Source organism: Virgibacillus byunsanensis, from assembly GCF_042675965.1.
GTDB lineage: Bacteria > Bacillota > Bacilli > Bacillales > Amphibacillaceae > Virgibacillus_R > Virgibacillus_R byunsanensis.
The window spans coordinates 1-57,671 of sequence record NZ_JBHTKJ010000053.1 but is presented as its reverse complement, the minus strand read 5'-3'; the positions used below and the strand labels follow the sequence as shown (position 1 = coordinate 57,671).

At 37.4% G+C, this 57,671-nt stretch carries 58 protein-coding genes and 2 riboswitches; of the genes, 40 read left to right on the top strand and 18 right to left on the bottom strand.

Translation table 11 applies throughout. From position 1 onward, the window contains the following. Positions 1–805: 805 nt before the first annotated feature. Positions 806–1,906 (bottom strand): mechanosensitive ion channel family protein, encoded by a 1,101-nt coding sequence (locus tag ACFQ3N_RS16685; RefSeq protein WP_390363686.1) that lies wholly within the window; start codon positions 1,904–1,906, stop codon positions 806–808. A gap of 283 nt (positions 1,907–2,189) precedes the next feature. Here ACFQ3N_RS16685 and ACFQ3N_RS16680 point away from each other — a divergent pair, with 283 nt between their 5' ends. The 6 genes from ACFQ3N_RS16680 (at position 2,190) to ACFQ3N_RS16655 (ending at position 6,525) form a co-directional block, all read left to right on the top strand. Further along, positions 2,190–2,597 (top strand): (4Fe-4S)-binding protein, encoded by a 408-nt coding sequence (locus tag ACFQ3N_RS16680; protein WP_390363684.1) that lies wholly within the window; start codon positions 2,190–2,192, stop codon positions 2,595–2,597. A 39-nt stretch (positions 2,598–2,636) separates the two neighbouring features. Continuing rightward, positions 2,637–2,915: a GNAT family N-acetyltransferase gene (locus ACFQ3N_RS16675; RefSeq protein WP_390363681.1), complete on the top strand. Its 279-nt coding sequence runs from the start codon at positions 2,637–2,639 to the stop codon at positions 2,913–2,915. A 311-nt stretch (positions 2,916–3,226) separates the two neighbouring features. Then, the gene (locus ACFQ3N_RS16670) at positions 3,227–4,003 is read left to right on the top strand and encodes a transporter substrate-binding domain-containing protein (RefSeq protein ID WP_390363679.1); all 777 of its coding nucleotides are present in this window, start codon (positions 3,227–3,229) and stop codon (positions 4,001–4,003) included. A gap of 77 nt (positions 4,004–4,080) precedes the next feature. Continuing rightward, positions 4,081–4,746, top strand: coding sequence for an amino acid ABC transporter permease (locus ACFQ3N_RS16665; protein ID WP_390363677.1), 666 nt, complete (start codon positions 4,081–4,083; stop codon positions 4,744–4,746). Beyond that, positions 4,747–5,469 (top strand): amino acid ABC transporter ATP-binding protein, encoded by a 723-nt coding sequence (locus tag ACFQ3N_RS16660; protein WP_390363675.1) that lies wholly within the window; start codon positions 4,747–4,749, stop codon positions 5,467–5,469. A gap of 477 nt (positions 5,470–5,946) precedes the next feature. Continuing rightward, positions 5,947–6,031, top strand: a riboswitch (cyclic di-GMP riboswitch). Between the two features lie 185 nt (positions 6,032–6,216). Continuing rightward, positions 6,217–6,525 (top strand): YolD-like family protein, encoded by a 309-nt coding sequence (locus ACFQ3N_RS16655; protein WP_390363673.1) that lies wholly within the window; start codon positions 6,217–6,219, stop codon positions 6,523–6,525. Between the two features lie 155 nt (positions 6,526–6,680). On the opposite strand, the gene ACFQ3N_RS16650 is transcribed toward ACFQ3N_RS16655, so the two are convergent. Continuing rightward, a complete protein-coding gene (locus ACFQ3N_RS16650) occupies positions 6,681–7,616 on the bottom strand; it encodes an acetamidase/formamidase family protein (RefSeq protein ID WP_390363671.1) in 936 nt (311 codons plus the stop codon). Positions 7,617–7,746: 130 nt separating this feature from the next. On the opposite strand from ACFQ3N_RS16650, the gene ACFQ3N_RS16645 reads away from it, so the two are divergent. Next, entirely contained in the window at positions 7,747–7,977 is a 231-nt protein-coding gene (locus tag ACFQ3N_RS16645) for an excisionase family DNA-binding protein (RefSeq protein ID WP_390363669.1), read from the top strand. Positions 7,978–8,055: 78 nt separating this feature from the next. Then, positions 8,056–8,964: an RluA family pseudouridine synthase gene (locus tag ACFQ3N_RS16640; RefSeq protein WP_390363667.1), complete on the top strand. Its 909-nt coding sequence runs from the start codon at positions 8,056–8,058 to the stop codon at positions 8,962–8,964. Positions 8,965–9,005: 41 nt separating this feature from the next. On the opposite strand, the gene ACFQ3N_RS16635 is transcribed toward ACFQ3N_RS16640, so the two are convergent. After that, positions 9,006–9,992 (bottom strand): DmpA family aminopeptidase, encoded by a 987-nt coding sequence (locus ACFQ3N_RS16635; protein WP_390363665.1) that lies wholly within the window; start codon positions 9,990–9,992, stop codon positions 9,006–9,008. A gap of 132 nt (positions 9,993–10,124) precedes the next feature. Between ACFQ3N_RS16635 and ACFQ3N_RS16630 the strand changes: the two genes are divergently transcribed. From ACFQ3N_RS16630 to ACFQ3N_RS16555, 16 genes are all read left to right on the top strand, one after another. Next, positions 10,125–10,772: a hypothetical protein gene (locus ACFQ3N_RS16630; RefSeq protein WP_390363663.1), complete on the top strand. Its 648-nt coding sequence runs from the start codon at positions 10,125–10,127 to the stop codon at positions 10,770–10,772. Next, positions 10,772–11,515 carry a cytochrome c biogenesis CcdA family protein gene (locus tag ACFQ3N_RS16625; RefSeq protein WP_390363661.1) on the top strand — a complete coding sequence of 248 codons (744 nt, stop codon included), beginning with the start codon at positions 10,772–10,774 and terminating at the stop codon, positions 11,513–11,515. Before ACFQ3N_RS16630 ends, ACFQ3N_RS16625 begins: the two co-directional genes overlap by 1 nt. A gap of 11 nt (positions 11,516–11,526) precedes the next feature. Beyond that, complete coding sequence (locus tag ACFQ3N_RS16620) at positions 11,527–12,123, top strand: peroxiredoxin family protein (RefSeq protein WP_390363659.1); 597 nt, start codon at positions 11,527–11,529, stop codon at positions 12,121–12,123. Positions 12,124–12,161: 38 nt separating this feature from the next. Further along, positions 12,162–12,848, top strand: coding sequence for a response regulator transcription factor (locus tag ACFQ3N_RS16615; RefSeq protein ID WP_390363657.1), 687 nt, complete (start codon positions 12,162–12,164; stop codon positions 12,846–12,848). Beyond that, the gene (locus tag ACFQ3N_RS16610; protein WP_390363655.1) at positions 12,832–13,917 is read left to right on the top strand and encodes a sensor histidine kinase; all 1,086 of its coding nucleotides are present in this window, start codon (positions 12,832–12,834) and stop codon (positions 13,915–13,917) included. The genes ACFQ3N_RS16615 and ACFQ3N_RS16610 overlap by 17 nt, the downstream gene beginning before the upstream one ends. A gap of 49 nt (positions 13,918–13,966) precedes the next feature. Continuing rightward, entirely contained in the window at positions 13,967–14,101 is a 135-nt protein-coding gene (locus ACFQ3N_RS16605) for a hypothetical protein (RefSeq protein WP_390363653.1), read from the top strand. A gap of 41 nt (positions 14,102–14,142) precedes the next feature. Beyond that, positions 14,143–14,340: a hypothetical protein gene (locus ACFQ3N_RS16600; RefSeq protein WP_390363650.1), complete on the top strand. Its 198-nt coding sequence runs from the start codon at positions 14,143–14,145 to the stop codon at positions 14,338–14,340. Positions 14,341–14,468: 128 nt separating this feature from the next. After that, positions 14,469–14,617: riboswitch (FMN riboswitch) on the top strand. Positions 14,618–14,993: 376 nt separating this feature from the next. Next, the gene (gene ribD / locus ACFQ3N_RS16595; protein WP_390363649.1) at positions 14,994–16,112 is read left to right on the top strand and encodes a bifunctional diaminohydroxyphosphoribosylaminopyrimidine deaminase/5-amino-6-(5-phosphoribosylamino)uracil reductase RibD; all 1,119 of its coding nucleotides are present in this window, start codon (positions 14,994–14,996) and stop codon (positions 16,110–16,112) included. Next, a complete protein-coding gene (ribE, locus tag ACFQ3N_RS16590; protein WP_390363648.1) occupies positions 16,093–16,743 on the top strand; it encodes a riboflavin synthase in 651 nt (216 codons plus the stop codon). The genes ribD and ribE overlap by 20 nt, the downstream gene beginning before the upstream one ends. A gap of 14 nt (positions 16,744–16,757) precedes the next feature. After that, positions 16,758–17,957, top strand: a complete 1,200-nt coding sequence (locus tag ACFQ3N_RS16585) for a bifunctional 3,4-dihydroxy-2-butanone-4-phosphate synthase/GTP cyclohydrolase II (protein WP_390363647.1) — start codon at positions 16,758–16,760, stop codon at positions 17,955–17,957. Between the two features lie 17 nt (positions 17,958–17,974). Further along, positions 17,975–18,439 carry a 6,7-dimethyl-8-ribityllumazine synthase gene (gene ribH, locus ACFQ3N_RS16580; RefSeq protein WP_390363646.1) on the top strand — a complete coding sequence of 155 codons (465 nt, stop codon included), beginning with the start codon at positions 17,975–17,977 and terminating at the stop codon, positions 18,437–18,439. A gap of 341 nt (positions 18,440–18,780) precedes the next feature. Next, a complete protein-coding gene (locus tag ACFQ3N_RS16575; RefSeq protein ID WP_390363645.1) occupies positions 18,781–20,670 on the top strand; it encodes an ABC-F family ATP-binding cassette domain-containing protein in 1,890 nt (629 codons plus the stop codon). Between the two features lie 190 nt (positions 20,671–20,860). After that, positions 20,861–21,826, top strand: a complete 966-nt coding sequence (locus ACFQ3N_RS16570; RefSeq protein WP_390363644.1) for a nuclease-related domain-containing protein — start codon at positions 20,861–20,863, stop codon at positions 21,824–21,826. Between the two features lie 834 nt (positions 21,827–22,660). Next, a complete protein-coding gene (locus ACFQ3N_RS16565) occupies positions 22,661–23,713 on the top strand; it encodes a C45 family autoproteolytic acyltransferase/hydolase (protein ID WP_390363694.1) in 1,053 nt (350 codons plus the stop codon). Between the two features lie 140 nt (positions 23,714–23,853). Further along, a complete protein-coding gene (locus ACFQ3N_RS16560; protein ID WP_390363643.1) occupies positions 23,854–24,525 on the top strand; it encodes a hypothetical protein in 672 nt (223 codons plus the stop codon). Between the two features lie 693 nt (positions 24,526–25,218). Then, positions 25,219–26,490: a DUF5667 domain-containing protein gene (locus ACFQ3N_RS16555; RefSeq protein WP_390363642.1), complete on the top strand. Its 1,272-nt coding sequence runs from the start codon at positions 25,219–25,221 to the stop codon at positions 26,488–26,490. Between the two features lie 54 nt (positions 26,491–26,544). Here ACFQ3N_RS16555 and ACFQ3N_RS16550 read toward each other — a convergent pair whose 3' ends face one another. The 5 genes from ACFQ3N_RS16550 to kynU form a co-directional block, all read right to left on the bottom strand. Then, positions 26,545–27,882 carry a CoA-disulfide reductase gene (locus ACFQ3N_RS16550; RefSeq protein ID WP_390363641.1) on the bottom strand — a complete coding sequence of 446 codons (1,338 nt, stop codon included), beginning with the start codon at positions 27,880–27,882 and terminating at the stop codon, positions 26,545–26,547. Positions 27,883–28,155: 273 nt separating this feature from the next. Further along, positions 28,156–29,502: a sodium-dependent transporter gene (locus ACFQ3N_RS16545; RefSeq protein WP_390363640.1), complete on the bottom strand. Its 1,347-nt coding sequence runs from the start codon at positions 29,500–29,502 to the stop codon at positions 28,156–28,158. Between the two features lie 87 nt (positions 29,503–29,589). After that, a complete protein-coding gene (gene kynA / locus ACFQ3N_RS16540) occupies positions 29,590–30,438 on the bottom strand; it encodes a tryptophan 2,3-dioxygenase (RefSeq protein ID WP_390363639.1) in 849 nt (282 codons plus the stop codon). 15 nt (positions 30,439–30,453) lie between these two features. Continuing rightward, on the bottom strand, positions 30,454–31,086 hold the full coding sequence (kynB, locus tag ACFQ3N_RS16535; RefSeq protein ID WP_390363638.1) for an arylformamidase: 633 nt from the start codon (positions 31,084–31,086) through the stop codon (positions 30,454–30,456). Beyond that, positions 31,086–32,357: a kynureninase gene (kynU, locus tag ACFQ3N_RS16530; RefSeq protein ID WP_390363637.1), complete on the bottom strand. Its 1,272-nt coding sequence runs from the start codon at positions 32,355–32,357 to the stop codon at positions 31,086–31,088. The genes kynB and kynU overlap by 1 nt, the downstream gene beginning before the upstream one ends. Before the next feature lie 220 nt (positions 32,358–32,577). Between kynU and ACFQ3N_RS16525 the strand changes: the two genes are divergently transcribed. From ACFQ3N_RS16525 to ACFQ3N_RS16500, 6 genes are all read left to right on the top strand, one after another. Then, complete coding sequence (locus ACFQ3N_RS16525) at positions 32,578–33,759, top strand: LL-diaminopimelate aminotransferase (protein WP_390363636.1); 1,182 nt, start codon at positions 32,578–32,580, stop codon at positions 33,757–33,759. After that, positions 33,756–35,438 (top strand): thiamine pyrophosphate-binding protein, encoded by a 1,683-nt coding sequence (locus ACFQ3N_RS16520; RefSeq protein ID WP_390363635.1) that lies wholly within the window; start codon positions 33,756–33,758, stop codon positions 35,436–35,438. Before ACFQ3N_RS16525 ends, ACFQ3N_RS16520 begins: the two co-directional genes overlap by 4 nt. A 22-nt stretch (positions 35,439–35,460) precedes the next feature. Beyond that, positions 35,461–36,954 carry an aldehyde dehydrogenase family protein gene (locus ACFQ3N_RS16515; protein WP_390363634.1) on the top strand — a complete coding sequence of 498 codons (1,494 nt, stop codon included), beginning with the start codon at positions 35,461–35,463 and terminating at the stop codon, positions 36,952–36,954. A 52-nt stretch (positions 36,955–37,006) separates the two neighbouring features. Further along, entirely contained in the window at positions 37,007–38,179 is a 1,173-nt protein-coding gene (locus ACFQ3N_RS16510) for a saccharopine dehydrogenase family protein (protein ID WP_390363633.1), read from the top strand. 81 nt (positions 38,180–38,260) lie between these two features. Further along, on the top strand, positions 38,261–39,031 hold the full coding sequence (locus ACFQ3N_RS16505; RefSeq protein WP_390363632.1) for an IclR family transcriptional regulator: 771 nt from the start codon (positions 38,261–38,263) through the stop codon (positions 39,029–39,031). A 28-nt stretch (positions 39,032–39,059) separates the two neighbouring features. Then, entirely contained in the window at positions 39,060–39,386 is a 327-nt protein-coding gene (locus tag ACFQ3N_RS16500) for a DUF3870 domain-containing protein (protein ID WP_390363631.1), read from the top strand. A gap of 113 nt (positions 39,387–39,499) precedes the next feature. On the opposite strand, the gene ACFQ3N_RS16495 is transcribed toward ACFQ3N_RS16500, so the two are convergent. The 5 genes from ACFQ3N_RS16495 to mreBH form a co-directional block, all read right to left on the bottom strand. Then, a complete protein-coding gene (locus ACFQ3N_RS16495) occupies positions 39,500–40,942 on the bottom strand; it encodes an NAD-dependent succinate-semialdehyde dehydrogenase (RefSeq protein ID WP_390363630.1) in 1,443 nt (480 codons plus the stop codon). 71 nt (positions 40,943–41,013) lie between these two features. Further along, on the bottom strand, positions 41,014–42,207 hold the full coding sequence (locus tag ACFQ3N_RS16490; RefSeq protein WP_390363629.1) for an acyl-CoA dehydrogenase family protein: 1,194 nt from the start codon (positions 42,205–42,207) through the stop codon (positions 41,014–41,016). A 16-nt stretch (positions 42,208–42,223) separates the two neighbouring features. Next, positions 42,224–43,384, bottom strand: coding sequence for a CaiB/BaiF CoA transferase family protein (locus ACFQ3N_RS16485; protein WP_390363628.1), 1,161 nt, complete (start codon positions 43,382–43,384; stop codon positions 42,224–42,226). 257 nt (positions 43,385–43,641) lie between these two features. Beyond that, positions 43,642–43,998 carry a DUF1428 family protein gene (locus ACFQ3N_RS16480; RefSeq protein WP_390363627.1) on the bottom strand — a complete coding sequence of 119 codons (357 nt, stop codon included), beginning with the start codon at positions 43,996–43,998 and terminating at the stop codon, positions 43,642–43,644. A 244-nt stretch (positions 43,999–44,242) separates the two neighbouring features. Next, positions 44,243–45,250, bottom strand: coding sequence for a rod-share determining protein MreBH (mreBH, locus tag ACFQ3N_RS16475; protein WP_390363626.1), 1,008 nt, complete (start codon positions 45,248–45,250; stop codon positions 44,243–44,245). Positions 45,251–45,707: 457 nt separating this feature from the next. Between mreBH and ACFQ3N_RS16470 the strand changes: the two genes are divergently transcribed. After that, positions 45,708–46,505 (top strand): CAP domain-containing protein, encoded by a 798-nt coding sequence (locus tag ACFQ3N_RS16470; RefSeq protein WP_390363625.1) that lies wholly within the window; start codon positions 45,708–45,710, stop codon positions 46,503–46,505. Positions 46,506–46,686: 181 nt separating this feature from the next. Continuing rightward, the gene (locus tag ACFQ3N_RS16465) at positions 46,687–46,845 is read left to right on the top strand and encodes a hypothetical protein (RefSeq protein WP_390363624.1); all 159 of its coding nucleotides are present in this window, start codon (positions 46,687–46,689) and stop codon (positions 46,843–46,845) included. 451 nt (positions 46,846–47,296) lie between these two features. Here ACFQ3N_RS16465 and ACFQ3N_RS16460 read toward each other — a convergent pair whose 3' ends face one another. Continuing rightward, a complete protein-coding gene (locus tag ACFQ3N_RS16460; protein ID WP_390363623.1) occupies positions 47,297–47,425 on the bottom strand; it encodes a YjcZ family sporulation protein in 129 nt (42 codons plus the stop codon). 28 nt (positions 47,426–47,453) lie between these two features. Continuing rightward, on the bottom strand, positions 47,454–47,555 hold the full coding sequence (locus tag ACFQ3N_RS16455) for a YjcZ family sporulation protein (RefSeq protein ID WP_390363622.1): 102 nt from the start codon (positions 47,553–47,555) through the stop codon (positions 47,454–47,456). Positions 47,556–47,758: 203 nt separating this feature from the next. Here ACFQ3N_RS16455 and ACFQ3N_RS16450 point away from each other — a divergent pair, with 203 nt between their 5' ends. Further along, positions 47,759–48,202, top strand: a complete 444-nt coding sequence (locus ACFQ3N_RS16450; protein WP_390363621.1) for a GNAT family N-acetyltransferase — start codon at positions 47,759–47,761, stop codon at positions 48,200–48,202. Between the two features lie 20 nt (positions 48,203–48,222). On the opposite strand, the gene ACFQ3N_RS16445 is transcribed toward ACFQ3N_RS16450, so the two are convergent. Beyond that, positions 48,223–49,416 carry an MFS transporter gene (locus ACFQ3N_RS16445; protein ID WP_390363620.1) on the bottom strand — a complete coding sequence of 398 codons (1,194 nt, stop codon included), beginning with the start codon at positions 49,414–49,416 and terminating at the stop codon, positions 48,223–48,225. A gap of 548 nt (positions 49,417–49,964) precedes the next feature. On the opposite strand from ACFQ3N_RS16445, the gene ACFQ3N_RS16440 reads away from it, so the two are divergent. Next, positions 49,965–50,960, top strand: a complete 996-nt coding sequence (locus tag ACFQ3N_RS16440) for a glutaminase (RefSeq protein WP_390363619.1) — start codon at positions 49,965–49,967, stop codon at positions 50,958–50,960. Between the two features lie 98 nt (positions 50,961–51,058). After that, on the top strand, positions 51,059–51,724 hold the full coding sequence (locus ACFQ3N_RS16435; protein WP_390363618.1) for an SOS response-associated peptidase: 666 nt from the start codon (positions 51,059–51,061) through the stop codon (positions 51,722–51,724). A gap of 73 nt (positions 51,725–51,797) precedes the next feature. Here ACFQ3N_RS16435 and ACFQ3N_RS16430 read toward each other — a convergent pair whose 3' ends face one another. Next, positions 51,798–51,923, bottom strand: coding sequence for a hypothetical protein (locus ACFQ3N_RS16430; RefSeq protein ID WP_390363617.1), 126 nt, complete (start codon positions 51,921–51,923; stop codon positions 51,798–51,800). 131 nt (positions 51,924–52,054) lie between these two features. Here ACFQ3N_RS16430 and ACFQ3N_RS16425 point away from each other — a divergent pair, with 131 nt between their 5' ends. Genes ACFQ3N_RS16425 through ACFQ3N_RS16415 form a run of 3 tightly spaced genes read left to right on the top strand, consistent with a single transcriptional unit; the run spans position 52,055 to position 53,701 of the window. After that, complete coding sequence (locus ACFQ3N_RS16425) at positions 52,055–52,540, top strand: low molecular weight protein-tyrosine-phosphatase (protein WP_390363616.1); 486 nt, start codon at positions 52,055–52,057, stop codon at positions 52,538–52,540. 19 nt (positions 52,541–52,559) lie between these two features. Then, positions 52,560–52,862, top strand: coding sequence for a YtxH domain-containing protein (locus tag ACFQ3N_RS16420; RefSeq protein ID WP_390363615.1), 303 nt, complete (start codon positions 52,560–52,562; stop codon positions 52,860–52,862). A gap of 26 nt (positions 52,863–52,888) precedes the next feature. After that, a complete protein-coding gene (locus tag ACFQ3N_RS16415; protein WP_390363614.1) occupies positions 52,889–53,701 on the top strand; it encodes a YihY/virulence factor BrkB family protein in 813 nt (270 codons plus the stop codon). A gap of 19 nt (positions 53,702–53,720) precedes the next feature. Here ACFQ3N_RS16415 and ACFQ3N_RS16410 read toward each other — a convergent pair whose 3' ends face one another. Then, a complete protein-coding gene (locus tag ACFQ3N_RS16410) occupies positions 53,721–55,661 on the bottom strand; it encodes a heavy metal translocating P-type ATPase (protein WP_390363613.1) in 1,941 nt (646 codons plus the stop codon). Positions 55,662–55,962: 301 nt separating this feature from the next. Between ACFQ3N_RS16410 and ACFQ3N_RS16405 the strand changes: the two genes are divergently transcribed. Beyond that, positions 55,963–56,865 (top strand): transporter substrate-binding domain-containing protein, encoded by a 903-nt coding sequence (locus ACFQ3N_RS16405; RefSeq protein ID WP_390363612.1) that lies wholly within the window; start codon positions 55,963–55,965, stop codon positions 56,863–56,865. Between the two features lie 8 nt (positions 56,866–56,873). Beyond that, positions 56,874–57,560, top strand: a complete 687-nt coding sequence (locus ACFQ3N_RS16400; RefSeq protein ID WP_390363611.1) for an amino acid ABC transporter permease — start codon at positions 56,874–56,876, stop codon at positions 57,558–57,560. Positions 57,561–57,671 lie beyond the last annotated feature (111 nt).

Below are 57,671 nucleotides of genomic sequence, written 5' to 3'. Positions count from 1 at the left end.
CAGCTTGTTAATAGGATTTGCTGGATTGTATGCTCAGGAAGAATCGGCTGTTACCGAAACGAGAAATTTAAAAATAATTATAAAAGTAAAGAGACAATATTCCCTTATGTCAGTACCATTTATCTACTATTTCTAGTACTTCCAAGTTATAATAGACTGCGACGTAACTTTATGTGACGGTTAACCTACCGCTACGGAAATACACTTCGCTTTCACCCATCCGGGTACAAGTGAGACATCTGCTTCGTTTCACTGCGCAGTGTCTTCTACCCGTGGGCAGCTGATGAGCCTCCTCGAGCTAACGCTCTGCGGGGTCTCAACTAGGCCTCTGCTCCCACAGGATAAGGAAAGCTACATAGCTAGACATCGCACGCAGAAAATCGGTTTGTATTTTCAAGGAGTCTATGTGTATTTCCTCCACTGTTATTTCCGTTACTGTCGTGGGACTGTATCTGTATTAATAAAACACCTTACCAGTCAGGGTGAGCGGAGGGCGGTGACTCCTGCGGGAACAGCACGTGTCCGAAGACCCCGCAGAGTGGTTTTCTCGAGGAGGCTGAGGCCGTGCCCGCGGAAAGCATCCGTCCGTAGCGATCCCGGACGGCGGCAATAGAAGTAAGCCTAAAGTTACGTCGCAGTTTACATCAACTATGAAGATAAAAAAGCAACAATGCGTTCGAGAACAGCCATAAATTAAAATACACCCACAATAGGAATCTGTTGTGGGTGTATTTGGATAAGTTATTTTTTTCTTTTATTATAGTAATAACGCTATACAAGTAGTAGCTGTCATTATACCGAATTTCTAAGGTTCCTGACTTAATCCACGTCCACTATGATCATCGCCTTGGGATTCGACATACAGTCTTCTGCTTGGTATTGCAATGGAAACTTCTTCATTCTCTAAAATTTCCAATATTTTAAAGTTAATTTCTTCTCTAACATCTAAGTATTCTCCCCAGGCAGTAGTATTCGTGAAAAAGTATAAGAAAATATCTAACCCATCTTCTTTATATTTATCAAAGGTAACAAAGATTGTCTCTTGATGTATGTCAGAGTGATTCACAAGTAGATCCTTTATCTGTTTAACAACTTTCTCTATCTTGTCCTGAGAAGTATCATAAGTTACTCTTATGCTGAATGTGATTTGCCTTTTACCCATTTCACTCCAGTTCGTAATTGATTCGTTAGCGATAGTGGCATTGGGTACTGTTACAAGAGCATCAGCAAAAGTTCGTACCCTTGTGCTTCGAAACGTAATATCCTCCACAGTACCTTCCACACTAGGGGTTTCAATCCAATCTCCAATTGTAAAAGGTTTCTCGGTTATAATAACAATTCCGCCAAACAAATTACCAATGGCATCTTTGGCAGCTAGCGCGAATGCAAGTCCACCTAGGCCAAGTCCTGCAACAAACCCGTTCACATCATAATCAAACTCCTGGGCAATTACGGTTATGCTTATTGCTACAACAATAAAACGTAATGCCTTTGATAAGAAAGGGATTAATATGTCATCAATATCAACTTTGTATTTTTCTTCAATTTTAAAAAATATAAGTGAAGATGAAGAGGATAAATTAAACAGTCCCCAACCTATGATAAAGATAACAGATGACCTTATTATGTTAAGAAATAATGGATTTGATTGTTCCAAATAAGGGAAATAATCTACAGCAATATAAATACCTATTATAGTGAAGAGCCATCTTACTGGTTTTTCATAGGCTATAAATATGTAGGAAAAGAAATCGTTTGGTGCCCTTTTACTGAGTTTTAACAAAAGCGTAAAAACATATTTTGCAAATATTTTCCTGAACAATAAGAACAGCAAAATAATACCTATTGAAATTGAAATATCTTTTACGTAATCGTAAGAAAAAAATAATTCCCAAGACCATGTCATTTTACCTAATCCCTCCTGACTATCCTTTATCGTAACATATACTTTTATTTTAGCAGATAAGAAAGATAAAACTTTCTTATCTGCATAAGTGCAACTAGGTATTTCGCCATAAAGACTTGCACTCCAAAGCATAAGGGCTTCTAAGAAAGCAAAGTACGCTTACCAAGAATCCCTTTAACGAGTGCCAGTTTTCTAAGATTTTTCAAATCAATTATATCCTATTTAAATTAAGGACACTATAGTAGGGATGAGTTTATCTTCTAAAACAAGGGAATGGTTGCTAATGAATAACGAGTTAAAGAATTACACTGGTGAAGATATCGATGTACAATTTCATAAAGAGCGGTGCATCCATGCTGCAGAATGTGTGAACGGATTACCGGAAGTTTTTGATGTAAAGGAGAAGCCTTGGATAAATGCTGATGGAGCTTTTGCAGATAAAGTAGCAGAAATTGTGGAGCGCTGTCCCAGTGGGGCTTTAGAATATGTTCGAAAAGATGGTGGTGTTCATGAAACCCCGCCCCACAAAACCATAATTGACTATAGAGAGAATTATGTTATGTATGTGAAAGGGGACTTAGAAATTAAAAAAGGAGACGAAGAAATTAACGCTATAAGAGCCTCACTTTGTGGCTGTGGTCATTCACACAATAAACCATTTTGTGATGAGAGTTATGAATGTGAGTCATAAAATATCTTTGTTATACTTAAAAAAAAGGGAGGAGTTACCATGACTACTATAAAGAAAGGTAAAAATAAATTTTTTGTAGGAAACGATGAAACTAATCCAACAGCAGAAATTACGTTTATACCTGTAGGTGAAGCCCAAATTGATATTGACCATACTTACGTTTCAGAAGAGTTGCGTGGCGAAGGTATGGCAGGTAAATTAGTTGATCAGGTTGTTACGTATGCCCGAGAAGAAAGTAAGAAAATCACCGCTACATGTCCCTATGCTAAAGGAAAGCTGGAAAAAACCCCCGAATACCAGGATGTGTTAGCTGAATAACTGTCAAAATAAAAGGCCTAAGCAGGTCTTTTTTAACGCCATTTTAAATAATGATCATGATAATGTACATACACCTCATCTGTTTAATAGAATGATAGTTCTGTTCCATAAAAAAATATACTAAATTTTGCGTGTCTGGGAGTATTTTGTAGTATAACAGCGTTATTTTAAAAGAAAATAGACACAATTAGGCAGAAGCTGATATATAACAATTTATACTCTATTATAGTTGTATACATGAATTTGAAAAGTTTGAATACTGTGAGAAAATTATACAATACGTTATAAAAATAGTAGGGGGTAATTTGAAAGTGAAAAAGAAAATAACATTATTACTTATTGCAATTATTTCTATTGGAGTACTTGTGGCCTGTGGAACAAGTGAAAGCGGTGGCGATGGAGATGGTGAAACTTATTCAGTTGCAACCGATTCTAATTTCCAACCGTTTGAGTATAAGAACCCTGATACAGGTGAAATGGAAGGTTTTGATATTGAATTAATCGAAGCTATCGCAGAAGAATCCGGGTTTGACATTGAATTTGAAACAATGGAATTTGATGGGTTACTTGCTTCCATGCGAACCAGTAAAAATGATATAGGTATCGCTGGTATCTCTATTACGGAGGAGCGCGAGGAGTTCATCGATTTCTCAGACAAGTATTATGATTCTGGTTTAATCCTTGCTGTACCTGCGGATTCTGATATTGAATCAATAGAAGATGTAGGTGGATTAACAGTTGGGGCACGTCAAGGGTCTACAAGTAACGACTATTTAAAAGATAATACGGATGCTGAGGTTGAGGCATATCCAGAGATTGTAACTGCGTATATGGATTTGGAAAGAGGACGTCTGGACGCAGTGTTATATGATTTGCCAAACGTACAGTATTATATTAAAGAAAATGCTCCAGATGAATTAAAAACAGTAGGTAACGTACTAGAAGGTCAACCATATGGAATTGCATTACCAGAGGGATCTGACCTTGTTGATCCAGTTAATGAAGGGTTAGCAGCGATAAAAGAAAATGGAACTTATGCAGAGATCTATGAAAAGTGGTTCGGTACAGCACCACCTGAAACAGAATAATCAACTAAATAGACTAAAAATCAAGCGTAACAAGTCATTGCTTGTTACGCTGTTTTATTAAGGAGAGATCTAGAAGAATGATCTATACAACGTTTATGGATTCAGCATATGTTCAAAGTTTGCCATTTTTAATAGATGGCCTGAAAATTACCGTAATGATTACAGTTATTGGTCTGTTCTTTGGGATGATTATTGGATCCTTAGCTGGTTTGGGGAAACTCTCTAAAAACAAATTTATTCGAGGGTTTTGGTCGGTTTATGTCGAGGTTGTTCGAGGGACACCGATACTGGCACAAGCACTATTTCTTTATTATGGTGTTTCCGAAGATTTAATTGGCTTAAATATAACTTCCTTTACTGCAGGTGTTATTGCAATTGCAGTTAACGCCGGTGCATATATTGCTGAAATTGTCCGCGGTGCCGTATATTCTATTGATAAAGGGCAGCATGAAGCAGGACGGTCAATGGGGTTAACTGAAAATCAAACAATGCGTTATATTATTTGGCCTCAAGCTTTTAAGCGAATGATCCCCCCTCTTGGAAACCAATTTATTATTAGTTTAAAGGATACATCCGTATTTTCTGTTATCGTAGTACACGATGTCGTGTTTATGGCAAAAGAATATTACAATACTACATTTGAAATATTTGAAACACTCGTCATGGTTTGTTTACTTTACTTATGTATCACGGTGCCAACAGCACTCTATTTAAACAGACTAGAAAGGAAGCTGGATGTCTAAATGATTACAGTAAAAGAATTACACAAATCGTTCGGTGATTTAGAGGTATTAAAAGGAATTGACGCTAAAGTAGATGAGAGTGAAGTGGTGTGTGTGATAGGGCCCTCGGGCTCTGGGAAAAGTACTTTCCTTAGGTGCATCAACCTTCTTGAGGATATAACTGCAGGGGAAATTACGATTGACGGTGAAATGTTAACGGATCCCAATGTCAATATTAATGAAGTACGTTCTCAAGTAGGAATGGTATTTCAACATTTTAATCTATTTCCACATAAAACGGTTTTAGAAAATATCACGCTCGGTCCAACTAAGGTGAAGAATCTTTCTGAACAAGAAGCTAAAGACGTTGCCCTGCCACTTCTCGATAAAGTAGGATTGTCTGATAAAGCAGATGATTATCCTGATAGTCTTTCGGGTGGGCAGAAACAACGTGTGGCTATTGCTAGATCACTCGCTATGAATCCTAAAGTTATGCTGTTTGATGAGCCTACTTCTGCTCTTGACCCAGAACTTGTTGGAGATGTTCTTGAAGTAATGAAAGATTTAGCTGAAGAAGGTATGACTATGGTTGTAGTTACTCATGAAATGGGCTTTGCTAAGGAAGTGGGAGACCGTGTATTATTCATGGATGAAGGAATTATTATGGAAGAAGGGGATCCGCAACAAATTTTTGACAACCCTCAAAATCCTAGGACCCAATCATTCTTAAGTAAAATCTTATAAATTTAAACACAAAGGCAAATACTATACTTGAACTAAAAATCATAAATTGGAAAGTATAATAATAAGGTCTTTATGATGAAACTGATAAATGACTCCAGAATTGTTCTGGAGTCATTTTATCTTTAATCCCCATTGATAACTTCCATGTATAAGTGACACTGTAATGATAAATTTTGTAACATTATAAATAAATTAGCTTTTAAGGGAGTTAGGGTTTTTCAGAATAATATATAACATTATAGCTGATGTTAATGTCGTTTACACAAAGCTGCATATTCCTTTAGAGAGTACTTAATATTCATTAATAATTGCATTATCTAACCTTAGTTCGAAAATATTTTTAGATGACGGTTATGAATTTAATTGTAATGTAGAGGTTGATTAACGCCGGTAAATGTATGTGTTGAATAATGCTTTATAAACTGATAATATAAGTTAGGTTGTATAGTTATATTTACCTACAATAATCATAAATACCTACGAAAATGGCAAACTTATTGAAAAGTAAGGTCGCAAAGCCACGGGTCTAAAGTTTTTGAACTATGATCGCCGGGTCGCCGAAAAAGGTTGGATAAAACATTAATAGTTTATTATGTTTCTACATAATTTAACAAATTAAGTCCACCATTTTTGGTGGGCTATTTTTATGTATAATTCCGTACATGATGAAGAAGGGTGTTTATATGAAATGTAGATAGATGCGAGAGGCTTAAGAACAACTAATTTAAATAAAAGAGGAATGAAGAAATGTTTAATTATCATGGGGACAGTAGGCGATACAGTGTATTATTTTTACCCTATCAACGAAATTCTGATAAGAAAAATCTTGTAAGAGATGAAGGTCAATTACTTAATATTAACAGTGCATTAGTCCGTGCTATTCGAGAAAACTTATTAATAGAAGTAAAATACTACGCATATCATAATCCTAAAATAGCCATTGGGAAGATAGCCCATGTAGATAATACACTTCAGATTATTCAGATAGAAAGTGAGAATACAATTGATATTAACATGGATGATGTTGTGGGCATAAAGACATATAAATTTGCGTAATATGTGGGAGCTTCAAGATTCGATCCAATGCGAATCTTTTTTAGAGGAGCCTGTAGATAATTATTGACTGTGTAAGCCGTGTCCAGCTCCAGCGCCTTTGTTCTGTGTATAAAGGAGCAAAAACGGCTCCAGTTTCCCAGAGCTGTTTCTGTTATTTACCGTATTGCACCATGTGGAAGGATCGCATGTACACCTTTCACACCGTTTACAACCTGTGTAATGTGCAGATCAACAGTAGCACTGGCTAAAGCGGTTGCTTCTTTTTTAGTTATGTTGTGGAATTGTTGGATCAGTAGGATCATTTCATCAAGCGCTACAGCAGTTGCTTCATTTAAATCTTCATGGAATCCAAATGTTATCCATCCACTAGGTGTCATTGCCCTTGGTGTATTTAATTTCACATCATCTCTAAGGTTTAACGTAATATCCACCAAGTCCATTGGACATTCGATAGCAGTTCCTGAGACCTCACCATCACCTTGGGCAGCATGTCCATCCCCAACGGAAAATAATGCCTCATCAACTGAGATCGGCAAAAATAGACTGCTCCCTCGTACTAGCTCTTTACAATCAATATTTCCACCACAATTGCGAGGCGGGGCTGTTGTGTGGATGCCAGGTTCTGCTGGTGCTACACCCATTAAACCCATAAATGGTTGCAGGCCAACCTGGAATTGCCTTTCACCAATATGGCTACTTCCTACCATAGTAGTTGGACTTAGCTCCCAGTCAAGTTGAATTTTCTCTGTATCTGTTAAGCCTAGCTTTTCATTTTGCCAGCTTTTGAATCCTCCAGACCAGTTTTGTCCATACCATCCAGGAACAATGTCATTCAACTTAACTTCTAGCACCATACCAGGTTTTGCACCCCGTATTGCAATTGGTCCAATTATGGGGTGACCAGGTTTTTCTTCATTTTCCCTAGAGGTAAAAAACGTTCGCTCTTTTCCCTTTGATGGAGAGTAACCCCACTGAATATCCAGTGTTGTTAATCGAACAGAATCACCTGAATCAATTGTCAAGATAGATTGATAGTCTTTGCTGAAAGATCCGTGGAAGTTTTGTTTGTCTAATTTCAAATTATGTATCAATGATTGTGCCACTCCTTGTAAGTTTAATCTGTAATACAGTAATTTTATCATGAGATGATCATTGTTGTTAGTATAGTTTATTCGTTGATGATAAAATAATAGTAATGATAAACACGAAAGGAACTGTATTATGTACCTAAGTATACAGGAAACAGCGGAATTTTTATCTACAGAAGAATCAAAAATTAAAGCACTTATTGTAAATAATCGCATTCGTGCTATTTACGATGGTGAACAGTACCTTGTTAATAAGGAACAGTTTACTACACATCTTGAGCAAGTTGAGAAATACCGTAAAATGATTCAGGATTATCTCAATGAGCCTATTCCAGAAGATATTGACGTAAAGGATGAGGATTAGATTTGCATGTAGATTAAATAAACTTTATGTTAAGTACAAGTATACGCAGTATTTTTTTAAATAGAGGAGTTTTAATAAATGCCTAAAAAACATCGAACAACAAACAAGAAAATAGCTAACTCTCTTATATATACAGTGGAAGAACAATCAGAATTACTTCCTTTTTTATTAAAGTCGATGTCAAATCGTAGTCGGAATTCAGTTAAATCCATTCTTACACGTGGACAGGTTACCATTGATGACCATATTGAAACACAGCACAATTATGTCCTAGAACCAGGACAGACAGTGACCATTTTAAAAAATAAGGAAGCAGTAAAAGAAAGTGCCTTAATCGGGATGTCCATCCTTTATGAAGATGATGATATTATCGTGATCAAGAAAGAAGCTGGGTTACTTTCCATTGCAACAGAGAAAGAAAAACATCGAACAGCACTTCATCAATTAATGGAGCATGTTCGTCTAGAAAACCCACAAAACAGAGTTTTTGTCGTTCATCGACTAGATAAAGATACATCCGGGGTTATGATGTTTGCTAAAAGTGAACAAGTAAAGCGCAAATTACAAGACGCTTGGAAGGAAAATGTAAAAGAACGCACGTATGTTGCACTCGTTGAAGGGGAAGTAAAGAAACAAAAAGGTTATATTTCATCGTGGTTAAAAGAGAGTACTACGCATTTAGTGTATTCAAGCCCTAACAAATATGATGGACAGCATGCAATCACACATTATAAATTGCTGCAATCCAATAAGGATTTTTCTTTGGTAGAGGTTCAATTAGAAACGGGACGGAAAAACCAAATCCGTGTTCATATGCAGGACTTAGGTAATCCTGTCGTTGGGGATAAAAAATATGGTTCGAAAACGAATGAAATTGGTAGACTTGGACTGCATGCGAAAGTATTATCATTTAGCCACCCTACAACAGGACAATTATTGCGATTCGTTGCAGATGTACCAAAGTCTTTTCTAACAAAATCGAAATAATGAAAAGGATTAGCAGCTCAGGTAAGCCGCTAATCCTTTTCTTATAATGGAGCTTTCTTTATAACTCTTCCTTTCCTTCCTTCCGTTGTTTTTGCATTTTCAAGTGAACTGATAATTGCTTCTTCAGTGGATTCGATAACAGCCTGGAATAATTGATTCATAATGGGATGGTCATCTCGGATAAACGTCATAGATTCTATAGGTAAATCCGCATCATGATTATATGTATTTGCTGTAGAGAAGGAAATTGCTATGTCTCCACTACCATTGGATATATTGCTTCCGGTACGTGCAAGGCCGGCGGTACAACGTTTACTAAGGCGCTTTAATTGACGGTCATATAATGGAGCGTCCGTACCAATGATCATCATGATAGATCCATCTGGTGTGTCTAGTTTAATTTCACCCCAGTCCCGGAATAATGCCTCTTCTCGTTTTCCATAGTTAGTTAATACAAGACAGCCAATTGTGAATTTACGTTGATCAACAGTAACGGTTCGTGATGCAGTACCGATCCCACCTTTATATCCAAAGCAAACCATTCCTTTACCAGCACCAATCGCTCCTTCTTCCGAGGGCTTTGCAGATGCATTTTTTATAGCTTCAATAGCGTGTTCTGGTTTGATAGCTTGTTGTCGGATAGAATTTAAATGACTATCATTACACTCACCTACAACAATATTAATGGTGCTTGATGAATCACCAATCATTGGATTTTGATTTAGCATATAGGTAAGTGTACCTTGAGTTACAGGCCCAATACTTAATGTGTTTGTTAGCATAATTGGTGACTCGAGCAACCCTAGTTCTTCCATTTGTACTAGTCCACTCGTTTTTCCATACCCATTAATAACATGGCTCCCAGTTCGAATTTTTTTAGTAAAAAGATTTCCATCGTGTGGAAGTATAGCTGTTACACCAGTACAAACTGTTTCTGTTTCACTTAATTTCTCATATAATGTAACATGTCCAACTTTTACGCCTTGTACATCGGTAATACAATTGGACTTCCCTTTAGGTAACGACATTAGATTAACTCCTTTTAGTGGATAATATGGTTACCATACAGTATAACAAATATTTCTTTTTTTATTTTCATCAAACTTTCACATTCATCCTGTATGATAAAATTTGAGTTCAGAACTGATGGAGGAAACTTTATGGCAATAGCTAGTGTATTAACTTCAATAGGAATTATTGTAGTAAGTATTATTATGGGATTTATCTTTTTCTTTGTAATCAGCCCTTTACCAACACAAGTAAAGAAAAAACAGTTAGAGGAAATAACATCATTACTCATAAACTTTGTTATCTATATATGGGTAGGAAAAATACTTTTAAATATATCTACTTTTATAACAGATCCACTTGCAATTTTAGCGTATCCGAGTGATTCACACGCATTTTATCTGGCCACATTATTTATTGTGCTGAATATTGGTTATAAATATAAGCGTCATAACCTTGCTGTTTTAACACTATTAAACTCCTTTATACCGGTATTTTTAGCAGCATCATTTGTATATGAGTTTGTGCAAATAGTTTGGAATTCAAATACATATACATGGGGATACTTAGGCTTGGTCATGCTGCTCATTGTAGTGTATATGTTGGTTTACGACAGAATCACAAAAGAAAAATTACTAGGTATCATGTTAATTGGATGGGTCTTTGGACAATTAATGCTAGCGCTCTTCTTGCCATTTTTAACGGTGTTCGGATATATGATGGCACCATGGTTTTTAATCTTATTTTTCATAACTAGTATTGGTTTATATATTTACAATAATGGAAAGCAGGTGTCTTGATGACAGCAGCCACGGAACTAACTATATGGTTGGCCTTAGGTGCAGGGATACTTTCATTTCTATCACCATGTACGCTTCCGATCTTTCCGGCATACTTATCTTATATTACTGGTATGAGTGTGAAGGAATTAGAAAATAATAATAACGTAAAGATTCGGACTAAGTTACTAATACATTCTGTGTTTTTCTTGTTTGGTGTTTCCCTAATATTTATTGGATTAGGGATAGGTGTTTCTTTCCTTGGACAATGGATTCAAGGATTACTTGCTGGTGAATCTGGTCAGTTTATTCAACGAATAGCGGGGATCTTCATTATTATAATGGGGTTATTTGTTGCTGGTTGGCTTAAAATTACAACCTTTATGAAAGAAAAACGGTTTCGTTTTACAAAAAAACCAGTGGGTTATATGGGGACTATTTTTGTTGGAATGGGCTTTGCTGCTGGATGGACGCCATGTATAGGTCCAATTTTCGCATCGATTTTAATCGTTGCTGCAAGTAACCCGGCGCAAGGAACAATTTATACAATGATGTATGTTATCGGCTTTGCTTTACCTTTTTTAATTCTTACATTTTTCCTTGGCTCCACGAGATGGATTGTACGTTATAGTGAAAAAATTATGAAGGTTGGCGGGTCGATTATGATTTTGATGGGTGTACTGCTTTTTACAGGACAGTTGTCACGAATTTCTAATTTGCTGTTAAAACTAGTACAGGATACATGGATGTCTAATTTAGGTTAGGAGTGAAATATATGAAAAAGGGAATCATTATAGCCATTATTGTCGGTATGTTTGTATGGGCGGTGTATGATTTTGTCTTACAATCAGACGAATCCACTGTAACCTCAGGTGAAGATTATGAAGTTAAAGATCACTTAACTGTTAATGGAAGTGGCGACAATACCGATGGTGGAGAAGAGGATAAGGTAGGTCTTGAAACAGGAAACATGGCACCAGACTTTGAACTTTCAACATTGGGGGGGGACACCGTTAAGCTTTCCGATTTCAGAGGGAAACGTGTCATGTTGAACTTCTGGGCAACGTGGTGTCCTCCATGTAGAGCGGAGATGCCTGATATGCAAAAGTTTCATGAAGAAAAGGATATCGTTATACTAGCGGTTAACTTGACGGATACTGAAGCAAGTATTCAGGATATTCCGGATTTTGTGGATGAATTCGAGTTAACATTTCCTATCTTATTGGATGAACAGACGGCTGTAGCCAATGAATACCAGATTCAGCCGATACCTACGTCGTTTATGGTTGACTCAAATGGTCGAATTCAATACAAAGCCTTTGGTGCCTTAAATTATGAACTTATGGTTCAAGAATTTGAAAAGATGCAGTAGATCATCTGATGCCGTACAATAATGAAGAGGTGTCTCGTATGAAACAGACCGTTTTAGTGGTTGAAGATGATAAGATGATTCGCGATCTTGTACGAATCTATTTGGAAAAATATAATTATGATGTTGTTGAAGCAGCAGATGGAGAAGTAGCGAAGGAAGTCTTTTTAAACCATCATCCGTGTTTAATTATCCTGGACTTAATGCTACCTAAGATAAGCGGAGAGGAATTCTGTGAGTGGGTCCGTGAGCAGGAACGAAATGAAGTCTCGATTATTATGCTGTCTGCGAAGGCTCGGATTGAAGATAAGATTGCGGGATTGAAAATGGGAGCAGATGATTATATTACAAAGCCTTTTGACCCAAATGAGCTAATGGCACATGTTGAAGCAGTATTACGTAGAACGGTACAGTTTTGTCAAAAAATTGCTAATGAAGGATTGTGTATAAAACCAATAAAAGGAGAAGTTTTGCTATATGACCGAGAAGTGAAGCTGACAAAATATGAATTTAACCTTTTATATTGTTTTATGAAGAATCCAAACATCGTTTTAACACGTGAGCAGTTATTAACACAAATTTATCCGTATGTAGAACATACTGTTATGGATCGGACCATCGATGCGCATATTAAAAAACTTCGAGAAAAAGTAGAAGATAATCCTAGTAAACCAACACGTATCCAAACCGTTCGAGGAATGGGGTATAAATTTGTCACTTACACGTAAAATAACCTCCTTCTTTCCAAAGGGTTTTTTATGGCGTTTAACGTTTTTAAACAGTTTAATCATTACGGTAGCGATTACCGTTTGCAGCTGGGCTATTTATAATGTGGCATGCTTTTTAGTTGAAGGAATGGGAAATTTTGATGTACAACGTCAACAGCAATTTAATGCAACACTTTTTAACTACTTATGGATATTTATTACGATATCAGTTATTGCTGGAAGTCTTCTTCATTTTTATTTAATAAAAAGGCTCATCAAACCCATACGCAATTTGACCAAATCGACTGAACAGATGAAACGAGGAGATTATCCAAATCCAGTTCCTGTTTCAGGCCAGGATGAAATAGGGCAATTGGTCGAACAGTATAATAGTCTCATTCAACAGCTCCAACTAAATGATCAACATCGTGAAAAGCTGGTATCTGATCTATCCCACGAATTCCGTACCCCTTTAGCTAATTTAAAGGGTTATTTACATGCATTGAAACAAGGCGATGTGAAAGGAAATGAAACATTATATCAGTCCCTTTACCAAGAATCAGAGCGTCTTATGTTAATGGTGGAGCAGCTTGAACAGCTAAAGGAATGGAATTACGTTTCCTCTCAATCTATTACAAAAAGACAGATCGTGCAGATAACGGAGGTAGTGGACCAGTGTGTTGCAATGTTTGAATGGACTCTTAAAAAAGCGCAAATTCCCATTCAAGTAGATGCAGATCCTTCCGAGTTACCCCTTCATGTAGAGGGTGTTCAACAAGTGATTAGCAATCTTCTTGATAATGCAATTCGTTATGATCAATCAAACAGCCCAATTGTAGTAAAGGGTGAGAGAATACAAGATAGTTATAGAATTTCGATTGCAGGATTTAGTGAACTAATTCCAGAAACAGATAAAGAGAATATTTTTAAACGCTTTTATCGAGTGGAATCCTCTCGCAGCCGGGATAAAGGAGGATCTGGTCTAGGGTTAGCCATTGCAAAAGAAATTGTAGATCGTCACAATGGAATGATCGGGGTGGATACCGATCATGGGAAAAATGTTTTTTGGTTTACGTTACCCATAGAATAATTTCTTATTGTTAGAAACAAAGCGTTAGAAGAAAATCTAGCATCAACGTATGATTGAATTATTTGAGCATGATCTCTTTCCATGTCCTTATTGTCCAAAGCCAATGGGTCTTGTAGGGATATGGAATAGTGATTATGGATGGATTTATCATTATATAGAAGATACAGAAGATGTAAAGAAATAAAGGGAGCATGGACTTGTCTAAGAAAAAAGAACAGGATAATAATGAATTTGGTAAAGTGGTTAGAGGATGATGTCCCATTTGGGTTAAATGACGAAATAGAGAAGATTTTCATATTTCGATGCCTGGATTGTAAAGGAACTGATGAAGTCCCTGAATATATCATCGATGAATTTAGCGTGGATCTAAATGAAGGGGAGAAGTCGAATTATATTGTCCACACTGTATACATAGAATTTTAAAAACCTCCTGTTTATACTCTATATGATATCATTCAACATAGACAAGTAGTACCCTACATGTTGTAAAGCACTAATTTTGCATTTTTTAAAAACCTAATGGTATAATGGATAAATAAATTGAATACGCATTATTCCTTCGGGGTCGGGTGAAATTCCCAATCGGCGGTGTTGAAGTATAGATGCTTCTAAGTCCGTGACCCGTGCGGTTTTTAACCAAACGGTGGATCTGGTGAAACTCCAGAGCCGACAGTGATAGTCTGGATGGGAGAAGGAATTTTTGGAAAAGCAAGCATGTTTACGAAAAGTAACACGGCAAGTGGACAAAACTCTGCCAGTGTATCTTTTTTGAAAAATATGTGTTATTAAGTATCTTTGCTTGCCTATAAAAATTCTAACCTAACGCCTCTGAAGATAATTCAGAGGCTTTTTAAATGTCTAGGGAATTATAAATTTGGAGACTGTGAATAATTTATTAACTGTGTAAGTCACGTCTCCAATGTACAGGACGTACTAGTGCCGGTGACGCTACGGGAAAAGGAATGCATCTCTGAAAAAGCATCGCACGCAGAAAAATTGCTTTTCTTTTTCAAGGACGTGGCGAACTTAGCCTGTAAGGGCGCTTACACTTTAGTTTTGAAAGGGAGGAAATTGATTTGAATGACGAAGAATATATGCGTTTTGCTTTGCAACTTGCAAGTACTGTATCAGGTCAAACAAGTCCAAATCCCCCCGTTGGCTCTGTCGTTGTAAAAGAAGGGCAAGTGGTTGGATTTGGGGCACATTTAAAAGCAGGAGAAGCTCATGCAGAAGTTCATGCACTTCAAATGGCTGGGGACAATGCTAAGGGAGCGACCATCTATGTCACCCTCGAACCATGCAGTCACCATGGTAGAACACCACCATGTGCAGATCTGATTATAGAAAAAGGAATTAGTCGTGCAGTTATAGCTGTTACAGACCCCAATAAGAAGGTTGCCGGACGCGGTATCGAAAAGTTAAAGAGCGCCGGTATAGAAGTTGAACTTGGTGTGCTAGAAGCTGAAGGTGAAACCGTAAATGCTGTATTTTTTCATTATACTAAAACCAAGACACCATTCGTTACAGTAAAATCAGCAACGACTTTAGACGGAAAAACTGCAACCGTTACCGGAGAAAGTAAATGGATTACTGGAAAAGCTGCTCGACAGGATGTTCATTCCTACCGGCATACACATGATGCGATTCTTGTTGGTGTGAATACAGTTATAGCGGATAACCCAAAACTTACAACTCGTCTTGCCAATGGTGTTGGTAAAAACCCATTACGAATTGTTTTAGATACTAGACTAAGGACACCGATCGATGCCAATGTGGTTACTGATAATGAAGCAAAAACATGGATATTTACAGGAAAGCAAGTAACGAAGGAAGAAATAGAACCCTTTAAGGCTAAAGATGGTGTTACGGTCATTCAGTTGGATGATGAGAAAATAAACATAGATAACGTATTACAAATTCTAGGTAGTGAGGGAATCATGTCACTGTTTGTAGAAGGCGGTGCCGAAATTAACGATGCATTCTTACAACAAAAAAAGATTAATCAAATGATCATGTATCTAGCACCTATGTTGTTAGGTGGTAAAACAGCACCAACTTCATTTACAGGTGTTGGATTTGAATCCTTAACTGAATCACTGTCACTAAAGATAAAACATATGGAAATGATCGATCAAGATATCAAATTTATCGCTGTACCACGAAAGGATGAGACAAATGTTTACCGGAATAATTGAAGAAAAAGGTACAGTCAAGAACATGAATAAAGTTTCCGAGCAATCCATCCAAATGACAATTGGAGCCACGAAGATATTGGAAGATGTGCAACTAGGAGACAGCATTGCAGTAAACGGTATTTGTCTTACTGTTACCCATTTTACAGCGGATGATTTTCAAGTAGATGTGATGCCGGAGACCGTTAAATCAACCTCATTAAATGCCTTACAGACAGGTTCACACGTAAACCTGGAACGGTCTATGGCAGCAAATGGCAGATTTGGGGGCCACTTTGTATCAGGACATGTTGACGGTACAGGAGAAATAGTACGAAAGCAAAAGCAGGAAAACGCAATATATTATGATATTAAAATTCCTGATGAACTTGCTCCGTTTTTAATGCTAAAAGGGTCTGTAGCAGTTGATGGTATTAGTTTGACTGTATTCGATGTAAAACAAAATACCTTTACCGTTTCGATCATTCCACATACTGTTTCAGAAACAGTTTTAGGTGGGAAAAATCAAGGAGACATTGTCAATATCGAATGTGATATGCTCGCAAAGTATGTGGGGAATATACTTACCAAGCAACATACAAATCAACCAAATGAAATGAATCAGGAATTTTTAAAAAGTAATGGATTCATGTGAAGGAAGTGTAAATGATGTTTCATACAATTGAAGAAGCTATTATTGATTTGAAAGCAGGAAAGCCAATTATTGTTGTGGACGATGAAAATAGAGAAAATGAGGGTGACTTTGTCGCGTTGTCCGAATTGACAACACCAGACGTTATTAATTTTATGATTACTCACGGAAAAGGATTAGTATGTACAACTGTTCAAAAAGACTTAGCCGAAAAAATCGGACTTCCGATGATGACCAGTCAAAGTACGGATCCACTCGGAACTGCCTTTACAGTCAGTATTGATCATAAAAGCACGACAACAGGAATTAGTGCTGAAGAACGATCTACTACCATTAAGGCCATGTTAGATCCTGAAGCAAACCGGTTTGATTTTAAACAGCCAGGCCATGTATTTCCTTTAGTTGCAAAAAGTGGAGGAGTTCTTACACGCCCTGGGCACACTGAAGCGTCAGTTGATCTAGCAATAGCAAGTGATGCATTCCCATCTGGAGTTATATGTGAAATTATAAAAAAGGACGGTACGATGGCTCGTGTACCAGATCTAAAGGAAATGGCTGAGGAGTTTGATCTAAAGCTCATTACCATTGAGGAATTGATTCGTTATCGTAAGAAACATGAAGTTCACGTTACGCGTGAGGTGGAAACAGTGTTACCTACTGAATTCGGCACATTCCGAGTTATGGGTTATTCCAATACACTAGATGACAAAGAGCATATTGCATTAGTAAAAGGGGAACTTGATCCTAGTAAACCGGTTTTAGTACGCGTTCATTCGGAATGTCTAACAGGAGATGTATTTGGTTCATATCGGTGCGATTGTGGTCCACAACTACATGAAGCACTAGCTAAGATTGAAGAAGCAGAACAAGGGATATTAATTTACATGCGTCAAGAAGGACGTGGAATCGGACTGATTAATAAGTTACGAGCCTATCAGCTTCAAGATGCAGGGTTTGATACCGTAGAAGCAAATGAACAACTTGGATTTGCTCCGGATTTACGCGAATACGACCTAAGTGCACAGATATTAATAAATCTAGGAGTAAATAAGATAGACATTCTGACAAATAACCCTGAAAAAATGAAGGCACTAGAATCATATGGTATTGCTATAGAATCTCGCATTCCTATTCAAACCGATGGGCGAAAAGAAAACGAACGATATATGCATACGAAATATGACAAAATGGGACACTTACTAAACTTTCATAATTAATAGAGGAGATGAGGCAAATGGGAAAAACGTTCGAAGGAAATCTTGTAGGCAGTGATTTAAAAATAGGTATTGTAGTGGGGAGATTCAACGAATTTATTACAAGTAAGCTACTTGGAGGCGCTGTTGATACCTTAAAAAGGCATGGTGTTGATGAAGAAAGTATAGATATCGCATGGGTTCCGGGAGCATTTGAAATTCCATTGATTGCTCAAAAACTAGCGATGAAACAAGAATATGATGCTGTCATTACATTAGGAACGGTCATTCGTGGTTCTACTCCACATTTTGATTATGTTTGTAGTGAAGCTGCCAAAGGCGTTTCTAATGCGTCCCTTCAATCTGGTAAACCAGTAATCTTTGGTGTTTTAACTACAGAGACAATTGAACAAGCTATTGAACGCGCTGGTACGAAAGCCGGAAACAAAGGTGCAGAATCCGCAGTTGCTGCAATTGAAATGGCTAACATAGTTAATCAATTTTAAAAAAAACAAAACCAAGGAAGACAGATCCAGCCGGCTGTTGTTCTTGGTTTTTTTATATGACAAACTAATGTATGGTAAGATAAACTAAAATCATATATTACTTCAGTTTATTGGAGGAGATTATAATAAAATTAATCATATATCAAATTATTGTAGTATCGGCTATTTGGATCGGTATGGCTTTCGTTTTTTCCGAAATGAATGATTTGAGTAAACTTATCTTTTATCTAGCGACATCATGGCTTTTATTTCTAATAGTAATATTATTGAAGCAACTGGTAAGGAATCGAATGGAAAAAAGGAAGTAGTATACATATTATGGTTTTAGAAAGGATTTACAGATGCTAACTATTGAAAACCTTTACCAATCATTTGGTGAAAAAATCTTATTTAATGAAATATCGTGTACTATATCGGATAACGAACGGATTGGTTTAATCGGTGTAAATGGTACAGGTAAATCCAGCTTTTTAAAGACAATCGCTGGCATGGATGCACCAGAAAAGGGAACAGTCAAACATCCTAAAGATTATCATATTGAATATTTAGCTCAAGATCCAGTTCTTGATCCGACCTTAACGGTTATGGAACAAATTTATTTTGGGGATTCAACGATTATGAAGGTGATGCGGGAGTATGAACAAGCACTTCAGAGTCTTCAACGTGATTCTACTAATGAATTTGCACAAAACCATGTCTTAAAAATGCAGCAAAAAATGGATCACCATGAAGCATGGGAAGCAAATACAACGGCTAAAACGGTTCTTACTAAGTTGGGGATTGTGGATTTTAATAAAAATGTTACAGAACTCTCTGGTGGCCAAAAAAAGCGCGTCGCTATAGCTAAGGCTTTGATTCAACCAGCAGATCTATTAATTTTGGATGAGCCCACCAACCATCTAGATAATGAAACTGTTGAGTGGCTTGAAAAGTATCTCGAATCGTATAGAGGGTCAATGTTACTGGTAACTCATGACAGGTATTTCCTTAATCGAGTGACAAATCGGATCTTTGAATTAGAAAAAGGAAATCTGTATACGTATGAAGGAAATTATGAGTTATTCCTAGAGAAAAAAGCAGAACGTGAGGAGCTGGAATTAAGCGCTCAACAAAAGCATGAAAACACCCTTCGCCGTGAGATTGCCTGGCTAAAACAGGGACCAAAGGCTCGCTCAACAAAGCAAAAAGCAAGAATCGATCGGGTTGCCGAAATGAAAGAGCAAACATTTGATACCAAAAAGCAGAATGTTGATTTTCAAGTAGGATCAACTCGATTAGGAAAAAAGGTTATCGAACTTAAAGACATTTCAAAATCATATGAGGACCTAGACTTGTTACGGAATTTTAGTTATCTGGTTGTTCCAGGTGAGCGTCTAGGGATTATTGGGCCGAATGGGTCCGGAAAAACAACCCTATTAAACATAATGGCTACACGTGTTGCACCAGACCATGGTGAGATCGAAATAGGAGAGACGGTTAAAATTGGCTATTATACACAGGGTGACGAAGAACTTGACGAAAACATGCGAATTATCGACTATATTAAAGATGTAGCTCAAGTAATTCATACCAAAGATGGTGATGTTATTACCGCCGAGCAAATGCTAGAACGATTTTTATTTTCCCGTGCTGAACAATGGACATACATTGGGAAACTCTCAGGTGGAGAAAAACGGCGCTTGTATTTATTGAAAGTTTTAATGACCGAGCCAAACGTTCTGTTTCTAGATGAGCCAACAAATGATTTGGACACACAGACCCTAAGTGTATTAGAAGAGTATCTTGATCAATTCCCGGGTGTAGTTATTACCGTTTCCCACGACCGTTACTTTTTAGATCGTGTAGTTGATCAGTTACTCGTGTTTAGTGGAAACGCTCAACCGCAACGATATTATGGGAATTATAGTGAGTATTTGGAGCAAAAGCAACAAAAGGATAATAAGCCTGTTTCAAAGCCTGCTAAAACAGACACCAGACAGAAAAAAACAAAGAAAAAATTATCGTATAATGAACAAAGAGAATGGAACAAAATTGAAGATCAGATAATGGAATTAGAACAAAAGGTAGAGGGGCTTCAAGCAGATATTGCAGCAGCTGGAAGTGATTCAGAGGAAGTACAGAAGGTTTTCGCTAAACAACAGGAAATAGAAGCAGAACTAGAAGCGAAAATGGAACGTTGGGAAGAGCTATCTTTACTAGTGGAAGAAATGGAAAACGACAAAAAGACCTAAAAGGATTATTTCTCCTTTTAGGTCTTATTTTTATGTGAAGTTGGGGTTTTAATGGATGAGAGGTATGGAGAAATTCTTGTTTGTTTGTAATTCAAGTGCAAAAATCAAATTTTATAGTGGGACATGTATCTGCTATTTATTTTCATTTGTTATATAATCAATTTTATATCACTAGCGAAAGGAGAAACGAATGAAGGAGAAACAAATGATCATTAGAAAAAGACCGAAACCGGTTGTACTTGAAAAAATGGATGCGCTCAATCAACGGGTATCCCCTAGCACAAAGAGGCGAATAGCCTTGGATGAAGAATTAGCTCGACGGTACAAAGGTTTTTATGGGGAACAGAAAGTAGACCGTTTTATGGAAACTTATTTTGCACATAGATTTACCATACTTCATGATGTTTCCTTAATCATTGACGGATTTAAAGTTCAGATCGATACTATCCTAATCACAAATCATGCTCTTTTTATTATTGAAATCAAAAACTTCAACGGAACGATCACCTTCAATACAATCCTCAATCAATTCACTCGTGATGACGGCCATACTGAAACCGGGTTTCGCCACCCCATTACTCAAGCAGAAACCATTCAACTGCATCTAAGTAAATGGTTACACGACCAAAACCTATATGATATCCCTGTATACTTTTTTGTGGCGATTAGCGAACCAAGTACGATCATTAAAGTGATTGGAAACGAACAATATATCGCTAACATCGTAGCTCATGGAGAACATATTCCCAAGAAAATAGAACAAATGGATGAACGTATTGAAAAAGAAGGACAAGCGAGAATTAAAGGCCAAAAAATAGGAAGAGCATTGCTGCGAGATTGTCGGGAATTTGAGATGGATATTTTACGAAAAAATAATGTGAAGAAAGCTGAAATTAAGGTGGGAGTGATTTGTCCCAAATGTGGTGTTTTAGGGATGGAACGTCATCATTCATGTTGGAAATGTACTAAATGTAATATGCAATCAAAAAATGCACACATTCGAACGTTAAAAGAGTATTTTCTATTATTCCAGCCATGGATAACAAATGAAGAATGTATGCGATTTCTGGGTATACAATCACATAGTTTAGCGACAAGATTATTAAAGTCTTCAGGATTAAAATATGAACCCAAACATAGGAGATGGATAAAATAAAGAGTTTGGTTATCTGCAAAAAGCAGGAAACCTTCCTTTTTTTTCCAGATATGAAAGTATAAAACTTCCTTATCTGTATAAGTGCAACTAGGCCATTCGCCATAAAGGCTTGGCGAATGCCAATTTTTTAATGTGTAGATTGTCAGGAATTTGTTAAGTAGCTCCTGAAATCGATCGAGAGGGAGGAAATTCGATCAAGAGCATGGGAAATCGATCGGGAGATAAAAAAATCGATCGACAGAGCAAAAAAACGATCAAGAGAGTCTATTTTCGATCAAGCCCACCCCAAATTCGATCAAGCAACCCCAGAAATCGATCGAGAGGGAGGAAATTCGATCAAGAGTATGGGAAATCGATCGGGAGATAAAAAAATCGATCGACAGAGCAAAAAAACGATCAAGAGAGTCTATTTTCGATCAAGCCCACCCCAAATTCGATCAAGCAACCCCAGAAATCGATCGAGAGGGAGGAAATTCGATCAAGAGCATGGGAAATCGATCGGGAGATAAAAAAAACGATCGACAGAGCAAAAAAACGATCAAGAGAGTCTATTTTCGATCAAGCCCACCCCAAATTCGATCAAGCAACCCCAGAAATCGATCGAGAGAGAGGAAATTCGATCAAGAGCATGGGAAATCGATCGGGAGATAAAAAAATCGATCGACAGAGCAAAAAAACGATCAAGAGAGTCTATTTTTGATCAAGCTCACCCCAAATTCGATCAAGCGCACAAAGTACCTGCTCAGAATCCTATATTTCTAATCAATTTAGTTTAAATAACAGCGTGAATCTATTAAGATTAGGTTTAGAATTATAAAAATGAGGTATTTAATGGTGAAAAAAATATATAGTGACATTATTCAGTTTAGAGGCTCTCATTATGACTTTGGCTTTCATCAAGGGCAATTATTACGTAATTCTTTAACGATACAAAATAGAAAAAAGCAGTGGAAAATTAGAAAGCCGCGTTTTGAGATTAAAGAAGAAGAGGTTAAACAGGCTCTTAAACCATTCGCTCCAGGGATATGGGATGAGTTACTTGGTTTGCAGGATGCGCTGGAATGGTCTATGAAAGATGTGTTACAGGAGTTTGGAGGGTATCGCTTAGAGTATGTACGGAGTGGGTGTTCGATTTTCACAGATAACAATTACATGATTCGTAATTATGATTACCATCCTAAAACGTATGAAGGGCGTTATACCATTTATCAGCCAACAGACCAGGGCTATGCGATAATCGGGCCATCGCAACGTATTACTGGAAGAATGGATGGAATGAATGAGAAAGGATTAGTTATAGGCTATAATTTTATGCATCGGAAAAAGCCTGGCGATGGGTTTATATGTAATATGATTGGCAGAATAATCTTAGAAAGCTGTGCAGATGTAAGGGAAGCAGTAAATATGCTAAAAGAAATACCACATCGACACTCTTTTAGTTATATGGTACTTGATAAAAGTGGTGAAACGTTTGTCGTGGAGGCTACACCTCGTGGAGTGGAGGTGCGCAAATCCAATGTCTGCACTAATCATTTTGAATTACTTAAACATGAAAATCGATATCATTTAGATGATTCTTATAAACGGATGGATGCGATTTTGACACAACAGTACCAAGCAACAGATGCGTATAAAGCTTTCCGTATGCTAAATGATACAGATAAAGGGGTCTTTTCAAGTCAATATAAAAATTGGTCAGGTACGATTCATACCGCAGCTTATTTTTCAAAAGAGCAAAAAGCCTGGTTTGCTTTAGGTGGTGACCGGAAACCATTAATATTCGACTTTGGTAAATGGCTTCAAGGTAGAAATATATCAACAAAACGTATTTTAGGTGAAGTTGATACTGATCTTCCTTTTGTACACATGGATAAGAATGTACGCTAGTTTTATAAAGAAAGTGACGCATCAATAATCATTTTAAAGGATGCAATCTCATTTTTTAATGTTTTCTTCTATTTGATGTTTAAAGAACATGGTATTATGGGAACATAAGAGTGACATAGAATATAGTAGGAGGACGTAAGATGAAGCTTTTTCAAGTAAGGAAGGGTCAATTCGTTTATTTTAATAATGAACTTCATAAAGTCTACTCCGTAAAACCGATGTTCAAAAAGTCTGTCCATCTGTATCGCTTAAAAGATATGCAACAAGTATTAACTAAAGCCAATGATATCCAGCTGTACAAACCAAAACATAATGATTCTTTCATTTTTTACGGGAAAAGGTACACCATTGATAAAGATACTAAACCAAAACCTGGTGACTATATCTTAATCATCAAACCAGCTCCAGATTTTCTGGATCATTATTCACTAAATGAAATCGAAAAGGTAGATAATGTAGAAGATGGGAATGTCGTAACAACTCGTGATAATGGTGTGAAACACAGTGAATATGTTGTAATGGTACCTGATAATTTAGAAGGAAGTCAGGATATTGCTTATAATGATAAATCGCTTGTAACTGACATCCAGCGCCAAGAGGATGAATCTCCAAGAATATTGGCAGAAAAAGATAATGCTCTAAAGCCAGTTGTTGGTGATATATATGTCGATAATCAAACAAATACAAAAGCCATGATTATAGCTATGACGGAAAACGAAATTGTATTTGGACACGGACAGCGGGTACATGTTGCAGAACTATTAAACGAAGATAATTATACATTGGTTTATCGGTTTGAAGAAGATTTATAATAGTCGCTTATAAAATACTTTCGAAGTATACTTATTCGAAAGTATTTTTTTAAAAGTAAAGAAAGTATATAACTTAAAAGTTTTGTACATTTATCTACAGAATCAGCCGCGTCCAGCTCCAGCGCCCAACGACTAGTGGGCTTCCTGATCCTCCTTACGATAAGTCAACATCGATTCGCTTACGCTTTTCGTGTTTCCTTTATCTCATGCGGATTTGGAAGATCGACTAACTTCGCCGCTTTGCGCGGCAACGTCGACCCACCCGCGATGCGCGGGCGCAGCCCATACGTCGCTAAAGGGGCGCTTGCGCTTTTGTCCAAGGTAAGGAAAGTATAAAATTTTGGTACTATAAAGTTTCTTGTCAGCAAGAGCCATGTCTAGCTCCAGCGCCCAGCCACTCGCGACATAAGCAATCCGTCTTGCGAAAGGAAAAACCACCTTTCTCCAGCCGTTTTGCTTATGCGGTCGTGTCTTTCAGGGCGCTTGCGCTTTTCTTAGTAGATAGAAAAGTATAAAACCTCCTTATCTATATAAGTGCAACTTAGCGATAAGCCAACTTTCTAATAGGTCTTTTGTCTATTGCGCATGGTAAAATAGTTTTATTTTTCATTTATATCTACAAAAATAGACATAAATACGTAAAAAAATTCGAAACCTTTACTGAACAAACATATGACAAGGAGGAATTTTTTAATGCACTTATCGAGAACTATTTTTACTGTAGTAACAGCTATCATGTTAGCATTTATTGGTACAAGTACTGTTTTGGCTAATGAGGACAACAATGGTGATAACTTTATCATCAATGAGGTAGATAATGATACGGAAGAAGATGTAAACAACGAGGAAGATGCTGCAACGGAAGAAGATGTAAACAACGAGGAAAATTCTACAACTGAAGAAGATTCCGCAACTGAAGAAGATACAAGTAACGACGCTACTAGCGAAGATGATGAATTAGAAGAGGAAACTGCACCAAATCTAATTCCTGGAGACTTTTTCTACTTTGTAAAATCGATGAAGGAAAAAATTCAATTAGCACTTACTTTCGATGATTATAAAGAAAGTCAGCTTCTTGCTGAATTTGCTGCAGAACGTATTGCTGAAGCTAATGCACTTATCCTTGAAGGCAAAATAGACGAGGCATCTGAGTTATTAGAAGATGCACTTTTAACCCAAGGGCAAGCAGAGGCGTTTCTTGAAAAGGACGCTGATGGAGAAGATACTTCAGGGTCTGAAGATGAAAAAGCAACTGAAGAAGAAGGCACGGATGAAGTAACGAATGAGGATGACGAAGCAAATACCGAAGAAAACCGAGACGAATCTCAAGAAGATACTGATGAGCCAAACACAGAAGAAGATGGAACAGTAGTTGAAGATGATGGTGAAGAAACAGAAGAGGAATCTGATGGTGTTCATATTCAGCTTGCAAATAACTTTACGGCGTTAGCTGCAGTGTTAGAAAAAATTGAAAATCCAAATGCACAGCAAGCTATTATGAAAAATATCCAAAAATCTTTCGACAAGCTAGCTAAAAAAATCGATAAGCGTACTAGTAAATTTGAATCAACTGAGGAAGAAGCGGTTGAGGATGAAGAAGAAAGAAATGAAGAGGGCTCAGAAGAAGCAGAAGCTACAGATGCACCAGAAGAAACTGAAACAGATGAAGGTATAGAAGTTGAAGAGGAACAAGAGGTAGAAGTTCAATCTGTTGAAGAAGAAGCAAATGTTGTGAATAAAGCAGAAAAAGCCAAAGAAAAAGCAGCCAAAAAGGCTGAAAAGGCTCAAGAGAAAGCTGAAAAAGCCAAAGAAAAAGCAGCCAAAAAGGCTGAAAAGGCTCAAGAGAAAGTAGAAAAAGCCAAAGAAAAAGCAGCGAAAAAAGCTGAAAAGGCTCAAGAAAAAGCTGAAAAAGCCAAAGAAAAAGCAGCGAAAAAAGAAAACAAAAACAAGGGTAATAACAACTAAATCTTAACCAAGAAAGCACCTGATTTCATCTCAGGTGCTTTTGTTACATTTAAATTATTCCGTTTCAAGCATGGCACTAGCTTTATAGCCAAGAATATTAATAGGATCTTTTGGACTAGAATATGGAGGAGCATAAGGCAATTCTAATTCTGGCAGATCTTTTACAGTGAGTTTTCCTTGAATAGCAGTAACTAGTACGGCTATACGTTTATCTACACCATGCCCACCAACAACCTGCGCACCGTAAATTTTACCATTATGAGGATCAAATAGTATTTTAATATGGATTTTCTCAGAACCTGGATAGTAGCCTGCATGTGACCTTGCTTCAAGTGAAGCTTCTTTAAAATTGATACCAAGTTCATTTAATGTTGTACTACTATGACCCGTGACCCCAACATCTAAGTCAAAAACTTTTAAAATGGCTGATCCAAGTGTGCCACGATAAGGGACTTGCTCGCCATCTAGGTGGCTTGCAATAATAAATGCCTGTCGATGTGCAGGCCATGCAAGTGCAATATGACTAGGTGTATTAGTTAGATAATGATTTGTTTCGACTACATCACCTAATGCATAGATATCGGGATCATTTGTCTGCATAAATTCGTTTACAGAGATTGCACCTGTATCTCCTAGGTTTAATAAGGCATCTTTTGCAAGTGCTGTATTTGGTTTAACCCCAACTGCTAACAAAGTCATATCAGCTTGAACACTTTTCCCACTATTCAACTGTAATGTTTGACCATCATCTGTGAAAGATGCTAGACCATCATCTAAAATAACTTCCACACCCTTTTTTTCTATATGTTCTTGAATGACGGAACCCAAATCAGGGTCAACTAGCTTCATGACTTGTGAGGATCTGTCAATAATCGTACAGTCTAATCCAATTTCTTTGAAGTTTTCCACCATCTCCAAACCAACAAACCCTGCCCCTACAACTGCAACACTTTTAGGTTTATTAGCTTCTATGTAAGCATAAATCGAATCCATGTCTGGAATAGTATGCAATGGAAATGCCCGATCCGTATTCAAGCCTTCTATATCAGGTACAATTGCTGAGGCACCAGGAGCGAGAATTAGTTTATCATAGGATTCAACATGCTCATGGTTATATTGAACTTGCTTTTGAGACCGGTTAATGGCTGTGACTTCAGATTGCGTGCGAACGGTGACATTATACTTTTTGGCAAATTTATCAGTTTCCCGCAATAAATGGTCTCTCTCAGAAACAACTCCACCTATATAATAGGGCATACCACAATTAGAGAAGGCAATATGGCTTCCTTTATCAAATATAATAATTTCCGAATCCTTATCTTGTCTGCGAAGTTGTGCTGCAACTGTAGCGCCACCTCCAACTCCACCAACAATAACTATTTTTCGAGTCAATATTCTCACTCCCTTATATACATGTATACTGTTACTTTACCCTATTTTTGGTAATTAAAAAGATGTTATAACATCTTTTTAAGATATTTAATTAGTAAAGATAGCATAACTTGAAAAAAGTAGTGCATGATCAACTACAGAATCAGCCACGTCCAGCTCCAGCGTCTAGACACTCCCAGACGTAAGCAGTTCGACTCCGTGTGGTAAAGGAGTCATCACTACGCGCTCTGCTTATGCATGTCGTGTCTTTCGAGGCGCTTTTAGCTCTCAACTTTAGATAACCCCTAACGACCCTAGAAATACGATTATGATAGTGATAGGAACAATCCATTTCATAACCTGGAACCAAACTTGATACATGCCAGTTGGTAGGGTGTTGCTGTAGGAAAACTCTTGTTTCATAATGGTTTTATCCATTTTAAATCCAATAAATAATGCAATTAACAAACAACCACCAGGTAATAGAATATTACTTACTAGAAAATCTGTGGCATCGAAAACAGTTAAATTAAAAATCTTAAAATCGGCTAAACTGCTTGAAGATAATGCAGCAGGTATTCCTGCGAAAAAGATGATTATACCAGCAATTGCAGCTACATTTTTGCGTGAGCGATTTTTATTCTCTGTAAATGCTGAGGTAATAATCTCTAGCATACTAAACGATGATGTTAAAATGGCGAATAGGAATAACAATAAAAACAAACTTAGGAATATCTCGCCAAATGGCATCTGAGCAAATGCTTCGGGTAGTACCATAAATAATAATCCTGGCCCTCCAGCTGGCTCAAGACCAAATGAAAATACAACTGGAAAAATGGCCAAACCTGCGAGTAAGGATACGAAAATATTCATAATTGAAACGGACCCAGCAGACATGGGTAGACTAACATTTTTGTTCAAGTAAGAGCTGTAAGTAACCATTACGGAAAATCCAACAGCAAGGGAGAAAAAGGATTGTCCAAGTGCATATAGAACACTTTCAGCTGTTAGTTGAGAAAAGTCAGGTTGAAGGAAGAATTGCAACCCTTCTACCGCACCTTCAAATGTTACGGCGCGAATTACTAATATAATAAAGAATACAAATAATAATGGCATTAATATTTTACTTGATTTCTCAATTCCGTTTTTGATACCAAATGAAATAACAATAACATTAATGAACAAAAATCCTATTAATCCTGCAATTGTAATTAGCGGATTTCCAGTAACCGTTATAAATAATTGTTCATAATTGGCACCTTCTTTGATTACTAGACCAAAGATAGACAGAATGCTATAGATAAGTACCCAGCCGCCAACCACACTATAAAATGACATGAGTAGAAATGAACCAACAACACCCCAGCGGCCGATGATGGACCAACCTGATTTAGGTGCAAGCTTTTTGAAGGCGCTGATAGCTTCTTTTTGAGCGCCTCTACCTATAATAAACTCAGCTATTAATAGGGGAAGTCCGATAATGACAGTAAAGGCGATGAACAATAAGAAAAAAGCACCCCCACCGTTCATTCCAGTCATATATGGGAATTTCCATATTGCTCCAAGACCAATTGCGGCTCCTGCTGATGATAAAATAAATCCTAGTTTGGTGGACCATTGATCTTTTTTAGTAGTAGGCATTATATGTCGTCCTTTCTATTAGGAAAAATGATTTCATCAGTATATCATCTTATGATAGTTATTGGGAATAGGCGTAACTAATAGAACTTATAGTTTCGTTCTAATATCCCACAATTCAGGAAAAAAATAATGATCCAATACTTTTTTTAAGTACCCAACACCAGAAGATCCACCTGTACCTGTTTTATAACCGATGATGCGTTCAACCGTTTTCATGTGTCGAAAGCGCCATTGTTGGAACCGGTCTTCTATATCAACTAGTTTTTCAGCCAATTGATATAAATTCCAGTAACGTTCTACGTCATTATATACATCAAGCCAGGCCTGTTCCACGGTGGCATCTTTTTCGTATGTTTTTGAAAAATCTCGTTCCAATACGTTTTTATCTATAGAAAATCCCTCTCTTGCTAGTGCTTGGATTGCCACATCATATAAACCAGGTCCATAGTAAGCTTTTTCTAAAATAGCATACAGTTCTGGGTTATCTTTATATATCTTTAAAATATGTGGCGTTTTATAACCAAGCACAAACTCAACCAGACGATATTGATACGACTGAAATCCCGAAGCATTAGCTAGCTTATCTCGAAACTCCATATATTCTGCTGGTGTCAGTGTGGAAAGGACGTCCCATGCTTGAATGATTTGTGATTGGATTTTAGACACACGAGCTAGCATTTTAAAGGAAGCTTGCAGGTCATTCCGCTGAATTGCTGCAATAGCTGCTTGGGTTTCGTGGATAATTAGTTTTAACCAAAGTTCACTCACCTGATGGATGACAATAAACAGCATTTCATCATGATGATCTGATAGTCTATTTTGACTGGCTAATAAGGTATCAAGTTGTAAGTAATCACCATACGTCATATCATCTGAAAAATCGGTATGGATTCCTTCCTCTGATTTAAACGAATCATTCGACTTATTTTCATTCATAGAAAAAACCTCCTGTTAATCAATTGGACGAATTACCGCTCGAACAGGACACCCGTCCGCACCTTTAATTGCTAGTGGTAAAGCTATTAGCTCATAATTGCCTGATTTTACATGGTCCAGCATTAAATTTTCCAGAATAAAAATGCCGTGCTTGTATAATGCATGGTGTGTTTCTAACTCTTTACTGTCGGCTGAATCGACAGATGGTATGTCAACACCAATTAGCTGAACACCTTTTTCATGTAAATGGGCAGCTATAGTAGGGTCTAATTCTGGCATTTTGTCTGGAAAATGCTTCGGATTGTTTGGTAAGGAAGTTCGAATTAAGACACGTGTTACGTTATCTAAGTTAAAGGATTCAAGAGTATCTTTCGTAATGGTATCAACATCACTTACATCTATTACTTTAGCCTTTCCTATATAGAGATCTAAATCTAATTTGTCGAGTGTTTTTCCATTTGAATCATAATGAAATGGTGCGTCAACATGAGTACCCATATGTAAACTGGTGGTCATTTGACCAATATTGACAGAACCAGTTTCTTCTTTTGTATAGGTTAGGGAATAAGAAAAAGGAGTATCCCCTGGAAAGTTTGCCATATCATTCGTTAATGGTTGCGAAATATCGATCCATTTAGATGGAGTCATTATGCAATCACTCCTCGCTTATTTTCGAAGTTTTTATAGCGTTCTTCCTTCATAATGGATTTAAGGATTTGTACACTATTCCATACATCTTCAAAACTGTTATATAAAGCAACTGGGGCTAAACGAATCCCATTAGGTGTTCGGAAGTCTGGAACGACACCATCCGCTTTTAGTGCTTTACATATCCGTGCAGCGTCCTGATGTTCAAGAAATAGGTGAGCCCCTCTTGTGAGTTCATCTCGTGGATTTGCAATCGTAAATTCATAGTCCATTAATTCAGCTTCGATTAGCTCCATCATATAATTTGTTAATTGTAATGACTTTTTTCGAACTCGCTCCATACCAGCCTCCTGAAACAATTCCAGTGATCCCAGTAATGGCGCAGCGCTTAAAACATGAGGGGTACCAATTTGGTAGGCACTGGCATCCGGTGCAGGTGTTAATGTGTGCGCCATGTCAAATTGTTTATCTTTAGATGAGCTGAACCAGCCTGCAAGTCCGGGCTCATTGCCGAAGTGCTGTTTATTAACGTAAAGACCCGCAACACTACCAGGACCGCCGTTTAGATGTTTATATGTGCACCAGAACGCGAAATCAACATCCCAATCAGATAAGTGGTGTGGAATAGAACCAATCGTATGGCATAAGTCAAAACCGATTAAGATTCCACGTTTATGTGCTTCTTTTGTTATGGTTTCCATGTCGAGAATTTGTCCACTTCGATAAAGTACACCTGGCAATACAATTAAGGCAACATCATCTGTCATTGCCTTAATTATATCCTTTGTTTCTAGTGTGTTTTGATCCTTACTTTTAACTTGGATAAGATGTTCTTCTGGATCTAATCCATGTAATTGTAGCTGGCTCTTTAATGCGTATATGTCAGAAGGAAAGTTTAACTCATCCGCCATAATTTTCGTCTTTTTTCCTTTGGGTTTAAAAAAGCTCGATACGAGTTGGTGCAGGTTTGTAGTAGTTGATCCGGTTACAATTACTTCCTCAGGTTTAGCACCAATTAATGAAGCTGACATACGACCAAGGTTTTCGGACAAATAAAACCAAGGATGTTCGCCCTCTGTCCAGCCTTCAATAGCGTACGCCTTCCAGGAATCCATTACGTTATGAACTGCTTGTTCAGCACGTTTGGACATAAGTCCCAACGAATTCCCGTCCAGATAGATGGAGTTATTCGAAATGAAAAATTCCTCCCTGAAATCCTTCAAATCATCTTGTTGATCGAGATTGGTTGCATGTGTTTTCTCGGTATTCATTAATATACACCTCTTAGGAAAATATAGTTATATCTATAGTAACAATGATTTACAAAAAAAATAATCTAAAACCATGTAATTTAATTAGTTAATCAAAAATAGTTATTTTGAATGATTTAACGGAAGTATTTAATAAAAGATTGAAATTCAGAAAATACTGATTTATAATTAGGTTAGATAATTGAAATGTCGTTTTACAATATGAAATAGGAGGATGAAAATGGCATTTGTTTCTAACAAGGTTAAGAACTTACCACCTTATTTGTTTTCAGAATTTCAACGGAAAAAGCGACAACTAGAGGCAAAGGGAATAGATGTTATCGATCTGGGTATCGGTGCACCTGATTTACCAACACCAGAGTTTGTCATTGACAAGATGGTTGAAGAAGCTAGAAAACCAGAAAATCATCGCTATTCAACGTATAGTGGTTGCGTAGAGTTTAAAGAAGCAGTAGCTGGTTATTACAAAACTCAGTATGACGTTGACTTGGATCCGGAAACGGAAGTCTTAGCGTTAATCGGCTCAAAGGAAGGAATTGCAAATTTAGTTCAAGCCGTAATTAACCCTGGAGATACTGTGCTATTACCAGACCCGTGCTATCCTGTATATCGTACTGCTGTGCATTTGGCTGATGGTAATGTTGTAGATTTGCCACTAGATAGCGAGAATGGTTATACACCTCGTTTTGAACGTGTAGCCAAAGAGAAACTTCAGAACGCTAAGTTAATGCTATTAAACTACCCCAGTAATCCAACATCAGCAACGGTTAATGTAAACACTTTTTTGGAAGCGATTACATTTGCAAAAAGGAATAACTTAATGCTTGCACATGACGCAGCTTATGATCTTGTAACATTTCAGGGATACAAGGCGCCAAGTGTTTTGCAAGCCCCAAATGCTAAGGATTATGCCGTTGAATTTGGGTCGATGTCAAAAAGCTTTAGTATGACTGGGTGGCGAATCGGTTATGTAGTTGGAAACAAATCGGTCATTCAGGCATTGGCTACGTTAAAAAGCAACATAGATACTTGTCAATTCCTGCCAATACAAAAAGCTGCTGCAACTGCTTTAAATAGTGATTTATCAGCAGTTGCAGTGAATAATAAAATCTATCAGGGACGTATGGAAAAAATGCATGCAGCATTACAGCAACTAGGTATTGACGCAGAAGTGCCAAAAGGGACTATATTTATATGGGCAAAAGTCCCAAAAGGCTATACTTCTCTTTCCTTCGTCAATCACTTGTTAGATGAAGCTGGGGTGATTGTAACTCCTGGAACAGCATTTGGGCCATCGGGTGAAGGGTATTTTCGAATAGCTCTGTCTGTTACTACAGAGCGTCTGGACGAAGTTGTTCAAAGAATGAAAAAGTTGAATGTAGGGGAGGTGCCTAAAACATGAAAGCTCACCCAGACAATAAGCGTGTAGTGGTCAAAACTTCAACTGCTGCACAGGCTATCGTTGAATGTATAAAAAATGAGGATATTAGACACGTTTTCTGTGTACCCGGAGAGAGCTACTTACCTGTTTTAGATGCACTTTACGATGAAGAAAGTATTCAGGTTATATCTGCTCGGCATGAAGGTGGGGCAGCTTTTATGGCAGAGGGATATGCGAAATCAGTATTAAAGCCAGGGGTCGTTTTAGCTACTCGTGGAGTTGGGGGAGCAAACCTTTCCATCGGTGTCCACACAGCCTATCAGGATTCTACACCAATGGTAGTATTTTTAGGCCAAGTTCATAGTAAATTCAGGGGCAGGGAAGGGTTTCAGGAAGTTGATTTAGACCAGTATTTTCGCCATATCGCCAAATGGACAGTAGAAGTAAGAGATCCAGAGCGAATACCAGAACTCATACAACGTGCTTTTCGAGTTGCACAAACAGGAAGACCCGGTCCTGTCGTCATCTCATTGCCGGAGGACGTATTACCACTTGAAGCAGAAATGGTCTATGGCCCTGTTATAACAAAACCAAAACCATCTCCCTCAATAGGAGAAATAACAGAAGTGGAAAGGATTCTTGAAAAAGCGAATAGCCCTTTAATTGTTGCTGGTGGAGGTATTAAATCTGCACAAGCTGAGGATATGCTCGTAGCGTTTGCAGAAAAATACAGCATTCCAGTAATAGCCGCTTTTAGGCGACATGACGTTTTTCCACATGATCATTCGTTATATCTCGGTCATTTGGGACTTGGAACAAACCTAAAAATCTTACAAACGGTGGAGGAAGCGGATGTAATTCTTGCTATAGGTACTAGACTATCAGAGGTGACGACACAAGATTACCGTATGATTACTCCTGATAAAAAGTTGATTCATATGGATATTGATTTTGAAACAATTGGGAAAGTATTCCCCCCTGACGTTGGAATTGTCGCCGATTCCTATGAAGCATTAGCAGCTTTATCTACCATAAAAGTTTCCAGTCCTTGGCGTAACTGGGTAAAAGAGCGCCGTCAAGCATATGAGGATGCGAGCAATTTGCATGTTACAGATGAAGATGTACTGAATAAACATATTATTTCCATTATGGAAGCGAAACTGCCAAAGGACACTTTACTGACAAATGATGCTGGCAATTTTGCTGGTTGGCTCCATTCCTTTTATCCATTTACGAAGAAACACACGTATGTTGGGCCTACCTCAGGGGCGATGGGTTACGGGATGCCAGCAGCACTTGGTGCAAAGCTTGCCTTTCCGGATAAAACAGTAGTCTCTTTATCAGGGGACGGCGGTTTTATGATGACGATTCAAGAGCTAGAAACTGCTGTAAGATACCAAATTGGGGTAATATGTCTTGTTTTTAATAATAAGATGTATGGTACCATCCGTATGCATCAGGAAATGCACTATCCAAAGAGGGTAGTGGGTACTGACTTAGGAAGTGTCTCTTTCGTTGATATAGCAAACAGTATAGGAGCTGATAGTTATTTAGTAACAAACCGTACTGAATTCACGCATGCAATTGATCAGGCTTTAGCAAATGAGCATCCTACAGTAATTGAAATCATCACAGATAAAGAGCAAATTTCTGTTTCATCAACGATCAGCCAAATACGTGAGCGATCGTTTAAATCATAATACTATTTAGGAGGTAATTTGTATGACACAAACATTATTGGAAGTAAAGAAGCTTTCAAACTTCATTGGCGGAGAATGGGTGGAATCAGACTCATCCAAAGCCGTGATAAATCCAGCAACAGGGGAAACGGTAGTTGAAGTTCCACTATCAAATGCCAAAACGGTAGATCAAGCAGTAGATATTGCAAAAAAGGCACAAAAAGAATGGGCATTGGAACCTGCTCCAATGCGTGCTGAAGTATTATATCGGGTTGGGTACATTATGAAAGAACGTAAGGAAAGACTTTCACAATTACTAACGATGGAAAATGGTAAAGTGATAGAAGAGGCTCGTGGTGAAGTACAGGAAGGTATCGATATGGCCTTTTATATGGCTGGTGAGGGGCGTCGCTTGTTTGGAAATACCACTCCAGCAGAATTAAAAGATAAATTTGCGATGAGTGTACGTTCTCCAGTTGGGGTTGTTGGGATCATTACACCATGGAATTTCCCAATTGCAATTGCGACGTGGAAATCATTCCCAGCAATTGTTGCCGGAAATGCTGTTGTCTGGAAACCAGCCACTGAAACTCCAATTATGGCATATGAACTAGCGAAAATTTTTGAAGAAGCTGGACTGCCAAAAGGAGTAATGAATGTTGTATTTGGTGCAGGTTCAGCGGTTGGTGATGCGATGGTTAATCATGATGACATTCGTGTTATTTCTTTTACAGGTTCAAACGATACCGGACGAAGCATTGCCAGTAAATGCGGTGAACAGCTGAAAAAAGTCTCGCTCGAAATGGGCGGGAAAAACGCCGTCATTGTAATGGAAGATGCGGATTTGAATCTGGCGGTTGAAGGAATACTTTGGAGTGCTTTCGGAACAAGTGGTCAGCGTTGTACAGCTTGTAGTAGAGTTATTGTTCATGAAGATGTTAAAGAAGATTTAGAAAACCGGTTATTAGCAGAGATGAAAAAACTGACAATCGGAAATGGATTGGATGAGTCTATTAAAGTCGGTCCTATTATCAATCAGGCTGGAATGGATAAGATTAAGAGTTATATAGAAATTGGAAAAGGTGAAGGAGCTAAACTACTTGCAGGTGGCTATGAAATGAATGAAGGGCCGCATAAAAATGGGAGGTATTTTGCACCAACTTTATTCACCGATGCAACAGCAGATATGCGAATTGCACAGGAAGAAATTTTTGGGCCAGTTGTTTCATTAGTGCCTGTGAAAAGCTTTGAAGAAGCTATTGAGGTAAACAATGGCGTGACATATGGGTTATCAAGTTCTATTTTTACAAGTGATGTGAATCGTGTCTTTAAAGCACAGCGTGATCTTGATACAGGTATTGTTTATGTAAACGCTGGAACGACAGGTGCTGAAATTCATCTGCCATTTGGTGGGACGAAAGGTACAGGTAATGGTCATCGTGATTCAGGGGTGCAAGCGTTAGATGTCTTTACCGAATGGAAGGCAGTATATGTTGATTTCAGTGGTAAACTGCAACGTGCCCAAATTGACAACTAATGTAGATAGATATCATACATTGTAAAAATTTAATAAAGGGAGTGAAGAGGATATGAAGATAGGAGTTCTGGGTTCTGGGTTGATGGGGAAAGAGGCTGCACGTGATTTAGCAGCTAGTGATAAAGTAACTGCAGTAGGGTTAGCTGACATTGATATAGAGCGTGCGCAACAAGTTTGTGATCAATTGAATTCACAGAAATTAAAAGCGTATCGGGTCAATGCTAGTGATCAGCAAGACCTAGCAACTTATATGCGGCAATTTGACGTGATTATTAATGCGTTATTTTATTCCTTTAATGAAGTTGTAGCCAAAACAGCTATTGAGGTAGGTGTTAATTCAGTAGATTTAGGCGGTCATATTGGACACATGACAGATAAAGTGTTAGCGATGAAAGATGATGCTGAAGCAGCAGGTGTTACGTTAATACCTGACTTGGGAGTTGCACCAGGAATGATTAATATTTTATCAGGTCATGGTGCGAGCAAATTAGATAAACTAGAGGAAATAATATTGTATGTCGGTGGAATTCCAGTAAAACCAGAGCCACCATTTGAATATAATCACGTGTTTTCGATGGAAGGCGTTCTAGATCATTACACAGATCCATCCCTTATTATTCGAGATGGGATTAAACAAGAAATTCCATCCCTAACAGAAGTAGAGCGAATTCATTTTGAACGATTTGGTCCATTAGAGGCTTTTCATACGTCTGGTGGAACGTCTACATTATCACTGTCCTATCCCAATCTGAAAACACTACAGTATAAAACAATACGCTATCCGGGTCATGCTGAAAAATTTAAATTACTTGTCGACCTAAATTTAACACGTATGGATTATGAAGTGGAAGTTGAGGGACAAAAGATTAATCCACGTAAAGTTTTATTAGAAGTTCTGGATCCTATTGTTGATTTAAAAGATAAAGATGATGCTGTCTTATTACGGGTAAAAGTTTCGGGTGAAAAAGATGGAAAACTAACAACATACGAATATGAGATGACAACTTATAAGGATAGAGAAACCAATGTCACGGCAATGGCTCGAGCAACTGCAAATTCCATTTCGGTTGTTGCGCAAATGATTGGAGATGGAAGTATTCACAAACGTGGTGTCTATCCGCCAGAGAAAATTGTTCCTGGAGAAATTTATATGAAGGAAATGAAAAAGCGTGGCGTCATAATACTGGAATCGGAAAGCGTTGAGAAAGTCCATGTAAATAGTTAGAAATTCAATTGGCATTCCCTCTACTATTAAGTCAGTAGAGGGAGATTTTCTACCATTCGAAGCAACAAGGAGTTAACTAATATGAACCAAAGTGTAATTAAAGCATTAAAATTACTAGATTTATTTACAGAAGATACGCATGAATTAACATTAAAAGAAATCTCTGATCTGGCAAATTTACCAAAGCCAACTGTATACCGCTTGTTATCTGCACTGGAATCGTGTAATTTTTTATATAAAACAAAGGAAAGTGAACATGATAGCCGGTATCGGTTAGGACTTAAGTTGTTAGAACTGGGTCATATTGTATCGAATAAGTTAGAATTAAGAGGGATTGCATTGCCATATATGGAAGATCTCGCAAAAGATATAAACGAGGTGATTCACCTGGTAATTGTAAATCAAAATGAGGCAACTTATATCGAAAAAGTGGATAGTACAAGAGCATTACGTTTATACACAAGAATTGGGAAGAGCTCACCACTATATATCGGTTCAGGACCAAAGATGTTACTGGCTACATTGCCTAAGAAAAGACAATTTGAAATATTAGATGATACGGAACTATTTAAATTTAACGATCCGTTGCCAATTAATAAGGAAGAATTAATCCGCGAGTTGGAAGGGATTCGCCAAAGTGGATACGCATATAGTATTGGGGAACAGGACGCAGATACAACCGGAATCTCTTATCCAATCTATAACCATCAAAATCAGGTGATAGCCGCCCTGGCAGTGAGCGGTCTATCCAGTCATTTTGAAGGAGAGAATCTAACGCTATTAAAGGATAAAGCAAAACAAACTGCACGTACGATTTCAGGTGAGTTAGGGTATCGTGGAAGTAATATATGATTTACATAGCTGAGGAGGTTAATCTATTATGAACACCGTTTTTATTGCAGGGCATGCACGTCTTCCTTCTGGGATGGCAGCAAAAAGTATGTATGAAACATTGACCATAACGGCAGAAATTGATAAAAAGTATGGTGTCATCGTAACCGCAAATTGTACACTTGCAACTTTGCACTCGCAGGAGTTTGTACAACAATTATTAAGAGGGTATAGTTTGCAGGATGGTATAGAAGAGCCTGCTGAAGAAGTTAAATCACACTATTTAGGGAAAGCAGGAAATGCATTAGCATCAGCTCTAAATGATTTATATAAACAATATGAGTTATATATGGATAACACAACGATCAACAAGTAGCAATCCCCACCCAAAAAGAGGTGGGGATTGCTTTATTGGATATCGTATTATAAAATTTGAAGCCTGTGGTTAATTTATTAACTGTTTAAGCCATCTCCAAATACAGCCTTTTCCTAAATTCCCATAGAAACAAACTTCATTTCTAAAAATTCATCCATTCCGTGATGCCCGCCTTCTTTACCGACACCTGATTGTTTAATGCCACCAAAAGGAGCTTCAGCTACAGCTGGAAAAACATCATTCACACCAACAATACCATATTCCAGTTTTTCAGATACCCGAATTGCGCGACTTGTAGTTTCTGTAAAAATATATGAGGCTAAACCGTAATCTGTGTTATTCGCTTTCTTAATTACTGTCTCATCATCGGTGAAGGTTTGAATAGGTATAAGCGGCCCAAATGTTTCTTCATTCATGACGACCATATCGTCGGTGATATTTGAAAGTACAGTAGGATTATAAAAATGGCCATTCAGTTCTCCATCCCATTTGTTTCCGCCAGAAATGATTTTCGCACCCTTCGTAAGAGCATCCTCTAAATGAGCATGGACTTTGTCAGACGCTTGTTGGTTAATGAGTGGACCAAGGTCAATACCTTCATCCAAACCATAGCCGATTTTAAGCTGTTCTACTTTTTCTTTTAGTTTAGCAGTAAATTCCTCAGCTACCGATTCATGAACATAAAGTCTATTCGCACAAATACAGGTTTGGCCGTTATTTCTAAATTTACTTCCGAGTGCCATCGTTGCTGCTTTATCCAAGTCAGCATCATCAAACACAATGATAGGAGCATGACCACCAAGTTCAAGTGATACCTTTTTCACGTGGTCTGCACTTTCACGCATTAAATGTTTTCCAACCTCAGTTGACCCTGTAAACGTTATTAACCGTACAGATTTATTTGTTAACATGGCATTACCAATTGCCGGAGCATCACCAGTTACCAAATTAACAACACCCTTAGGCATCCCAGCACGCTCAAATATCTTTACAATTTCAATTGCTGAAAGTGGTGTTTCTGGTGCTGGTTTTAACACGATTGTACATCCTGCTGCCAATGCAGGACCGATTTTCCTGGTGATCATGGATGCCGGGAAGTTCCAAGGTGTAATTGCACCTACAACACCTACAGGCTGTGGAATAACAAGCATCCTTTTTGATTTGATGGATGAAGGGATCCATTCCCCATAGGCTCTGCTAGCTTCTTCGGCGTACCATAATAAAAAGTTTGCTGCTCCTTTTACTTCACCTATTGCTTCTTTAAGCGGTTTTCCTTGCTCGGTTGTTAAAATTTCACCTAGTCGATCGGCGTCCTCTAACATCAGTTGATGAGCTTTATATAATATGTGTGAACGCTCACGTCCTGTCATCTCGCCCCATGTTATAAAAGCCTGTGAAGCAGCTTGAATAGCTTTTTCTGTTTCCTCTCGGCCACCATAAGCAACATCCGTGATAGCGTCAAGTGTAGCAGGGTTATAAACAGTTTCTGTTTGGTTTGGATCGATCGCTAACCATTCGCCATTAATAAAAATACTTTTCGTATACTTATCAAACATAATTTAGCCCTCCTCTTTTAATCATTATAACGCCCCAGTTAAATAAATAATAGAATACCAGTTCATTATGGTTAGTTTTCCCCCCAAGCAGGCAGCATCTTATTTAGCTGCTTATCTTTTCTGTAACCTAATACATATTCAGCCTGCATCACGGTATGAATTTCACGTGTTCCTTCATAAATAACAGGCGCTTTGGAATTACGTAAATAGCGCTCTACTGGATATTCATCCGAATACCCATAGGCACCATGAACTTGAACAGCATCATCAGCTGCTTTATTAGCAAAATCACATGCCTGCCACTTGGCTAACGAGGTTTCTCTCGTATTTCGCTTGCCTTTATTTTTCAATTCCCCAGCACGGTACACGAGTAAACGGCTCATTTGTAAGCCAGCTTCCATATTTGCGATCATTTGCTGGACAAGTTGGTGTTTTCCTATTTCTTTTCCAAACGTCTCGCGTTCGTGACAGTAGCTGACACTAGCTTCTAAACATGCCATAATTTGACCGACTGCGCCTGCTGCAACAGTGAAACGGCCATTATCCAATGCAGCCATCGCAATTTTAAAGCCTTCACCTTCTTCGCCTAAGAGGTTTTCTTTTGGCACTTTTACATCTTCAAAAAATATCTCACCTGTGTTACCAGCACGAATTCCTAATTTTCCTTTGGTAGCTTTTGATGAAAAGCCTTCCCATGTACGTTCTACAATAAATGCTGATATACCTTTATGTTTTTTTGATCTGTCAGTTGTATAAGCAAACACTAAAAAGTGATCAGCCGAATCACATAAGGAAATCCAGGTTTTTTGACCATTAAGTATATAATAATCTCCATCTTTAACTGCGTTTGATTGTAATGCAGATACATCAGAACCTGCAGCGGGCTCTGTTAATCCGAATGCTCCTACCTTTTCACCTGTTGCCTGAGGGGTTAAATATTTCTGTTTCTGTTCTTCTGTACCCCACTGGAGCAATGTCATGCTGTTTAAACCGGTATGAACAGATACAGCGGTACGAAACGCAGTGTCTCCCCGTTCTAATTCTTCACAAACGATGGCTAAAGAATTATAGTCCATCCCGCTGCCACCATATTCTTCAGGGATACATACCCCCATTAATCCAAGTTTTGCAAGCTTTGACATAATGGACGGATCGAATTTTCCTGCACGATCCCATTCAGCAATATGTGGCATAATCTCTCTATCTACAAAACTTCTAACAGTACTGCGTAACATCTCTTGTTCTTTTGAAAAATCAAAGTTCATCTCATCAGCTCCTAAATTAGTTATTTGTTTTGGTGATTCCTAATTGTGTGAGGATATCATTATTATGTTCCCCAGCATCAGGCGGGTGACTGTTTAATACAACGGGTGTTCGTGATAGTTTTAGCGGACTACCAATCATTTTTATTAAACCTGCTGTTGGATGCTCAGTATCAATAAACATGTTTCTTGCATGTAGTTGCGGGTCGTTTGCTACTTCATCAATACGATGGATAGGCCCACAGGGAATATTATTTTGATAGCATAACTCATGCCAATATGCAGTTGGTTTGGTTAGAAAAACTTCTTTTAATAAAGGGACTAATTCTTTTCGATGTTCTACACGGTCAGGATTCGTCTGAAATCGTTCGTCAACCGCATAATGGTCCTTTTCCAAAACGCGACACAACGCTTTAAACTGATGATCATTCCCAACGGCAATTACCATTTCGCCATCCAATGTTTGAAATGTTTGGTAGGGGACGATATTAGCGTGCTCATTTCCCAGTGCAGTTGGAACTTTTCCAGCCATTAAGTAATTACTGCCAATATTTATGAGTGCACTGACAGCTGAATCATATAGTGAGATATCAAGTTTCTGGCCTTTTCCTGAACGAACACGCTCAAGTAATGCGCTTTGAATACCAATGCATGCATACATTCCTGTCAAAATGTCGGTAATAGCAACACCAACTTTTTGTGGTCCTGATTTTTCGTCACCAGTAATGCTCATTAAACCACTCATCGCTTGGATGATAAAATCATAGCCTGGCATGTCTTTATAGGGTCCTGTTTCACCAAATCCGGTGATGGAACAGTAGACAAGTTCCGGATTTATCGCTGCAAGTGTGTCGTAATCCAGGCCAAACCGTTTCATCGTACCTGATTTAAAGTTATTAATGATCACATCACTTTTGCGGACAAGCTTTTTGATCACCTCTATTCCTTCTTCCGATTTTAGATCGACGGTAATACTTTTTTTATTACGATTCGCACTTAAGTAATAGGCACTCACACCATTTTGAAATGGAGGTCCCCACTTCCGCGTTTCATCACTTCCGCCAGGTGCTTCCACTTTAATGACTTCTGCACCAAGGTCACCCATGATCATCGTACAATATGGACCTGCAAGTACACGTGATAAGTCAAGAACCCGGATATTTTCAAGAGCTCCAGACACGTCAACACTCCTTTCTAGAATCAAATTAAAATAAGCCACTTCAAAATGATTACAGTACTTCGCTGTAACACAGATTGAACTGGCTTTTTACCTGTTGGAACAGAACTGGAATGGAACTGTAAACAGATTGGGCAGTTGTTTTAGTTTTTAATGAAACAAAGATCATGTGTGGCGAACGTTGAAACGTTTCTACATGATTCATTATATATCATTCTATTGTATTCTGAAAAGTTTGTAAACATTAAATGAAAATTTTCTTAGGAATTGGCTGTTGAAAAGGATGAACTTACTACGGTAGATAAATCGATGCATGCTGAAATGTCATTTGACAACTGTTTAATTTGATTGTCATTGTTGACTAAGGTCATAACCTCTTCATAGTGTGATTTGTTTCGAAATACAGATTGGCCGAAAAAAATGGTTTCGTGATTCTCTATACTAATCAAATCAAGTAATCCTAAACCACCATGTTTAACTTGTAGATTATCTGCACGGTAAACCCTGTCTTCTAATGCCCCATTAGCTAAATAAATCTCACTTACCTTTTCATTTATCTCTAGAAATAGTTGTTCCTGATCCCTTTTTACCTGGTATAAATAAATAACTGTATACATCCCTTCACCTCACTAATCCTTCTCTCATAAATTCCATAGTAAAGATGAAAATCCTGCAAAAATTTTAGAAAACTTGGCTTATCGTAAAAGGGATTCTTAGTAAGCGTACTTTGCTTTCTTAGATTCCCTTATGCTCTGGAGTGAAAGCCTTAGTTGCACTTATGTAGATAAGAAAGTTTTATACTTTTTTATCTACTAAAAAAGATCATGTACCTTATTATAAAGATACATGATCTAATTGAAATTATCTTGCCGCTTTTTGAAGCTTGTTGATCATTTTGAGCGCCTTTCCTGTTCCAATTGCAACGGATTCTAGTGGGTTTGGTGCAATATGAACGGGAACAATAAGTTCATGTGATAGCCATTCTTTTATACCTTTTAATAATGCCCCACCACCAGTCAATACAATACCATGATCTACAATGTCACCACTTAATTCTGGTGGACAAGTTTCCAATGTAGATTGAATCGTTGCAAATATTTGTTGAAGTAATTCTCTTAGTGCAGTGTGAATTTCAGTTGAGGTTACTGTAATCGTTTTTGGTAAACCGGTAACCATATCTCGGCCACGTACTTCCATTGTCTCTTCCTTATGGTTTGGGTGAGCATAACCAATTTCTATTTTAATATTTTCCGCTGTTCGTTCGCCAATTAAAATATTGTAGTGTTTGCGGATATGATGAATGATTTCCTCATCCATCTTGTCACCACCAGCACGTACTGAATTACAGGTTACAACACCACCAAAAGATATGATGCCAACTTCTGAAGTACCTCCACCGATATCTACAATAACATTTGCAACAGGCTCATCCACTGGTAAATCAGCACCAATTGCAGCAGCAACAGGTTCTTCAATAAGATGAACATGTTTTGCTCCATAGCTTGTAACTGCATTATGAATTGCACGTCGCTCGACAGTTGTACTACCAGAAGGTGTACATACAACAACAGTTGGTTTACGCATGGATAGACCCATTTTTTTACTTACTTTTTTCAAAAATTCCTTTAACATCTGAGCAGTAACATCATAATCCGCAATCACTCCGTCTTTCAATGGGCGAATGGGAACGATATTCTGTGGAGTCTTACCAACCATCTCTTTAGCTTCAGCTCCAACAGCTACTACCCTTTTTGTGTTCATATCTATTGCTACTACAGACGGCTCATTTAAAACAATACCTTTTGATCTCGAGTAAATAAGTATATTAGCCGTACCTAAATCAATTCCAATTTCTGCATTAGATAACATATAAGCTCCTCCAATGATGACTTTTTCTTTTATAAAATATAAGAACAATTAGGGTAATCCTAAAGTATTATTATCTTTATAGCATTTCTATACTTTATCATAGTTTCTGGGGGTAGCGAAACAACTTACATTAATTGGATTTTTCGCATCACAATAACCCCTATACTAGAAAAATATAGCGCATTCAGCATAGGAAAATCAAGTAACAATCTTATTACAAAATAGTATTTTATGTAATAAATAGTGAGTTTACGAGAGATTGTCAACATCATTTTAATTGTAATTATTTCCAATTGATTAAAATATATCCTACTAAATAATAGGTATACCCTATTTCATTACATGGAAACTTGGAAATTGATAATCTATTAATCTATTGGAAATTCCATCCACTAATATTACAAAATACCTATGCTATGATGAAATTGTAAAATAAAACAGAAAAAGGAGAGACACTATGATTAAAAACACCAGTATAATAGCCGTACTAACAGTTGCATTCATGTTTGGTGGGAATTTCCAAACAACTGTAGACGCTTCTGAAAATACGGATCAATTTAATGGACAACCAAATACTGTTCAAATTTCAATAAATAATCTATTAAATGACTACTTTAAAGATCTCCGAGGTAAATGGAAAAAGATAGAGTGGAATTGGAATAACCAATTTAATCAAGAACCAAAAGAAAAGCAACCGAAAGAGAAAGAACCTAAACAAGAGCAACCAGAAAAAGAAGTTGAGGAGCCAAAAGAACCAGCAAATTCTAGTGAACCAGAAACAAATGAACCAGCACCTAAAAAAGAAAAAGTAGAAGCTCCAACACAGCCAGAAGCTGAAAAAGAACAGCAAAACCAAGATCAAAATCAATCATCTGAACTTAGCCAATTTGAACAAGAAGTAGTAGATTTAACAAACGCTGAACGTGCAGAACAAGGACTTAGCCCACTTAAAGTCGATACCGAATTAAGTAAAGTAGCACGTGAAAAATCACGTGACATGGCAGAAAATAACTATTTTGCACACAACAGTCCAAATTATGGCTCACCATTTGATATGATGAATGAATTCGGTGTAAGCTACCGAACAGCAGGCGAGAACATTGCAAAAGGGCAACGCTCACCTGAAGAAGTAGTAAATGCATGGATGAACAGCGAAGGACATCGTGCTAACATTCTTCATGAAAACTTCTCCCATATCGGGGTAGGATTCGTAGAAAAAGGTAACCACTGGACACAACAGTTTATTGGAAAATAAGCCATAGCCTGAGGAGGCCGTCTCAAAAGTGCTTATTCAAAATTTCAATCCCCACTTTTATTAGTAATCAAGCAATCCCGTACCACTTTTATAGTGATACGGGATAATTTTTGGAATTCGTTTATTATAGAATACCTTTTGGGACAGGCTCTTTTATTTTTAGGGGTTCTTATCGTATGTGATGAACAACAAAACGAAAAATCGATTAACAAGATTGGAATCGATCAAGAGTGCAGAAAGTCGATCAGCAGGATTAGAAATCGATCAAGAGCGCAGAAAGTCGATCAACAGGATTAGAAATCGATCAAGAGAGCAGATTATCGATCAACAGACCAAATAATCGATCAAGCAACGCCCGAAATCGATCAAGAAGAGTCCATTTTCGATCAACAGAACGGAAAGTCGATCAACAGGATTAGGAATCGATCAAGAGCGCAGAAAGTCGATCAACAGGATTAGGAATCGATCAAGAGCGCAGAAAGTCGATCAACAGGATTAGGAATCGATCAAGAGAGCAGAAAGTCGATCAACAGACCAACTAATCGATCAAGCAACGCCCGAAATCGATCAAGAGGAGTCCATTTTCGATCAACAGGATTAGGAATCGATCAAGAGAGCAGATTATCGATCAACAGACCAAATAATCGATCAAGCAACGTCTGAAATCGATCAAGAAGAGTTCATTTTCGATCAACAGAAAGGAATATCGATCAAACAACGCATTCTATTTTACAAAAAAGAAAACTATCGATCTAAATCGATAGTCTCAAGTTATTTAAATATCTATATTTTTAGAAACAAGCTGCACCTACAATGATGAGTAGGATAAACAATACGACAATTAACGTAAAACCGCCGCCTCTAGCACCGGCAACAGGAGCGCCATAACCGTGTCCTCCATATCCAGGTCCATAATTCATATAATCCCCTCCATTATTTTTAGATTAATTAATATCCGTATCCAGCGTAAGCCGAACCGACGATAATTAAAAGAATAAACAAAACTACAATCAAGGCGAATCCTCCACCATATCCTACAGTATCACCCATTAATGCAACACCTCCTCATTTGTAATTAATATATGTAAGGCAAACGCATAGTGATATGGATATTCTCCCAAATTTGGGTAATTTGTTACTGTCTTCTTTCATATCATTGGAATGATTTTTTAGTAAGAATACATTCCTTACATTTCCCTCCGTACATATAATGATTATGGATTATTGACCATACGTTAAGGAGATGGAATATAGTGAAAATTCGCGAGGCTACAATTAATGAGACAAATGAAATATTAAAATATGCTCAAGAAGTATTTAAGGAATCAACAATGGGACATATGGAACCCAGCCTAGATAACGCACTTCAATTAGTTTCTCCGTTTTTATCGGAGGGAGGACATTACCTAGTTTATTTGGAGGGAAGTAAGATAAAGGGGTGGATTGGTGTTGGTAAAACATATGACATGTACACAGATGAAACGATCGGTATTATTCCAGAAGTTTATGTTTTGCCACCATTTCGAAAGCAAGGGATCGCGAAAAAATTATGTATAGAAGCGCTAAATCATTTTATAGAAAATGGGTATAATAAAGTGCAATTATATGTGTTCTCCGGAAACCATGTTAAAGAGCTTTACCATAAATTAGGATTTCAGGAAATTTCTATATTGATGGAGAAAACTTTGGATGATTAAAGGTAAAAAAGAGTACCTAATCACATTTTCTTGTGATTAGGTACTCCCATGCTTAAACTCGTTTGTTTATTAGGTTTTGGCAATTGAAAAGCAAGTAAAATCCCCAATATATTAACAAAAGCAAAAATACCAAGTGCTAAATATGGCGGTGTTAGGAATGCTTTAACTAAATAAATTAATATAATTCCGCCAGCATGACTTGCAAGCATCACAAAGCCTACAGCTGTACCTTGCTGACTTTTAGGAAAATGCTTTTCGGTCCAATCTACAATAATTGGAAATCCAGGTAGCAGAAAAAAGCCGACAAAAACAAACCAGAATGCAATCCATAATATGGATTGCCACATTGCAATCGCAAAAAAGGCTGTAGCTGCGATTGTAAATGTGATAATACCTACGAATCGGCGCAAATCTTTTTTGATTGCCCAGGTTGGTAAGATCATGGAACCGATAATCCCTGAAACGAGCATTAATGCAAGTAAAGGACCGCTAAGGGTTCCAGTTATTCCATATTGCAGGAAAATTGGCTCTAACCACGTACTTAACGTATTAAAAACACCCAATCCTATCGCCAATAAACCACTAAGTACCCATAGAAATTTATCACGTATTAGCAATGAGAGGCTTGTTGAAACATTGCCAATAATAACCTTAGAAGAAAATGGGACGGATACTAATGTGTACGTAACCCATAACATGCCTATAACAGAAGGGATGGTAAATACGATTAACACGTTCATCAATCCGCCATTTGCATATAGTAATGGACTAAGTACCATTGCGAAAATAACACCTAGAAATATCGAAACACTGGAGATGGAAATAGCCAGAGAACGATTTTTTTCAGGGAAATAGCGACTTGCGTATACGGATATAGAGTTTATGACAAATGGCTGTCCGACTGCTAATATAATTTGAATAACTAACTGCCATGTGTAATCGAAAGGGAAAATGAGTCTAGCAGCTGCTCCTAAGCCAACTGTCAGAGCCCCAAATGTTAATGCCATTCTGAAATGAGAGTCAAGCCATCTTCCTGCCGGTAATGCAATGACAATATAAACAATTGGAAATAGGGCGGTTAGTGTTCCAATTCCTCCTACACTACTATTCATATCTTTGGCGACGTCTGTTGTAATTGGTGAAAAAGTTACCCACAATATTTGTGAACTAAATATCAATAACGCATATCCAGCAAGGTGCATCCATCGATTCAAGTAATCACCTCCTATAGATTAGTTTTTTTGGATGTGAATAGTTCATTTGTGATATGCAAAAAGGTTTCTATACCGGGGAAATCTCTGAGATGTTTGGTGCAATGGGATATCTGGGAAATGTTAATGAAGCCAGTGGACTTCACTGCACTGTTAAAAGGTGCTGGCGTACATCCAGACGGCACCCTCCCTAATTAGGTGGCTACGATCAATGAACTATTACACCTTATACCTCATGAAATTTACAATTTTAATAATTACTAAAAAGGCCAAGATAGATACATACTAACGATGACATACATGATCGTTGCACTTCATAAAACTATTCCGTTTTCAGTAGAATTGTTTAACAGTTTCAGATGAGTGGAATTAGGTTCGTATCGCCCTTTACTTTATATTTGAAAATAATACGTCTACAATAGGAAGAAAGTGAGATGTTACATAGGTCTTTAGTCACTTTACTTTATATTATTGTAGCATGAAAAATGAATAATACAAAAATTCGAATAACTTTAATGATAACTAACAGACATCAATAGTGAGGTGATGGAATGGTCCAAGGTGTTGCAAACTGGAATACGGAACAAACCCGTGATTGGCTACAAAGCTATACGGATGACTGGGTATCTTTTTACCGAAAACATACTAGCGACGGGGAAGTTGCTTCGTATATCCCAGAACTTCTAAAAGCAGACCCAGACGCACTCGGGATTACGGTAATAGGAAAAAATGGGATGACATTAAGATCTGGCGATGTAAATACAACCTTTACGTTACAGAGTATTTCGAAGGTGATCAGTTTTGTTGTTGCATGTATGGAACGTGGTGTTGCCTATATGTTAGATCGAGTAGATGTAGAGCCTGCTGGAGAAGCATTTAATTCGATTATGCATTTAGAAATGAAACAGCTTAAAAAACCGTTTAATCCGTTAATAAATGCTGGAGCCATTACAGTTACGTCCATACTCGAAGGTAGAACATCCGATGAAAAATTAGAGCCAATGTTTGAATTGCTTGAGGACATGTTGGGTCACAGACCGGAATTAGACGTTGATGTGTATGAGTCGGAAAGAGATTCATCGATGCGAAATAGAGCAATTGGCTATTATTTATTAGAAACTGGATTCCTGGAATCAGACATGAGTGTTACGTTAGAAACCTATTTCAAACAATGCTCCATCGATGTTTCTATAGATGATTTGGCCAGAATCGGAATGATTTTAGCAAATGATGGAAGAGACCCAGAAACAGGTGAAGAAATTATACCCAGACAAATAGCGCGAATTACCAAGGCTCTAATGCTAACATGTGGTATGTATGACGCATCAGGTAAGTTTGCAACATATGTTGGTATTCCTGCTAAAAGTGGTGTTTCTGGAGGAATAATCGCAGCAGTTCCACCAAGAGTTCGTGATGAAGAGTTGCCTTTTCTAAGTGGTTGTGGAATTGGTGTTTATGGCCCCTCGTTAGACGATAAAGGTAATAGCATAGCAGGAATTCGTTTATTACGACATATCGCGAATCAATGGGATCTAAGTATTTTTTAGTAGATAGGAAAGTATAAAGCTTTCTTAATCTAAATAAGTGCAACTAAGGCTTTCACCAGGTGATAAGCTAAGTTTTCTAAATTTAGGGGGGGAAATTTATGTGTGGCCGATATACGTTGCTCGCAGATGAATTGGAAATATTAAACGAATTCGATTTATCACATTCAATTGATTCCTATCAGCCTAGTTATAATATTGCTCCTGGGCAAAATGTGTTGGCAATTATTCATGATGGAAATGAAAAACGAGCAGGATACTTACGTTGGGGCCTTGTACCATCTTGGGCTAAAGATGAAAAGATAGGCTACAAAATGATAAATGCACGTAGTGAAACAGCACATGAAAAACCTAGTTTTAAAAAATTGATGAGCCGTAAACGGTGCTTAATCGTAGCTGACAGTTTTTATGAGTGGCAACAGACAGAAGAGAAAAAGCAACCGAAACGTATACAAATACCTGAGCGCAACGTATTTGCTTTTGCAGGATTGTGGGACAAGTGGCAACAAGAAGACAAGGAACTCTTTACATGTACTATTTTAACAAAAGAGGCGAATGATTTTATGCAAGAAATTCACCACCGAATGCCGATCATCCTACCAAAGGATAGACAGGATGAATGGGTTACACCACATAAACAAGAACCACATGAGGTATACCAGTTTTTGCAATCGATCGAAGCGGAAAGACTTAAAGCGTACAATGTTGATCGTTATGTGAATGCAGCAAAAAATAATGATGAATTTTGTATTGCGCCGATTGCTTAATAGGTCCCATATAAAATAAAGAGGCTGTCATACAAGTTACACACTTTGTATGACAGCCTTTTGATTTCTTATTTTATGAAGCTTTTTCCTGTTCCCGTTCTTCCTTAACAACACGCAGGAACTTCTTCGTTTCGTACACAACAACACCTGAGAGACCTAGTAGACCTTCTATAGTTTTTTTTTCAAATACATCTAACATATTCCGATAAAATTCGAAAGCGTTTATAAGTCCTGTTTTAGGGAAATGTAAATAGATATAATTGGATATAATAGGGGATAGTGGAAATTATTAAACCGCCATATTATACTTTTTTTAGGATACATAATAGGATGGTAGGTGTAGAAATGATTCATGTCTTATTTATTTGTTTAGGAAATATCTGTAGATCACCCATGGCTGAAGCGGTTTTTCGCAGTCTTGTTGAAAAAGAAGGATTAGCCCAACAAATTAACATTGATTCAGCTGGAATTGGAAACTGGCATGCAGGAGAGTTGCCACATAAGGGTACAAGAGATATATTAGACCAGCAAAAAATCACCTACAGAGATATGAAGGCACGCCAGGTTCATCGTAAAGACTGGGACAATTTCGATTATATAATTGCGATGGATGAGCAGAATATAAAGGACCTGCAAGATTTGAAGGATAAGGAAAATGGTATTATAGTTGCCCGGTTGATGGATTTTGTTGATAACCCAGAAGAAGTGAATGTGCCTGATCCATATTTTACTGGTGATTTTGATTATACGTATAAACTTGTTTCTAAAGGTTGTCTTAACTTACTGAATTCTATTAGGGAAACTCATAACATATAAGATAAAGGAGAGGTTTAAAATGGGTAAACGAAATTTATTGTTAGGTGTTTTTTTAGGTGCCATTATTGGGGGATTAACAGCATTATTTAATCGTGAAACAAGATACTACACGAAGAATAAAATGAGTTTAGCTAGAAACAGAACAAATTATTATGTCAAACATCCATCAGAAACCATTCACAGTGTTAGAGTAGCATTCGACCGATTTAATGAAAGCTTTACGAGTGGTGCTGAAAATGCGATAAATGCACTGGAGCAAGTCGAAAACACACTAGATAAAATTTCAAAAAAAGAAACCATAAAGATAGATAAAACAGAGTAGCAATGTAAAAGTAGGGGGAATTAGAAGTGAGGAAGATCATGCAATTTTTAAAAGAATTGTACCAAAGAATGATGGAAGATGAAATCTTTGGTTTAGCAGCACAGCTAGCTTATTTTTTCTTGCTTTCTCTATTTCCATTCTTACTTTTTTTACTTACACTAATCGGTTATTTACCAATTGATCAGCAAAATGTGATGGAACGAATAGGGGCTTATGCTCCTAATGAAATCATGGTGCTAATTGATCAAAACGTGACACAATTGGTAAATGAACACAATGGTGGATTACTATCAATTGGCCTTATCGGAAGCTTATGGGCAGCATCTAATGGAATTAATGCGATTATGCGTGCTTTTAATAAAGCATATGATGTGAAAGAAAATCGTTCTTTTATTGTCGCGCGATTAATAGCCATTGTATTAACAGTAGCAATGGGAATTGTTATAATCATAGCGTTTTTGTTACCTATTTTTGGTAAGATGATTGGGATTTATGTTTTCTCCTTTATTGGATTGTCGGATGACTTTATCGCAATTTGGGATACACTTCGTTGGGTAATATCTTCTGTAGTATTTTTTATTGTTTTCTTGGCTCTATATAAATTAGCTCCAAATAAAAATATTAAATTAAAAAATGCAATATGGGGAGCAGTTTTCGCTACAGTTAGCTGGCAATTAATTTCCCTGGCTTTTTCTTACTATGTAACCTCTATTGGTAATTACTCAGCAATTTATGGTAGTTTAGGTGCAGTTATTATACTTATGATTTGGTTTTATATATCTGGGGTTATTATTATTGCAGGTGGCGTAATCAATTCAATCATTCGAAAAGATGGATAGCTGTCACATGATGTGACAGCTATTTTAATAATCTTAAACCGTTTAATATTACTAATATGGTACTGCCTTCGTGACCTATGACTCCAAGTGGAAGGTCAATAATTTGGAAAAAGTTCGTTGCAATTAATACTAAAATAACACTAAGAGAAAAGAATATATTTTGCTTCACTATTTTGTTCATACGGCTGGAAAGATGAATAGCATTTGTGATCTTTGGTAAATCGCTCTTCATTAAAACAACGTCGGCTGTTTCCAAAGCAACGTCAGTTCCCTCTCCCATTGCAATTCCAACATTTGCGCTTGCTAAAGCTGGTGCGTCGTTGATGCCATCGCCAACCATTGCCACATTTTTATATTTCTTTCGAAGGTCTTTTACGTAATTTACTTTTTCTTCAGGTAAACATTCAGCGATGTAATGGTCAACTCCAGCTTCCTTTGCTATAGCATGAGCAGTTTTTTCATTATCACCAGTTAACATAACAGTATGGATACCTTGTTTTTTTAACGTTTTTATTGCTTTTTGTGTATCATTTCTTATCGTGTCTTTCAGGGCGAATAAAGCAACTATTTTATCTTTATGTTTGGCAAAAACAATCGTTTTTCCTTCTTCAGCAAGTTGGTTAGCAATACCATTATGAAATTCGAAAGCATTTTTCTCACCAACTAATGCAGCTTTTCCAACTTCCCATTTTTCATCGTTAATATATGCTGACACGCCGTTTCCTACGATTGTTTTCATATCCTTTACTTCGACTGTATTTCTAAAGTTTTCCAAATCTTTAAAACTGTATTCTGTTAAAGCTTGTGCTAGTGGGTGTGTGGATTCTTTTTCAATCGAACCAACAATTGCTAAGACATTATCTATTTCAATATTAGAGTCAAAGTATGAGTCCGTTATAACAGGCTTCCCATTTGTTAAGGTGCCGGTTTTATCAAAAGCTATGGCTTTTAAATGGCTCAAGTTTTCAACATGAATACCACCTTTGAAAAGCACACCGTTTTTTGCGCTTTGTGAGATGGCGGACAGTGTTGCAGGCATAATGGAGGCTACAAGTGCACATGGAGAAGCAACAACTAAAAGAATCATGGCGCGATAGATACTTTCTGAAAATGACCAGCCAAATAAAAAGTACGGTAAAAACATCATAATGGCAACCGTTACTAATACCACTTTTACATATGTGCCTTCAAAACGCTCTATAAATAACTGAGAAGGCGATTTCTCATCCTGTGCTGTCTGTACCATTTGAATGATTTTTTGAAATAAGGTTTCATCAGCTTTTTTGGTAACTTTTACAGAAATAGATCCATCAAGTGCAACGGTACCAGCAAACACATCATGGTCATTATCTTTATTTACTGGTATGGATTCACCGGTAATTGCACTTTCATCAATGGAGGTTGCGCCTTTGGTAATTATTCCGTCAGCAGGTATTCTTTCACCTGCTCTTACCAGTACAATATCGTCAATCGTTAACGTGGAGACAGGAACTATTCGCTCCTGATCATCCTGGATTAATAAGGCTTCTTCAGGTTGCAAGTTCATCAAAGAGGAGATCTCTTTATTACTCTTGTTTAACGTATATGTTTCCAGTGCCCCTGATAAGGCGAAAATGAAGATTAGAATCGCACCTTCTGTCCAGTACCCGATCGATGCTGAACCTATAGCAGCGAAAACCATCAGCATCTCTACATTAAGTTCTTTATGAGCAATTGTTTCTTGAATACCTTCTTTCGCCTTTGCATATCCTCCAATCGCAAACGCAATTAGATGGAGAATTATCCATAGCGGATTAGAAATGTAAACAGCAAACAGCCAGGTAAGAAGAATTATAAGGCCGCTAGAAAGTGCTGCTATTAGTTCTATATGTTCACGTAATCGAACCATGAAATTTGTTGTCATCGGATTTTTAAAACGGTTAGGATTTACTGTTTTTATAGTCTTTGTGTCTGTCGTCATTTTCAATACCTCCATCCTAATTGATAATAATAATCATTACAGACTAAAAACTAATTTGTATTATTACGATTGTAATGGTAATGATAGTTTTGTTTATAATCATTATAATTTAGTATATATTATTATATTATCACTTTGCCATATAAAGTCAAGACTATTTAAACAGGAATATCAGTCTCATAGTGACTAATACAGTTTTAATTTAAGAGTAGTACAGTAAATCATTTAATTGAAAAGCATACGTTTGACTGTTATAATTTGAATGGGAAATTAATAATAACAAGAATAAAGGAGTGTTTTTATGAAAAAGTTTTACATAGGGTTTCTTTTAATAATGGTATCACTATTTATTTTAAGTGCATGTGGCAGTTCAAGTGACGAAGATAACACTAGTGAAGAAAACGACTCAAACGGAGAAAGTAGTTCGACAACCGATGAGACATGGAACGAAATTCAAGAAGCAGGTGAAATGGTAGTTGGAACATCTGGAACATTAATTGCTGCTTCTTATTATGATGGAGACGAAGAAAGTGAAGACCAATTAACTGGTTACGATGTTGAAGTAATGAAAGAAATAGCAAACCGACTTGATTTAGATATCTCGTTTGAAATAATGGGAATAGATAGTATGCTTCCAGCTGTCAATAGCGGCAGAATTGACATGGCTGCAAATGACATTGAAGCTACTGATAAACGTAAAGAAAAATTTAACTTTAGTAATCCTTATAAATATTCTTATTCTACAATGGTAGTCCGTGAAGAGGATAATTCTGGTATTGAATCATTGGAAGATCTAGAAGGTAAAATAGCAGGCGGTGGAGCAACAACTATTTATAGCCAAATTGCTGAATACTTTGGTGCAGAAATAAAAACGTATGGAAATGCTCCAAACGAATCATATTTGCGTGATGTTCATAACGGTAGATCAGATGTAATTGTAAATGACTACTATTTATCAAAATTTGGCGTTGGTGCATTTCCTGATTTCGATATTCACTTACATCCAGATTTGAAATTTCATCCTACAGAACAGGCTGCAGTTTTGCCAAAAGATGCTGATAAACTGACAGATGAAGTCAATAACGTACTAAGTGATATGCGTGAAGATGGTACATTGACAAAACTAGCCGAACAGTTCTATAAAGAAGATGCTTCACAAAAGCCAGAGGGTGATATTCAAGAAATAGAAGGCTTAGAACTTTAGGTTATATGATGAGTATATTCAATGGGTTTGATTTCGGTGGCGTATTTGATATAGAGTTAGCATTGGAAAGTTTACCTTTTATTTTAGGTGGACTTCCAATGACCCTTGTAGTTTCCTTAGCAGGCATGGCGATTGGTCTTTTATTAGGTTTGTTCTTAGCATTAGCACGTAGATCAGAAAAGTTAACACTAAGATGGCCAGCGAGGATGTACATATCATTCATGCGAGGGACACCAATGCTCGTGTTTTTGTTTCTATTATATTTTGGACTACCGGAAATAGGTATTGAATTTACAGCATTGACGGCTGCAATACTTGGGTTTGGATTGAATAGTGCAGCATACATTGCTGAAATCAATAGATCTTCATTGAACAGTATTGATCATGGTCAGTGGGAATCAGGAAAAGCGCTTAATATGAGTTATTGGAAAACATTGCGCAAAATCATTTTACCGCAAGCGACACGTATTGCTATTCCACCACTAACGAATGTTTTCATGGATATCGTAAAGGCAACTTCTCTAGCAGCGGTAATTACAGTACCAGAGCTTTTTCAAAAAACTCAAATAGCTGTTGGCAGAGAGTTCGATGCGATGACATTATACATTTTAGTTGCAATGATCTATTGGCCAACATGTGTAATTATTTCATTTTTTCAAGATCGCTTGGAAAAACGATATAGTAGATTTCTTTAAATACAAAAGACACCTTATTAAGGTGTCTTTTGTATTTAAAATAGCCTGAATTATTCATACTTCCAAGTTAAGGCATAAACTGAAATTAAAGCTAAGCACTTTTTGCTTTCT

Bases quoted from the DNA above. Each gene is read 5' to 3' on its own strand.
- mreBH (WP_390363626.1), bottom strand. From the start codon at position 45,250: ATGTTATCTAATGCAGAAATTGGAATTGATTTAGGTACGGCTAATATA.
- ACFQ3N_RS16640 (WP_390363667.1), top strand. From the start codon at position 8,056: ATGCCTAAAAAACATCGAACAACAAACAAGAAAATAGCTAACTCTCTT.
- ACFQ3N_RS16505 (WP_390363632.1), top strand. From the start codon at position 38,261: ATGAACCAAAGTGTAATTAAAGCATTAAAATTACTAGATTTATTTACA.
- ACFQ3N_RS16430 (WP_390363617.1), bottom strand. From the start codon at position 51,923: ATGTTAGATGTATTTGAAAAAAAAACTATAGAAGGTCTACTAGGTCTC.
- ACFQ3N_RS16480 (WP_390363627.1), bottom strand. From the start codon at position 43,998: ATGTATACAGTTATTTATTTATACCAGGTAAAAAGGGATCAGGAACAA.
- kynA (WP_390363639.1), bottom strand. From the start codon at position 30,438: ATGAATGAAAATAAGTCGAATGATTCGTTTAAATCAGAGGAAGGAATC.
- ACFQ3N_RS16585 (WP_390363647.1), top strand. From the start codon at position 16,758: ATGTTTCATACAATTGAAGAAGCTATTATTGATTTGAAAGCAGGAAAG.
- ACFQ3N_RS16660 (WP_390363675.1), top strand. From the start codon at position 4,747: ATGATTACAGTAAAAGAATTACACAAATCGTTCGGTGATTTAGAGGTA.
- ACFQ3N_RS16460 (WP_390363623.1), bottom strand. From the start codon at position 47,425: ATGAATTATGGACCTGGATATGGAGGACACGGTTATGGCGCTCCTGTT.
- ACFQ3N_RS16665 (WP_390363677.1), top strand. From the start codon at position 4,081: ATGATCTATACAACGTTTATGGATTCAGCATATGTTCAAAGTTTGCCA.
- ACFQ3N_RS16685 (WP_390363686.1), bottom strand. From the start codon at position 1,906: ATGACATGGTCTTGGGAATTATTTTTTTCTTACGATTACGTAAAAGAT.
- ACFQ3N_RS16630 (WP_390363663.1), top strand. From the start codon at position 10,125: ATGGCAATAGCTAGTGTATTAACTTCAATAGGAATTATTGTAGTAAGT.
- ACFQ3N_RS16400 (WP_390363611.1), top strand. From the start codon at position 56,874: ATGAGTATATTCAATGGGTTTGATTTCGGTGGCGTATTTGATATAGAG.
- ribE (WP_390363648.1), top strand. From the start codon at position 16,093: ATGTTTACCGGAATAATTGAAGAAAAAGGTACAGTCAAGAACATGAAT.
- ACFQ3N_RS16555 (WP_390363642.1), top strand. From the start codon at position 25,219: ATGCACTTATCGAGAACTATTTTTACTGTAGTAACAGCTATCATGTTA.
- ACFQ3N_RS16455 (WP_390363622.1), bottom strand. From the start codon at position 47,555: ATGGGTGATACTGTAGGATATGGTGGAGGATTCGCCTTGATTGTAGTT.
- ACFQ3N_RS16465 (WP_390363624.1), top strand. From the start codon at position 46,687: ATGAACAACAAAACGAAAAATCGATTAACAAGATTGGAATCGATCAAG.
- ACFQ3N_RS16645 (WP_390363669.1), top strand. From the start codon at position 7,747: ATGTACCTAAGTATACAGGAAACAGCGGAATTTTTATCTACAGAAGAA.
- ACFQ3N_RS16570 (WP_390363644.1), top strand. From the start codon at position 20,861: ATGAAGGAGAAACAAATGATCATTAGAAAAAGACCGAAACCGGTTGTA.
- ACFQ3N_RS16680 (WP_390363684.1), top strand. From the start codon at position 2,190: ATGAATAACGAGTTAAAGAATTACACTGGTGAAGATATCGATGTACAA.
- ACFQ3N_RS16615 (WP_390363657.1), top strand. From the start codon at position 12,162: ATGAAACAGACCGTTTTAGTGGTTGAAGATGATAAGATGATTCGCGAT.
- ACFQ3N_RS16495 (WP_390363630.1), bottom strand. From the start codon at position 40,942: ATGTTTGATAAGTATACGAAAAGTATTTTTATTAATGGCGAATGGTTA.
- ACFQ3N_RS16545 (WP_390363640.1), bottom strand. From the start codon at position 29,502: ATGCCTACTACTAAAAAAGATCAATGGTCCACCAAACTAGGATTTATT.
- ACFQ3N_RS16510 (WP_390363633.1), top strand. From the start codon at position 37,007: ATGAAGATAGGAGTTCTGGGTTCTGGGTTGATGGGGAAAGAGGCTGCA.
- ACFQ3N_RS16575 (WP_390363645.1), top strand. From the start codon at position 18,781: ATGCTAACTATTGAAAACCTTTACCAATCATTTGGTGAAAAAATCTTA.
- ACFQ3N_RS16410 (WP_390363613.1), bottom strand. From the start codon at position 55,661: ATGACGACAGACACAAAGACTATAAAAACAGTAAATCCTAACCGTTTT.
- ACFQ3N_RS16470 (WP_390363625.1), top strand. From the start codon at position 45,708: ATGATTAAAAACACCAGTATAATAGCCGTACTAACAGTTGCATTCATG.
- ACFQ3N_RS16490 (WP_390363629.1), bottom strand. From the start codon at position 42,207: ATGAACTTTGATTTTTCAAAAGAACAAGAGATGTTACGCAGTACTGTT.
- ACFQ3N_RS16675 (WP_390363681.1), top strand. From the start codon at position 2,637: ATGACTACTATAAAGAAAGGTAAAAATAAATTTTTTGTAGGAAACGAT.
- ACFQ3N_RS16560 (WP_390363643.1), top strand. From the start codon at position 23,854: ATGAAGCTTTTTCAAGTAAGGAAGGGTCAATTCGTTTATTTTAATAAT.
- ACFQ3N_RS16435 (WP_390363618.1), top strand. From the start codon at position 51,059: ATGTGTGGCCGATATACGTTGCTCGCAGATGAATTGGAAATATTAAAC.
- ACFQ3N_RS16605 (WP_390363653.1), top strand. From the start codon at position 13,967: ATGATTGAATTATTTGAGCATGATCTCTTTCCATGTCCTTATTGTCCA.
- ACFQ3N_RS16420 (WP_390363615.1), top strand. From the start codon at position 52,560: ATGGGTAAACGAAATTTATTGTTAGGTGTTTTTTTAGGTGCCATTATT.
- ACFQ3N_RS16620 (WP_390363659.1), top strand. From the start codon at position 11,527: ATGAAAAAGGGAATCATTATAGCCATTATTGTCGGTATGTTTGTATGG.
- ACFQ3N_RS16525 (WP_390363636.1), top strand. From the start codon at position 32,578: ATGGCATTTGTTTCTAACAAGGTTAAGAACTTACCACCTTATTTGTTT.
- kynB (WP_390363638.1), bottom strand. From the start codon at position 31,086: ATGACTCCATCTAAATGGATCGATATTTCGCAACCATTAACGAATGAT.
- ACFQ3N_RS16520 (WP_390363635.1), top strand. From the start codon at position 33,756: ATGAAAGCTCACCCAGACAATAAGCGTGTAGTGGTCAAAACTTCAACT.
- ACFQ3N_RS16440 (WP_390363619.1), top strand. From the start codon at position 49,965: ATGGTCCAAGGTGTTGCAAACTGGAATACGGAACAAACCCGTGATTGG.
- ACFQ3N_RS16425 (WP_390363616.1), top strand. From the start codon at position 52,055: ATGGTAGGTGTAGAAATGATTCATGTCTTATTTATTTGTTTAGGAAAT.
- ACFQ3N_RS16635 (WP_390363665.1), bottom strand. From the start codon at position 9,992: ATGTCGTTACCTAAAGGGAAGTCCAATTGTATTACCGATGTACAAGGC.
- ACFQ3N_RS16655 (WP_390363673.1), top strand. From the start codon at position 6,217: ATGTTTAATTATCATGGGGACAGTAGGCGATACAGTGTATTATTTTTA.
- ribH (WP_390363646.1), top strand. From the start codon at position 17,975: ATGGGAAAAACGTTCGAAGGAAATCTTGTAGGCAGTGATTTAAAAATA.
- ACFQ3N_RS16625 (WP_390363661.1), top strand. From the start codon at position 10,772: ATGACAGCAGCCACGGAACTAACTATATGGTTGGCCTTAGGTGCAGGG.
- ACFQ3N_RS16405 (WP_390363612.1), top strand. From the start codon at position 55,963: ATGAAAAAGTTTTACATAGGGTTTCTTTTAATAATGGTATCACTATTT.
- ACFQ3N_RS16515 (WP_390363634.1), top strand. From the start codon at position 35,461: ATGACACAAACATTATTGGAAGTAAAGAAGCTTTCAAACTTCATTGGC.
- kynU (WP_390363637.1), bottom strand. From the start codon at position 32,357: ATGAATACCGAGAAAACACATGCAACCAATCTCGATCAACAAGATGAT.
- ACFQ3N_RS16500 (WP_390363631.1), top strand. From the start codon at position 39,060: ATGAACACCGTTTTTATTGCAGGGCATGCACGTCTTCCTTCTGGGATG.
- ACFQ3N_RS16600 (WP_390363650.1), top strand. From the start codon at position 14,143: ATGAATTTGGTAAAGTGGTTAGAGGATGATGTCCCATTTGGGTTAAAT.